The following is a 55,633-nucleotide window of genomic DNA, read 5'->3' as shown; positions in this document are numbered from 1 at the left end:
CCGGACCAAGTTATCGCGCCGCCCCCGGAACCGACGAATGACCTGGCAGCGCGTTGCGCACGAAGTCGGCGAGCGCGTGCCCGGCGACCGCGCCGATATCGTCCGCGTCGATGAACGCCACCCGGCCCGCGCCGGTGGCCGTGACGATCTCCCCGGCACGCACGCCCAGCGCGACACTGTGGTCACCGGTGAAGTTCTGCATGAACCAGGACGGACGCAGCACCGTCCACTCCGCCGCGGTGTCGCGTACCAGCCCGTAGAGCGCACCCAACCCGGCCGGACCGGCGGGCACGGCGGACGAGCCGAGCAGCACCACCCGCTGGACCCCCCGCGCACAGCGGTTTTCAAGAACGGCTCGACCAGCGGCAGCGGTTCGTTCACGCGGACCTGAACATCGAACTCGCGCTCGACGTCGTCGCCGCGCCGCTCTACTGGCGATTGTCGGTCCGCAGCGCCCCGATCGAATCGGATTACCTCGACACCCTGACCGACCTGCTGTTGCGTGCCCTGGGCGCCGCGACCTGAATTACACCTCGACGCGGGAGCCCATGATCACGGTGCGCTCGCCGGGCAGGCCGAAATACTCCGCGGCGTCGGCGGTGATGTAGGACGTGGCGATGAACAGATGCTTGCGCCAGGTCGCCATGGTCGGCGCCGGGCCGCGTTTCAGCTCGATCTTCGACAGGAAGTACGAGGCCCCGTCGACCGAGAGCTGCCCCTCGGTGGACGCGGGGTCGAGCAGCCGCAGGGTGTGCGGGATGTTCGGCGTCTCCATATAGCCGAAACGCGCTGTCACATGGATGATTCCGTCATCGCCGTAGCCCAGCGCGTCTACCTCGGTTCGCGCGGCGTCCGGGACGCGCGGCACCGGCTCGGTCTCGATCGAGAGGATCACCACGTGCTCGTGCAGCACGTGGTTGTGTTCGACATTGGCGCGCATCGCCAGCGGCGTGGTCTGCTTGCCGCGGTTCAAGAACACCGCGGTGCCCGGGACGCGGCGCAGCGGCGGGCGCCGATCGCGCAGCTCCTCGATGAAGGCGCGCAGCGAACCCTCCTTCTCCTCGCGCGCCCGGGTGACGACCACCCGTCCGCGCGCCCAGGTGGTCATCACCGTGAACGCGGTGAGCGCGATCAACAGCGGCAACCACGCACCGTGCACCAGCTTGGTCAGGTTCGCCGCGAAGAACATCAGGTCGACCAGCAGCAGCGGGACGGCGCCGAACAGCACGAGCCACAGCGGGGCCTGCCATTTCACCCGCACCATGTAGAAGAACAGCAGCGTCGCGATTGTGATCGTCCCGGTCACCGCCATCCCGAACGCGTAGGCCAGCGCGGCCGAACTGCGGAACGCCAGCACCAGGGTGATCACCGAAACCATCAGGACCCAATTGATCCACGGCACATAGATCTGCCCGATGGTCGACTCCGAGGTGTGCGTCACCCGCAGCCGCGGCAGATAGCCGAGCTGCGCCGCCTGCGACGCCACCGAATAGGCGCCGGTGATCACCGCCTGCGAGGCGATCACCGTCGCCGCCGTCGCGATCAGCACCATCGGCAGCCGCGCCCAGCCCGGTGCCAGCAGAAAGAACGGGCTGCCCACCGCGGTCTCGTCGCCGAGCAGCAGCGCGCCCTGCCCGAGGTAACTCAGCGTGCACGCGGGCAGCACCAGACCGAGCCAGCCGTGCGTGATCGCCTTGCGGCCGAAATGGCCCATATCCGCGTACAGCGCCTCCGCGCCGGTGACCGCCAGCACCACCGCCGCCAAGGCGAAGAACGCGATGCCGAAGTGCCCGGCCATGAAGCCCAGCGCGTAGGTCGGCGACAACGCCTTCAGGATTTCCGGATGCCCGGCGATGCCGCCGATACCGCAGGCGCCGATCGCGCCGAACCAGACGATCATCACCGGCCCGAACAGCCGGCCGACCGCGGCGGTGCCGCGGCGCTGCACCGCGAACAGCACCACGATGATCACCACCGTGGTCGGCACGACCAGCTCCGCCAGTTCCGGCTGGACCACCTTCACGCCTTCCACGGCGGACAGCACCGAGATCGCCGGGGTGATCATGCTGTCGCCGAAAAACAGTGCGGCACCGAAGATGCCGACCGCGGCCAGGACGGCGGTGCCGCGGCTGCGGGCACCGCCCATCCGGCGCAGCAGCGTGATCAGCGCCATGATCCCGCCCTCGCCGTCGTTGTCGACGCGCAGGATCAGCGTCACGTAGGTGAGCGTGACGATCAGCATCACCGACCAGAAGATCAGCGACACGATGCCGTAGACGTTGTCCGGGCTGAGCGGCACCGGATGCGGGTCGCCGGGATCGAACACGGTCTGCAGCGTGTAGATCGGGCTGGTGCCGATATCGCCGAACACGACGCCGAGCGCGCCGACCACCACCGCGAGCCGAGTGGTGGGCAGCCGCTGCGGCGGAAGGGTCTGCACTGCACCTGGTGACTCGGTGGTCATGGCCTGCTCCTCGTTGCGGTAACCCCTATCGTCGCGCGCGGGGCCGCGTCGGCGCGGTACCGACGCGATGATCACACCGCATCCGCGCGAAAACAGGCCAGGGTCGGACCTCTTCGCTCGAGTTGCCCGCTACCTCCGGTATCGGCGTCTGTTCCGGTGCGCCACTGCCCGAAACGGTCCGGCTGTGTGCGTGGGTCGCCGCGCCGAATGCGCTTGTCCGCCATGGCAGAACGCACTACCGTGCCGATGTGGACCTCTTCTCCCGCACATGGACGGCGTTGCGCTCGGCGGTGGCCGAGCTCCGAGACGAAGACTTCGCCCGGCCCTCCGGCTGCACCGGGTGGTTGGTGCGAGACCTGGTGTGCCACTTGATCATCGATGCACAGGATGTGCTGATCACCTTGGTGACGCCCGCCGACGGTGAGCCGACCCGCGACGCAGTGACCTACTGGGCCGTCGCCGAGACTCCGCCGACCGGAGACGACCCGCTCGACGCGCTGATCGTCCGGTTGGCCGCCGCCTACGAGAAGCCGCAGCTGCTCTGGCTGCACCTCGACGACGTCGGCTCCGCCGCAGGCCGCGCCGCCGACCTCGCCGACCCGAAACAGCTGATCAGCACCCAGGGCCAGGTCCTCACCACCGGCGACTATCTCGGCGCGTACGTCCTCGAATGGACCCTGCACCACCTCGACCTCATCGCCGACCTCCCGGACGCGACACCACCACCCGCGGAAGGACTCGCCCGCACCCGCGACATGCTCGAGCAGATCGCCGGCACGGCCTTCCCCGAGTCGTTCACCGATACCGACGCGCTCCTCGTCGGCACCGGACGTCGCGCCGCGACCGAGGCGGAGCAGGCCGAACTCGGCGAGCTGGCCGCGAAGCTCCCCCTCGTCCTCGGGTAGCCGATTGCGGTAGAACAGCTTTCAGTACTGGTAGCTCGGGTAGTCGATGTATCCGGCATCGGTGTTCGTGTACCAGGTGTCGCGGTCGTGGGCGCGTATCGGCACGCCGGTCCGGAAGCGTTCCACCAGATCGGGATTGGCGATGTAGGCGCGGCCGTAACCGATCAGATCCGCGCCCTGGGCAAGCCAGTGCTCGCCCGCGGCGCGATCCGAGGGACTCGGCGCGATCTGCCCGCCCGGATTGAGAATGAACGCTTTCGGCCAGGCCTTGCGCAGCTCGATCAGCAACTGCTCGTCCACGGTGGCCAGCACGTCGATGAAGGCCAGATCGAGGCGGGCGAGCTCGGTGAGCAACGCGCCGTACAGCTCCGGCACATCGTCTTCGACCATGTCCCAGACCGTGCCGCCCGGCGAAAGGCGGATGCCGACCCGGTCCGCACCGACGGCGTCCACCGTCGCGGCCACCGCCTCGACGGCGAATCGGATTCGGCCGCTGATGGATCCGCCGTAGGCATCGGTGCGCTGGTTAGCGTTCGAAGACAGGAACTGCTGGATCAGATAGCCGTTCGCGCCGTGCAACTCGACGCCGTCGAATCCGGCGTCGATCGCGCGCCGGGCGGCGTCCGCGTAAACCTGTACCTCGCCGGGTATTTCGGCGAGCGACAGCGCCCGCGGCGATGCGGCGGGCTGCATTCCGCTCGGGGTGAACACGTCGGCGCGCAGCCGGACCGCCGACGGCCCGACCGGCTGGTACCCCGAGGTGTCAGGGTGTCCGACCCGGCCGCCGTGCATGAGCTGGGCGAAGATGCGGCCGCCGTTGGCGTGCACGGCCTCGGTCACCGGCCGCCACGACGCGGCCTGCGCATCGGTGATCAGGGCCGGGACACCCGGATTCGACTGCCCCTGCCGGCTGGGCGGAATCCCCTCCGAGACGATCAGCCCCGCGGTGGCCCGCTGGGCGTAGTAGATCGCGTTCGAGGCGATCGCCGAGCCGTCCGTGCCGCCCCGCATGCGCGACATCGGCGCCATCACCACCCGATTGGGCAACCGCAGATTGCCGAGCTGAAAACTATCGAACAAGCTGGTCACAGTCATTTCCTTTGCGCTGGTGGCGGTTTCGAACTCCGCCCTCTACGCTAAAAGCTGACGTTGACGTCAGAGGCAAGTCGCCGTGAGGCAGATCACCAGGAGTGGGCATGCGGATCGGCGAACTCGCCGCCAGAACCGGGGTCAGCGTGCGCGCGCTGCGCTACTACGAGGAGCACCGGCTGCTCGCCGCCGAACGCACCCCCAGCGGACAGCGCGTCTACGCCGAGGCCGCGGTCCGTCGCGTCGACATGATCCAACGGCTCTACGGCGCGGGACTGTCGAGCAAGTCCATTCTGTACATCCTGCCGTGCATGGCAACGGGTGAGTCGACCCCGGAGCTGGTCGAGCACCTCGTGGCCGAACGCGATCGGATCGAGCGGCAGATCGCCGACCTGCAGCACACCCGCGACGAACTCGACCTGGTCATCGAAAACGCAGCGGACGCCGCGAGCGGCGGCGTCCGCTGCACCCCTCAGTAGTCACCCTCAGTGCTCGTGGCTGAACGCCGCGTCGAACGCGACGGTCGGCGGAGTGACCGCGTTGTAGCCGCGAATGAAGGCCAGGGCTTCGGGCGCGCCCGCCAACCGGTCCATGCCCGCGTCTTCCCACTCGATCGAGATCGGTCCGTCGTAACCGATCGCGTTGAGCGCGCGGAAGCAGTCCTCCCACGGCACGTCACCGCGGCCGGTGGACACGAAATCCCAGCCGCGCCGCAGATCGCCCCAGGGCAGGTGCGAGGACAGGCGACCGCGGCGGCCGTCACCGCAGCGCAGCTTGGTGTCCTTGCAGTCGACGTGATAGATCCGGTCGGCGAAATCGAGAATGAACGTGACCGGATCGAGGTCCTGCCAGAGGAAATGCGAAGGGTCCCAGTTCAATCCGAAAGCGGGGCGGTTGCTGACGGCGGCCAGTGCCCGCGAAGTGGTCCAGTAGTCGTAGGCGATCTCGCTCGGATGCACCTCGTGCGCGAAGCGGACACCTTCGGTGTCGAACACGTCGAGGATCGGATTCCAGCGATCCGCGAAATCCTGGTAGCCGCGCTCGACGGTCTCCTGCGACACCGGCGGGAACATCGCCACCGTGTGCCAGATGCTGGAGCCGGTAAAACCGACCACCGTGCGCACCCCGAGTTGCGCTGCCGCCCTTGCGGTATCGGCCAGCTCCGCGGCGGCCCGGCGGCGCACGCCTTCCGGTTCGCCGTCACCCCAGACCCGGGCGGGGACGATCGCGCGATGCCGCTCATCGATCGGATGATCACACACCGCCTGCCCGACCAGGTGATTGGACAACGCGAAGACCTGCAGTCCGTGGCGTTCCAGCGTCTTGCGCTTCTCCGCAACGTAGTTCGGCTCGGCCAGCGCCCGGTCCACTTCGAAATGATCGCCGGAACAGGCGATTTCGAGCCCGTCGTAACCCCAGCCCGCGGCCAGCACGCAGACTTCCTCGAACGGCAGATCAGCCCACTGGCCGGTGAACAGCGTGACAGGTCTCATGGTTGCGCTCCTCCGATAGCAGTCCAGCGGCCCGCGTCGGCCGCGCTCGCCTCGACCGCCGCCAGTACCCGCTGCACGGCCAGACCGTCGGCGAAGCTGGGTTCGGGGTCTTTGCCCGCCGCAATCGCGACGACCAGATCGGCGACCTCGTTGGTGAAGGTGTGGTCGTAGCCCAGCCCGTGCCCCGGCGGCCACCAGGCCCCGGCATAGGGATGGCGGGGTTCGGTCACCAGGATGCGCCGGAAGCCGGCCAGCTCCGGCTCTTCGGTGTGATCGTGGAACCACAGCTCGTTCATCGATTCCAGATCGAAGACCAGACTGCCGCGAGTTCCGTTGAGCTCCAGGCGTAATGCGTTCTTGCGACCGGCGGCCATCCGGGTGGCCTCGAACGAGGCGAGCCCGCCGCCGGAAAGCCGCCCCAGGAACAGTGCCGCGTCGTCGACGGTGACCGGTCCACTGCCCGGCCGATCCGGCAGCGGGCGTTCGGTGACGAAGGTGTCCAGCAGCGCGCAGACACCGGTCAGCGTCTCCCCCGTGACGAACCGGGTGGCGTCGATGATGTGCGCGCCGATATCCCCGAGCGCGCCCGACCCGGCACGGGTGCGCTCGAGCCGCCAGCTCAGCGGCGCCGCCGGATCGGCGAGCCAGTCCTGGAGATACTGCGCCCGCACGTGCCGGATAGTGCCGATCCGCCCCTGCGCCACCAGGTTTCGAGCCAGCGCCAGCGCGGGCACCCGGCGATAGCTGAAACCGACCATCGAACGGACGCCGTTGCGGGCGGCCGCTTCGGCCGCGGCGGCCATCGCCTCGGCTTCGGCGACCGTGTTCGCGAGCGGCTTTTCGCAGAGCACGTGTTTGCCCGCGTCCAGTGCGGCGATGGCGATCTCGGCATGGCTGTCACCCGGCGTGCAGATATCGATGAGGTCGACGTCGTCCCGCTCCAGCAGTTGCCGCCAATCCCCCACGGCGTGCGCCCAGCCGAGCTGCTCGGCGGCGGCCGCGGCGCGGGCGGCATCGCGTCCTGCCAGCACCGAAAGCGCCGGTCGCAGTGGCAGTTCGAAGAACGCGTCCGCACTGCGCCAGGCGTGCGAGTGCGCGCGGCCCATGAAGGCGTGGCCGACCAGGCCGATGCTTAGGTTGCGTCGCTGTGTCGAAGTCGGGCGCTGTGTCGAAGTCATCGGGCTCCGTTCGATTGCGGCGTCAGTAGCCGTTGGCCAGGTACTGGTCCACGTTGTCCTTGGTGACCACCGCGGAGTAGGTCGTGATCTTCGCGGGCACATCGTGTTCGGCGAGATCGCCGAGCGCCTTGCGCTGCCCGAGCAACCGCGCCAGCGTGACCGCCGAGGAGGCCATGGCCGGGCTGTAGAGCACCGTCGCCTGCAACGGGGAGCTCCCGGTCTGGATCTCCTTCATCGCCTGCGTCGAACCGCCGCCGCCGACCATCACGAATTCGCCCGCGCGGTCGGCCTGCTTGATCGCGGCCAGCACGCCGATGCCCTGGTCGTCGTCGTGGTTCCACATCGCGTCGATCTTCTTCACCGCCTGCAACATCTGGCTGGCCACCTGCTGCCCACCGGAGGCCGTGAAATCGGTGGATTGCCTTGCGGCGATGCGGAATCCGGCCGCGCTGAGCGCATCGCGGAAACCGTGGCTGCGCTCCTGGGTCAGTTGCAGGTTGTCGATACCCGCCACCTCGACGATCACTGGATCGGCGATCTTCGCCTCGCGCATCTTGCCGACGATGAAATTGCCCGCGTTGATGCCCATTCCGTAGTTGTCGCCACCGATCCAGGTGCGATAGGCCAGCGCGGAGGCGAAGACGCGGTCCAGGTTGATCACCGGGATACCGGCCGCCATCGCGCTTTTCGCGATCTCGGTGAGCGCGTTGCCGTCGAACGGCAAAATCACCAGGACATCGGCCTTTTGGTTGATCAGGGTCTGTACCTGCTCGATCTGCCTGGCCACGTCGTTGGTGCCCTCGGTGACGTTCAGCGTCACGTCGCTGAGACCCTCGGCTTGCGCGCGAGCGTTGCGGGTGATCGCCGCCGTCCAGCCGTGATCGGCGGCCGGCGCGGAAAAGCCGACCTTGACCTGTTTTCCGGCGTCCGCGTTCGCGCCGGTGTTGCCGGCTACCTGGGTATTGGACGAGGTGTCGTTGCCGGTGCAGGCCGCCACGAGGACACCGGCGCCGGCGGCCAAACCGGTCAGCAGGACACCGCGGCGGGGCAGAGAATGGGTGGTACTCATCGTATTCCTTTGTGCGTGAACGGAGATCAGGTGAGAGTGGGGACGGCCCGCGCACGGCCGAAGCGCTGGAACAGCAGAACGGCGACGATGATCGCGCCCTTGCCGATCGCTTGGATCGGTTGCTCCAGGTTGTTGAGGATGAACAGGTCCTCGATGACGGTGAACACGAGCACCCCCAGGATCGAACCCGTGACGGTGCCGAAGCCGCCGCTCAGCAGCGTGCCGCCGATGACCACCGCGGCGATCGCGTCCAGCTCGTAGAGTTGGCCGTTCGTACTGGCGCCCGTCGTGGTCTGGGCGGTGAGCATGATCGCGGCGATACCGCAGCAGACCCCGGAGATGGTGTAGAGCAGCAGGGTGTGCCTGCGGACATCGATGCCCGCCAGCCTGGCCGCCTCCGGATTACCGCCGACCGCGAAGCTGCGTCGCCCGAAGGTGGTGCGCTCCAACAGGATCCAGCCGACAACCACAACTACCAGGAATAGGTAGACCAGCAGCGGAATGCCGAGCACCCGGTTCTGCGCCAGGGCGAGCAGGTCGGTGGTGACCAGCTGGGATTGCCGCCCCGAGAGCTGTTCGGCCAGGCCGCGCGCGGCCACCATCATCGCCAGCGTGACGATGAACGGCACCAGCCTGCCGTAGGCGATCAACGCGCCGTTCAGCAGACCGCAGCAGGCCCCGACCACCAGTGCGCTGAACACCATTCCGGCGACGCCGTAGGACTGGGTCGCGGTGGTGGTGCACCACACCGAGGCCAGCGCGATGATCGCGCCGACCGACAGGTCTATGCCGCCACCGATGATCACGAAGGTCATCCCGACGGTCACGACGCCGATCACGGACGCCAGGGTCAGGATGGTGATCATGTTGCTGGCGCTGAGGAAATCCTCGCCCTTGGTCAGCGCGCCGACCCCGAGCAGCGCCAGCAGCGCGAGCACCAGGGTCGCGTGCTTGCGAATCTCGCTGCGCACCTTGGCGAGCACGCTGGTCTCGGCTCGGGAACCGTTGGAGGCCGGGGACTTTTCCGGTACCGCACGCACAGTCGGTTCCGTCGTACGCGGTGCCCGTGGTAACGCACTCACAAGGCACTCCCTTCCATGATCATGGCGATGGTGTCGTGTTCGGTCAGCTCGGCCGCGGGCGCCGCGTGGATCATCGCGCCGTCGCGCAGCACCAGCACCCGATCGGAAAGCCCGAGCAGTTCCGGCAGATCGCTGGAGACGAGCAGCACCGCGACGCCCTGGTCGGCCAGCCGGTGGATCTGCGCGTACACGTCGGCGCGTGCACCCACGTCGACGCCGCGGGTCGGTTCGTCCAGCAGAAGCACCCGGCAGTCGTCGAGCAGCCACCGGGCCAGGATCGCCTTCTGCTGATTGCCGCCGGACAGTTCCCGGACCGGATGCGCCGGATCGGACGGGCGGATGCCGACGCGCCCCAGTGCCGCACCGGCGTCGGCGCGTTCCCGGCGCCGGTCGAACCAGCCGAAGCGGGAGAAGCGCGGCAGTGAGGCGGCGGAAATGTTGCGGCCCACCGATTCCAGCAGGAACAGCGCCTGCGATTTGCGCTCCTCGGGCGCCAGTCCGAGACCGGCCGCCACCGCCGCGGTGGTGCTGCCCGGCCTGATGCGGTGACCGTCGACCAGGATCTGCCCGGACGACGGCCGGCGCGCACCGTAGATCGTCTCCAGGATTTCCGAGCGGCCCGCGCCGACCAGGCCTGCGAGACCGACGATTTCGCCCGCGTGCACCGTGAACGACACGTCGTGGAAACGACCGGACAGCCCGAGTCCGGTCACCCGCAGCACTTCCGGGGCCGCGGCGGCAGGTGCGACCCGTGGGGCCTGCAACTCCAGATTGCCTCGTCCGGTCATCAGCGAGACCACCTGCTCGGTGCCGGTGGTGCGCGCGGGCAGTCCGGCGGCGACGGTGCGGCCGTCCTTCAGCACCGTGATCCGGTCGCCGATCGTCCGGATCTCGTCCAGTCGATGCGAGATATACACCACCGCAACACCTTCGGCGCGAAGCTGCGCGATGATGCGGAACAGGTTGGCCACTTCGTCGTTGCCGAGGGCCGCCGACGGTTCGTCCATCACGATCAGGCGCGCGTCGTACGAGAGCGCCCGTGCGATGCTCACCACCTGCTTGGCCGCGGCGGGCAAGGTACCGACCGCGGTGTCCGGGTGCAGCTCGGCATGTCCTAGGCGACCGAGCAATTCGGTGGTGGCCCGGGCCGCGGGAGCGCGGCGGGTGAAGCCGCCGCGTGCGTGTTCATGGCCGAGGAAGATGTTCTCCGCGATGCTGAGCCCGTCGCAGAGATCCAACTCCTGGTAGATCGTCGCGATGCCCAGGCGAGTTGCGGCCGCAGGGCCGGACAGCCGCAAAGGCCTACCGAGCCAATGTAATTCGCCGCCGTCGGGTTGGTGCGCGCCGGACAGCACCTTGATCAGCGTCGACTTCCCGGCCCCGTTCTGGCCGAGCAGGCAGTGCACTTCGCCCGCGCGCACCTCCAGATCGACGTGATCGAGCGCCCGTACACCGGGAAATTCTTTGACGATGCCCCGCATGGTGAGCACGGTGTCCATGGCCGGCCTCCTTGCCGACGCCGCGGATCAGGCGACGCTGAAGACGTGATCGCTGATGAGCCGGGCCGCGCCGATCACGCCGCCGAGCCCGGCGAGTTCGGACAGCACGATCGGCAGATTGCCGGTCGCCAGTGGCAACGAGCGGCGGTAGACCACGCTGCGGATCTCCGCGAGCAGCGGATGCCCGAAACCCGCTATCCCCCCGGCGATCACCACCAGCCCGGGATTGAAGAAGCTGACCAGGCCCGCCAGCACGGTGCCCAGGTGCGCGCCGGCTTCTCGAATCATGGTCACCGCCAACGGGTCTCCCGCGGCGGCGGCATCGGCCAGGTCGATCGCGGTGAGCGTGCCCGCACCAGCCAGACGCTGCGCGAGGAACGGCGACCGACCGGCCCGCGCGGCAGCCAGCGCCTCCCTGGCCAATGCCGCCCCGCCCGCGTAAGCCTCGAGACAGCCGTTGTTGCCGCAGGCGCAGGTCGGTCCGTCGTCACTGATCCGGATATGCCCGATATCGCCCGCGCTGCCGGACACGCCGCGATAGATCCCGCCGTCGACCACGATCCCGCAGCCGATACCGGTGCCGACCTTCACCAGAAGGAAATCGTCCACCGAAGATGCTGAGCCCGCGTGCATTTCGCCGAGGGCGAGAATATTGACGTCGTTGTCCACGAGCACCGGGCAGCCAAGCTCCTGCGCGACCACCTCGCGCACCGGAAAACGGTGCCACCCCGGCATGATCGGCGGCGTCACCGGCATACCGTCCCGGAAACTCACCGGGCCCGGCACGCCGATTCCCGCGCCGTGCAGTCGACCGGCCGCCGCGTGCTCGTCTCGTAGTTTGCCGAGCAGATCCACCGCTCGTTCCAGCACTGCCGCCGGTCCCTGCCGGATATCGCAGGGCTCGGAAAGGTGGCCCAGCACCCGCAATTCGCCGTCGGTCACCACGACATCGATCGAGGTGGCCCCGATATCCACCGCCGCGAACCGCAGGCCGGACGCCAGCCGCGCGATCGCCGAACGGCGGCCACCGCTGGAGTCCGCGAGGCCCCCCGCCTCCACCAGCCCGAGTTCGGCCAGCCGAGCCAGCTCGACCGCGAGCTTCGACCTGGACAGCTCCATCGGCTGCCCGAGATCCGACCGCGACCGCGGCCCGTGATCCCGCAGCAGCCGCAATAGCCGCGCCTGGTGGGCATTTTCGGGTCTCGCCGCGATCCGCATCGTTCCCTCTTTCCGACGGATGCCCGCGATTCAACCCGACTTTGTCGGCCCGTGTAGTCACTTCCGTCAGATTGATACGAACTTTGTCCTGTATCAGGACAAAGTTGGCCGTGGGGTCACGCGTCCGCCGGTCTCGGTGCCTGTTCGGACCGGCGGACGGGGCGACATCACGCAGGGGCGCCGAGCGGCGGATGCTCGAGCACCCGCGGCTGGTACTCGACCAGCTGGATGCGGCCGTCGAAGGTGCGGTGCTCGGTCATCTCGAGGGCGACATCCGGGTAGCCGTCGTAGATGCGTTCCGCACCCGTGGCCCCGGTGATCACCGGGAACATCACGACCCGGAACCGGTCGACGAGTCCGGCGCGCAGCAGGGACCGGCACAGGCTCAAACTGCCGATCGTGCTGAGGATCCCCGACCCACTCGCCTTCATCGCGCGCACCGCCTCGACGGCGTCGTCACGGACCAGCGTGGAATTCGCCCACGTCAACGGGTCTTCGAGGGAAGAGGAGAACACCACCTTGGACGCTTTCGTGAGCTCGTCGACGGACGCCTCTTCCTCCGGCCTGAACTCGTCTTGGCCGTCCGGCACCGCACCGCCGGCAAAACCCGACATCAGCCGATAGGTGTTCGCCCCCATCAAGTAGGTGACCTGCGGCTGCTCACCGAGCCACGCGAGATACTCCGGCCCTTCGAGCCCCCAAAAACCGGGCCAACCCTCCCCCGACGCGTAGCCGTCGAGAGAAGTGATGAAGTCGACGAGAAGCTCCGACATGACGATGTCCTTTCCTAGGGTGTTACCAACTCTGACCGGCCGAGCGGCCCGAACTCATCGGCCGCGCCGCGGGGTTTCGCATCGACTCCGGGTCTACCGCGGAAGTAGGGCCGCTGGCGGCAGCTCGAGGTTCGGCATCGCATACCTTCCAGATGCGGCTCCAGCACGAAAGTACGCGTCGGCAGGTCCGGTTGCGGCGTGAACGGGGCGACGGCGCGAGGCTTGGCGGCGGCGGGAAGTGGGGTCCGGCGTGGGCACGAACATCGGCGACAGCGGAGTCGACCGGGGATCCGGGTGTGGCTCCAGCACGGGCACCGGTGTCGGTGGCGGTTCACATTCCAGGTGCGGCTCCGGGACGCGCGTGGACGTCCGTGCAGCCGTCGGCTCGCGGTCGTGTGGGCGTCAGCTCAGATCTCGGCACGAACCGGGGGCTGAATCGGGATTCGGCGCAGGTGTTGGCGGCGTCAGCTCAGGTTCCGGGCGCGGTTCCGGCATGGGTGAGGGCGTGGACCCGGGGGTTGAGGTGGGGTAGGCGTTGGGGGCGTTCCAGATCAAGTCGCCAGGGGGTGTTGCGCGGCGCACTCGGGCTTGGCGGGACGGCGAAATACCTTGGTGTGTATGGGATTTTCGAGGCGGCGTCGGCGGGCTCGGAACTAGCCTGTGCGTGTAGCCGGGTGGCGGGTTGGGGTGATGCGGGGTGGGGGCGCGCTGCGCGGTTGGGGGTGGGTTGTGGCGTGGTGGAGGGTGTACCGGCCTGGGCCGATCCCGATTCGCCTACCCGCCCCGGTGACCTCGCACTGCCCAGCAGCGGATTGCGCCTCTTCCGCACGCACAGTGCGCGTTTCGGGTGCACCGGACGGCGGCTCCGCTCCCGGCTCGGGACCGGCCATCACGCACAAAAGCCCCGCACCCGAACGGGTGCGAGGCTTTCTCTACCTGCGGAACTCAGATAGCGCGAACGTCCTGGGCCTGGGGGCCCTTCTGTCCCTGACCGACCTCGAACTCCACGCGCTGTCCTTCTTCGAGGGACTTGAAGCCCGAGCCGGAAACAGCGGAGTAGTGCACGAACACGTCAGCGCCGCCACCGTCTTGCGCGATGAAGCCGAAGCCTTTTTCAGCGTTGAACCATTTCACAGTGCCTTGCGTCATTACTTTACTTCACACTTTTCTGTAGATGAGCCGAGCAAATCACTGCGATAAGCCTGGTCTCACCCGACAACCATCGCACGTCTTCCTGAGAAAATCCCAAATTGTGAGCCAGCCAACCCTCGGCGCGGGTCGGCCTGGCGGAAAAACGCCAGGCTGGCCTCGCGAACCGGACCACGGCGGGGCAGGGTGGACCCACCATGACCGACAACGACGATCGCGCGCGGATCAGCAGATGGCGCCACGGTGTCCGGCTGGCGCTGTGTGCCGTTTTCCTGCTCGGATTGTTCTATCTCGTCGCGATCGCACGGGTCGTCGACGTCGCGGGCGTACGCGACGCGATCGGGGCGACGGGGCCGGCCGCGCCGCTGGTCTACGCCGTAGCGGCAGCGCTGCTCGGCGCCATCTTCGTGCCCGGCCCGATCCTGGCCGCCGGAAGTGGTTTTCTGTTCGGCCCCGTGCTCGGCACTTTCGTGACCCTGGGCGCGGTGGTGGGCACGGCCACGGTTTCGAGTTTTCTCGGGCGGCGGGCAGGGCGGGACAGTGCGCGCGGTCTGCTCGGCACGGAGCGGGCCGACCGCATCGACGCCGCGATCGAACGCGGCGGGCTGTGGGCCGTGGTCGGGCAGCGTTTCGTCCCCGGCATTTCCGATGCGCTCGCGTCCTACGTGTTCGGCGCGTTCGGAGTTCCGCTGTGGCAGATGGCAGTCGGCGCGTTCATCGGTTCGGCGCCGCGTGCCTTCGTCTACACCGCGCTCGGCGCGTCCATCGGCGATCTGTCGGCGCCCTTGGCCTACACCGCGATCGCGGTATGGTGCACTGTGGCCGTCCTCGGCGCCTTCGCCGCGCACCGCGGCTTCCACGCCTGGCGGTACCACGGTCGAGTCCGGAAACCCGCACCCGCACAGGACGATACGCACGACCCGCGGCAGAGCTGACGGCTAGCCGATCGGAAGCACGGTGAAGATGGGGTGATAGACCCAGTCCAGGATGCGCTCGGCGTCCTCTTTGGCCGCGACGGCACCGTACGGAGAGCTGTGCAGGACCACGCCGATCAACGGTATCCCCGCCCGGACCGTGTGGAACAGCAGACATGTTCCCGCCGCATCGGTGTAGCCGGTTTTGATGCCGGAGGCCCCGGGGTAGTCGCCCAATAGCAGGTTCGTCGTGTGCCAGGAATGCTCACGATTGCCGGGGCCCGCGGGCAGGTGATAATCGGGCGTGCCGGCGATCTCGCGCAGCACCGGTTGGCGGGTCGCGCGCAAACCCAGGGCGATCAGGTCCGCCGGGGTCGAGTAGGTGGAGTGGTCCGTCGGCGTCGGCAATCCACTCGGGTCGGCGAAATACGTTCCCGCCAATCCCATTTGACCCGCTAGGCCGTTCATACGGGCAAGGAAGCCGTTTTGGCCCGGCCCGAATGCTTCCGCGAGGGTGTAGGCGGCGTCGCAGCCCGAGGGCAGCATCAGCGCGTAGAGCAACTGGCGCGCGGTGAGCACCTCGCCCGGGCTCAAGCCCGCGGTACTCCCGTCGTGCCGGACGCAGTACGCGATGCTCTCCGACGGCACGGTGACCGCCCGGTCCAGATCACCGGTCTCGGCCACGACCAGCGCCGTCATCACCTTCGCGATACTGGCTATCGGCAGCCTGGTGTTCAGCTCGCGCGACCACAGCACCGTGCCGGTGAGTCCGTCGGCCAGCGCGGCGCCCGCTGCCTGCACGCCGTCCGGCGCCGGAGTCGTCCAGGGCAACTGGCTTTGCGCGGGAGTGGCCGCGACGCCCTGCCCGACTGCCACGAGCAGCACGCAGGTGACCACCGCTTGCAACAATCGGGCAATTATTCGCATGGCCGCATTCTGCCTTTACCCGGCGTCGACCAGCGGTATTTCGACACGGCGCTGCGCGAGTCACCCGGATAACGGCAACGACCGTTCGGTGCGCGTTTCGTCGAGGGCCTCGCGAATAAAACGACCGATCTTGCCGATGGCTTCGCGTGACTCGGGAACGAGGGGCGCGGCGAGCGGCAGGACATGGATCCCGCTCTCCCAGAGTTCCAGTTGCACAGCGACATTCGCCGCCGAATATTTCTTGACGAGTTCCTCCGCGTCGGGCAGCAGCACCTCCGTGGTGCCCACGTGGATGAGGGCCGGTGGCATACCGGAAAAATCGTGATTGACCGGCGACCAGGCGGGATCGAGGCGACCCTCGTGGCGCAGTCCCCAATCCACCAGGAGGGCGTACATCGCGTCGGGGGTATGCGGCTCGCGACGCTCGTTGGCATGGTCGCGGCGGCGGGCCGAATCGAAGTCGGCCCAAGGCGAGAGCGCGACGATGGCCTGTGGCATGGGGAGTTTTCGGTCACGAACAGCTAGTCCGACCGAAAAGGCCAGTCCCGCCCCGACCGAGTCGCCGGCCAACACGATCCGGTCACCCGGCAGCCCCAGACTCAGCAGATGACGGTAGGCGTCGACGCAGTCCTCGATCGTCTCGGTGATATGCGCTTGCGGCAGTTGCCGATACGCGACGTTGAACACGGGAATACCGGCGTCACAGGCGATCCGGGCGACCATCCCGCGATGGGTGTTCAAGCCACCGGTGACCAGCCCGCCGCCGTGGAAGTACAGGATGGCGGCACCCCGATCGAGCGGGTCCGAGCCGATGGATTCGTCCCAAATCCACTCGGCCGGACAGGTATCGAGCTCGACACCGCGCACCCCGACGCCCTTCGGAAGCGGCAGTCTTGCCGCCAGCCGGTCCAGACGGCTTGCCCTAGAGGCGATTTCGACCGGAGTCAGCCAACCCCGGCGGTTCGCCCACAGCGCGAGATCCTCGATCACCCGCAGAGTCGCCCGTAACAACAAATGCACGAATTTCAGACGCAGACTCGCCGTATGCGTCCGCTGCGAGACCGGAGCGGCGCAACAGGCGCCCACGTGCTCGTTCACGTATTCCATTCGGATGCCGTTTCCTCGATATGTCGAAGGTCACCGGATCTACCGTTTGGCGGCCAAAGAGCCTGCGGTTGCCTCCAGCGCCGAGGCGGTCAGCGCCACGAACCCGACCGAGAGCTTCGCCTGCCGGGATGCGCCGGAGGTGGTCAGTGCGCCGAAGCCGTCCCACGCGTCCGCGGCCGCGCTGGCCAGCAGGCTCTTCGACAGCACAGGCGAGCCGGACCTGACCGCCGACAACGTCACCGATCCCATGATGATTTCCCGGACGCCGAGCATTTTGTTGGTGATACGCAATTCCGGGGTATCGCCGTCCGGACCGAAGGTGGCGATATTGAGCATTTTCGGATTGAACATGTATCCGAGGCCGAGCAGGATCCGGGTTACGCCGAGCACCGTGGACAGCGGTCCAACCAGTTTCTTCATATCGCCAGAGTCCACCGGGGACGGCGGCGGCACCAGGACGCAAACATGACGATTCCGGCCATGCGGCCGCTCAGCTCGTCGAGCGCGTTCCCACACGTAGTTCACCACGGCGGTGAGGGCACCGGCCAAGAAGCCGACGACGCACGGCCCCGTCAGCGAGATCATCTGCAACAAGCCAGGATCGGCGATCTGCGTATCGGCGAGGAGTCCGTACGCCGCGCCGAACGGACCGAAAACCCCCAGCAGGAACTCGCACACCGCGCGCACCAGCGGGAACACCAGCAGCCCACCGACCATGCCGAGTCTCGGCGTGAGCAGGCGGTCCGCCAGGAGGGCAGCGTCAACACCGAACCGAAGGCCAGACCGCCCAACGCGGTCATTCCCGTCATCGGGATGGCCACGTGCCAGAGGAAGAACATCGAGACGCCGACACTGACCAGCCACACCAGACCCACGCCGACGAAGACCCGGCTGGTCCGCACGAAGCGCAGCAGAAGGGGTCCACGGTGACCTTCCGGGCCGACCGCCTCCAGGAGAAGGAATTGATCACCCGCGAGATCCACCCGGCCACCCGACGCGCCAAGATCGTGCGGCTGGCCGAACGCGGCCGTGAGGTCCGCCAGCTGATCGGCACCGCGATGCCCACCCGGTCCCCCATCGCACACCTCAGCGCGGCGGAACAACGACAGCTCGGCCGCCTCTCGACCACGGCCGCGCGGGCGAAATCCGCAGGCGCCGCGACCATTACAGGCACCGACTGACCGTCTCCAGCGCCGTGCATCGGCGGCCGGTGCGGTACTTGTCGGTGCCGTCACATACCTTGGGCGCATCGTGATCGACCGGGAGGGAGAACGATGGCCTCGAATCCGAGTGCCACGCCGGAGGAACCGGCTTGGGAAAACGCTTCTGTCGTGCGGGTTCTGCCCGCTGTCGCACCGCGCAAGCTGAACAAGGTGCCGTTCGTGGAGCTGGCCGACGGACGCCTGCAGGGCGTGGTGTCGAGCGGCTCCGATATTTCACGGGTGTACGTGGCCTCGGTGACCGCGGGGACGCACGGGCTGAGCTGCAGCACCAACAACAACCGGCCGTGCGGGGGTTGAACCAGGGGTGGACCTGCAAGCATCTGGATTCGCTCATCGATGAAGCGGTGCTCCAATACGGACAGGATCGGGTAGCTCGTTTCCTGCGCGTGGAAGTCCCGGAGGGCGAGCGACTCGTCAACTGTCTCAACGGAACTCGGGATCCGGCGCCGGCGGCCGCGGTGTTCAGCAGATTCCTGCGGCACCTGACCTATCTCGAGCTGCCGGGCAGCACGACGCCGATCCCGGAGTTGCACTGGTTCCCGGCGGGGGTGGGTCGCTGATGCAGCCGGTACAACTCGCGGCCCTGGCGGAGGCGCCCACCGGCGTCGCGGCCGCCATGGACGCGGTGCACGGTTTCGATACCGCGCTGGTCAACGGCTTCGCTCGGGTTTCCGAGCCGCAGAGCGCGGCCCTGGCAGCCCTCGCCACCGCAGTGGCGGGCTCGCCACTCGCCGAGGCGGTAGCCGCGGCGGTGGCGAAAGTGAGCACGGGAGCACTGGGCCCGGAGGAGCTGACGGCACTCGCCGCCGCCCGTGCCGCCCTGCTCGGCGCGGTGCACGATGCCCTCGTCGAGCAGGCCGATACGGCATTGGGCCGCAACCGTTTCGAGTGGACAGGTGCGGCCGATACCGTCGCAGCGAACCCGCTCGCGGAGGGTTCGCGCGCCTGGCTCGGTGAACTGGCGATCGCCGGATGGCGCGGCGTGGACCACGATTTGGTCGCAGCCGCGGACCACACGGTGGCGGCGCTGCTGGCCGAGCCCACGCTGCGGCGGCTGGCGGTTCTGCTGGACGGCTTCACCGCGGAGCTGGGGGCGTCCGCGCCGATCGCCACCATGGACCGGATACCCGCGCGACGTTGGGCCGATCTGTGGACGCGCGCACTGCTGTTGTCCCGGCGTAGTGCGGAATCCGTTGTAAACGAGTCGATTTCGGGACGCCTGCTACCGCTGGGCGTCGACGTGCACGAGCACGGCACCGTGGTGCAGATCCAGCTGTACGGTGTGCTGGAGCTCGCCGATGCACCCTCGCGCCGGGTGCGGGCCTCGGTGGCCGCGGCCAAGGTGGACACCATTGTGGGACCGGCGGTTTGGCAACTACTGGGTGCGCACACGCAGTTGTGCACCGCGCTGGCGGAACAGCGCGCGTTGGAACTTACCGACATGCCGCTGACTGCGACCGGCGACCTGCTGTGGGACGACGACCGCGCCAAGGCCGGTGCGTCCGCCGATCCGTTCGCCACCGCCGCCGTGCAGTTGCCGCAGGCACACGCCCCGGCCGTCGCGCCGCTGGATCGCGATCCGGTACACATCGCCGAACCGGTCTTCTTCGAGGGTTACCGATTCCGCGATGGTGCAATGGAATTGGGTGATCAGCGGATTCGGGTCGAACTGGACGCGCTGCCGTCCGCCGGGCCGCTCACGTCGGCAGGGGTCACCGCCTCCAGCACCATGATCGGATTGCTGCGCTGGGACGCCGACGGCTGGTCGGTCCGTCCACTGGCGATCCGACGCAAAGTCAAGAGCGCGCTCACCGCCTTCCACAATGGTGATTGGGCACTCGGCCCGACCGACCCGAAAGTTGCCAAGGCGCAAGCCAAATCGGGCGACGCCGTCGCGGTATTGCGCGAGCGCGCGGGACGGCTGCTGCGCCGATGACCAGTGAACCGAATCATGAGACCCGGCGCCAGATCCTGTACTGGCGCTTGCTGGCCGGCGTCTTCAGTGGCGAGCAGCAGCCGACGCTCGAACAGGCGAGCGCGGGCATCGTCGACGATCTGGGACTGCCGCTGGCGGTGCTCGACCCCGGTATCTCCATCGACAATGTGGTGCAACGCTATCCGGACATGAAGACGGAGTTCGAACGCCTCGACTTCGCCACCGCCGAGGACGACACGGCGGTGGATTCGGCCGCATCCGACGACCCACCGCCCATCGGCGCGGCCGATGTCCGCACTGCGGCACTGGTTTCCAAGCTGCTGCTGAACGTGTTCGCCACCGGGTCCGGTCAGGTCAGCGCCACCCAGCTGGCCGGCTGGCAGTCCGATGCCGGTTGGCTGCGCCGCTGCCTGGGCGAGGAGCAGGCCGGTGCCGTGCACGGGGTGCTCACCGGTCTGGAGGGCGAAATGGTGTCGCGCATGCGGTTGCGCGAGGTGCTGGCCGACCCGCACCTGGCCGCGCAGCTCACGCCGAGCATGTCGCTCATCGAACAGCTGTTGCGCGACAAGCACAATCTGTCCGGTGTCGCGCTGGCCAACGCCAAACGCCTGATCCGCCGCTACATCGACGAGGTCGCCGAAGTGCTGCGCACCCAGGTGCAGCAGACCAGCGTGGGTACCGTCGACCGCACGGTCGCGCCCAAGCGCATCCTGCGCAACCTCGACGTGGACCGGACCATCTGGAAGAACCTGCCCAACTGGAATCCGCAGGACGAGCGCCTCTACGTCGACCGGCTCTACTACCGCCAGACCGCCAAGCGCACCGTCCCCGCCCGCATGATCGTGGTGGTGGACCAGTCCGGTTCCATGGTCGACTCCATGGTGAACTGCACCATTCTGGCGTCGATCTTCGCGGGCCTGCCGAAGGTGGATGTGCATCTCATCGCCTACGACACGCGCGCATTGGATCTCACCCCCTGGGTGCACGATCCGTTCGAGGTGCTGTTGCGCACCAATCTCGGCGGCGGCAACGACGGGCCGGTCGCCATGGCGATGGCCGAGCCCAAGATCACGGACCCGAAAAATACCGTGCTGGTGTGGATTTCGGACTTCTACGAGTTCGACCGCTCGCAGCCGCTGTTCGAATCGATGGAGGCGGTTCACCGCTCCGGGGTGAAGCTCATCCCCGTCGGGTCGGTGAACAGCTCCGGCCATCAGAGCGTCAACCCGTGGTTCCGCGAACGGTTCAAAAACCTCGGCACCCCGGTGATTTCCGGACGCATCCAGAAGCTCGTGCACGAACTCAAGAACTTTCTCGACTAGGAGACCCAGCCATCATGAACGACGTTTTGCGCGCCCCCGCCGAGGTCAAGTACGCCGAGGAACTGGATTGGCTGGAGTCCATCGATGATGGCCCCAAGCCGTTCGCGTGGCGGTTGAGCCCGAAAATGGTGCGGCTGTTCATTCTCGGATCCGAACGCGCCGACGGGCTGGACCGCGAGGTGGCCCAGAAATGGTTCGGCGACCGCAGTTTCGTCGAGCGCAGCATCGTCACCCTGGCCTCGGACCGGGGCCTGCTGCTCATCGGCGATCCGGGTACCGGCAAGAGCTGGCTGGCCGAACTGCTGGCCGCCGCGATCAGCCGCAATTCCACCCTGGTAGTGCAGGGCACCGCCGGCACCACCGAGGACCACATCAAGTACTCGTGGAACATCTCCATGGTCATCGCCAAGGGCCAGTCCCGGGAATCGATGATCCCGTCCCCGATCATGACCGCCATGGAGCAGGGCGTGATCGGTCGCTTCGAGGAGCTCACCCGCTCCACCAGTGATGTGCAGGATGCGCTGATCTCCATCCTGTCGGAGAAGTACGTCTCGATTCCCGAACTCGACGACGACAATGTGGTGTTCGCGCAGCCGGGCTTCTCGATCATCGCCACGGCCAACAGCCGCGACCGCGGCGTGAACGACCTCTCGTCGGCGCTCAAGCGCCGCTTCAACTTCGTGCGAATTCCGGTGGTGTCCAACAAGAAGAGCGAGGCGGAGATCGTGCGCTTCCGCACCACCGAACTGCTGCGCCGGCACTCCATCGAACTGGATCTGCCGCCCACACTGCTGGACATCCTGCTGGAGAGCTTCGCCGATCTGCGCGCCGCCGCGGCCGCCGCCACCAGCGACGACGACAAGCTGGAGTCGGCGCTGTCGACCGCCGAGCAGATCGGCGTGCTCGAGGACGCCATCCTGCACAGTCAGTTCTTCGGAGCGAAGGAATTGCGCGCCGAAACCCTGGCCGGCTCGCTCGTCGGCTCGCTGGCTCGCCGCACGCCCGAGGACCTCGCCATTCTCAACAAGTACTTGCACGGCGTGGTCGAGCCGCGCAGCAAGGACAAGAAGGGGAACGCGGCCTGGGGCGAGTTCCTGGAAGGCGGCCGGGCGGCGATCGCGAGGCTCTCGTGACCGCCACCGGCACCCGGCCCGCGCCGAATACCTTTGCGGCACTGCGGGAGCAGCTGGCGGACGCGGCCGTCGCGTTCGCCGGTGCGCCCGGGGCGGCGGGCGACATCCTGGCGGGCATGATCGACGATGTCGACCGGGCGCTGTCCGAGCGCCTGGAGATCTTCCCGGTCTGCCACCACTCCCCTGCTTCGGGCCTGGCCATGGTGCGGCGGCTGCGCGAAAAGCAGCCTCGCGTCATCTATCTGGAGCTGTGCGAAGATCTGCGGCCGCTGCTGGACGAGCTGCGTAACTGTCGGCTGCCGGTGGCACTGCAGGCCTTCGCGACCGACACCGCGGGTTTCCCGGTGGAATGGGCGCCGCTGTCGGTGGTCGCGCCGATCACCGAATCGTCGGCCGAATATCAGGCCATCGCTTACGCACTCGAAACGCCGGACGTCGAACTGGTGCTCGTGGACCGGTCTACCGATCACGTCTTCCAGTGGGCGCCCGACGACGAGCCGGCACCGGCCGATGGCGAGCAGCCCGAAGAAGACGGCCTGCACGGCTCGGCGGTCGGCATCGAAATCGGCGACCTGCGGCCCCGTTTCGCCGAGTTGGAAGAACACCTGCTGCACCACGGCAAGGTCCGGCACTGGTCCGAGTGGTGGGACCAGTACGTCGAACAGCCGCTCGCGGACGCCGACTACGACACCTACCGGCAGGTCATGGTCATGATCGGCAGCCTGTTCCGGCGGCTGCGCCGCGGCAGCACCGCCGAGGACGAGAACCGCGAGCGGTACATGTGGACGCGGATGCGGGAACACCTGGCCGCCAACAACATCGATCCGAGTCAGGCGCTGCACGTGTGCGGCGCGGCCCATGCGGCCAGCCCGGTCGAGGAATTCGGCCTGGCCGCACCGGCGACCTCATTCGAGATCTCGCCGCGCTCGGCCACCACGTGGCACTACGGGCTGATCCCATCCAGCCATTCCGCCATCGAGGCGCAGTTCGGGCTGGCCGGTGGTGCCGTGTCGATCGCGGCGGCCACCTGGGCGAAAGGCTTGCGGCGCGGGGCGTTGCAGTCGTTCCAGCTGGAAGGCCAGCCCGGCACGAAGAAGCGTGTCAAGAAGGCGCTGCTGCCCGCTGCGGCCGAAACCGAAGTGGCGGATCAGCTTTCCGGCTTTCTGTCGCGACCACCGGTACTCGATCCCCTGGACGAGGCCGAGCTCCTGGAATGGTCGGTGGATATCGTGCGGCTCGCCCGCCGCAACGGGTATCTGGCCAGCACCGCCGACGCCATCGCCGTCTTCGAGACCTCGATCCTGTTGGCAGGCTTGCGTAATCGTGCCCGGCCGACGCCCTACGACTTCCAGGACGCGGCCGTCACCTGCATCGAGAAGGACCGGGTACCGGGACGACGCGATGTGCGGCGACTGTGCGAGATCCTGCTCGGCGGCGACCGCATCGGCCAGGTCGGCTACGCGGCGCTGCCGCCGCTGGCCCGCGACGTACTCGACCGGCTAGAACCGCTCGGCCTGGACCTGTCCAAACGAACGCTGCAACGCGCGCTGCTGGATCTGCAGACGGCACCGGACCTGCGGGCCTGCTCGGACCTGCTGTGGTTGCTGCGCAAGCTGCTGCCGCACGACGCGCTGCGGCCCATCATGGGTTCGCGCGGGCTCGGCGCGACCTCGATCCAAGAGAGCTGGGATATCGGGCTCGGTAAATACCAGCGCTCGCTGGTCGAACTCGGCTACGAGGGCGTGACCGTCGAACAGGTGCTCGAGCAGCGCCTGCGCCGGGCCGTCACCGCACCGGACGCGACCGCCGCGATCGCGCTCGCCGCGGTCGAGGACGCGCTGGTGTACCTGCGCTCGGTGCGCCTCGCCGACGAGTTGGGCAACCGAGCGGTCGAGTTGCTCGCCGCCGAACGCACCGTAGACGACGCACCACTCGTACTACGCCGTATCCGCTTGCTGCTCAACTACTTCCGCTCCACCGAAGGCGGCCTGCCCGCCTGGTGCGAACGCTTCGTGACCGCCGGCTACGCCCACTACTGCACCCTGCTGCCCACCGCCTTCGCCGCCGAGGAAACCGGCCCGGCGCAAGTCGCGGCGATGCTGGGCTTCCTGTTCGGGATGGAAAACCTGGCCCTGTCCTTGGGCTGCGACCACACCCAACTGGAATTGGCAGTCCTGCAATCACATCCGGAAGCGCCCGCCAAAGTCGCCCTGCTGTGGGCGGCGCGGTTCCAACTCGGCCTGCTCACGATGGCCGAGTTGCGCACCCGGTGCGACGAGATGCTGGCCAATCCGCTGATGCTGCCGTCGGTTCCGCAGTACGTCAGCGGATTCGTCCAGGCCATCGATCCCGCGCCCGCCCTGAGACCCTTTGTGGTGGAACTCCTGTCGAAAGCCTTCGGCACACTCCCCGATGCGGTACTGCTGCCTTGGCTACCGAACCTCATCACCACCCTGAAAGATCAAGCAGGCGAACTGATCCCCGGCCTGGTCCGCGAAGCGGGCCGCACCTTCCCCGGCGCCCTCCCCGCCGTAGACAACTTCACCGCACCGTGGTCCCTCGAATCCCCCTCCACCCCAACACCTCTGACATCATCCGCCGGGAGCCCCGCCAACGACCTACTCGCCACCCACCCCACCACCTGCGACGCCCTAGCCGCCCTCCTCGGCATCGAAAACACCTGGCAGTCCACCCAACCAGCAACCAACCACGAGGTAGCCGACCTCCTCCAACGATTCCCCACCACCGCCACCGCCCTGGCCAACCACCTCGGCCCGACCTGACCCCCGAACACGCACCCCTTCTGCCGTCTCGCACCCCCTTCTGCACACCACAGCGGGTGCGTCAGCGCAGAAGGGGTGCTGCCTAGGGACCCGCAGATCACCGGGCGGGGGTGAGGTGGTCGGCCCAGGGGGCGGGGAGGGCGGCGGAGGAGATTTCGGCTATTTCGAGGAGGCGGGGGCGGGGGGTGCCCAGGCGGCTGAAGAGGATCAGGCCTTGGGAGACCAGGATGATGTTGGCGCTGAGGGCGGAGAGTTCGGCTTCGTCGCCGGGGGGCATGGTGGGGCGGAGACGTTCGGCGACAGCCTCTTCCATGGCGGTGGTGGCGCGGTTGCCGATGGTGACGACCTCGGGGATCCGGCTGCTGAGTTCGGCGATGCTGTTGATCAGCAGGCAGCCGCGGCGGCCGGGTTGGGCGGCGCAGTCGTCGATGACGGAACGCAGCAGGGTGCGCACGGCGGCGCGGGCCGAGCCGGGTGCCTGGCGGACGGTATCGCTCACGAATTGCGCGCGGCGCTCGCAGTAGCGCGCGAAAGCAGCTAGAAACAAGCCCTTCTTGTTGCCGAAGGCGGCGTAGATGCTGCCGTTGCCCACCCCGGTCACGGCCGAGACGTCCTCAACCGAGGTGCTGTCGAAACCTTTCGACCAGAACAGCTCGATCGCGGCGTCGAGCAGGCCCGATTCGTCGAACCGGCGGGGGCGTCCCATTTGCACAAGTTACCAATCATTCGCGGGCGTGGTGAACACCACTTGTTATGGAGGCACGACTCCATAATACTGGTGGACATGTCCCCTACTTCAGCCACGGCCTCGCGCCGCCGGATCGGCATCCTGGTTTTCGACGGCGTGAAGATGCTCGACTTCGTCGGGCCCGCGGAGGCCTTCGTCGAGGCGAACCAATCGGTGGCGGGGTACGAGGTCGTGCTGATCTCGGCCGACGGCACGGACGTGCAGACCTCGATCGGCGCGCGCATCGAGGTCGCGAGCGCGGCCGACGAGGCGGGCAGCTTCGACACGGTGGTGATTCCCGGCAGCGAATTGCCGCACGCGCGCTGGATGACGCCCGACGTGCTGACGGCCACGCAACTGCTGGCCCGGCGCACCCGCCGGCTGGCTTCGATCTGCAGCGGGACGTTCGTCCTGGCGAACCTCGGTTTGCTCGACGGCAAGCAGGCGACCACACACTGGAAGTTCACCGCCGACCTGGCACGCCGCTTCCCTACGGTCACCGTCGATCCGGATTCGATCTTCGTGCGCGACGGAAACGTCTACAGCTCAGCGGGTGTCGCGGCGGGCATCGATTTGGCGCTCGCGCTGGTCGAGGAGGATCACGGCGCCGACGTCGCCAGGGCGGTTGCGCAATCGCTCGTGGTCTACATGCAGCGCGCGGGCGGGCAGTCGCAGTTCTCTGCCTCGCTGCGCGGACCCGCACCGCGCAGTCCGCTGACCCGCAAGGTGGTGGACCTGATCTGCGCGAACCCGGCACACCCGCACACCGTGCAGACCCTCGCCGCGCACGCCCAGGTCAGCGTGCGGCACCTGACCAGGCTGTTCCGCACCGAATTGGAGAGTTCGCCGGCCGAGTTCGTCGCGTTCATCCGGTTCGGGCTGGCCAGGGACAAGCTGCACGCCGGATACACGGTAACCGAGGCCGCGATGGCCGCCGGATACGGCAGCAGTGAGGCGCTGCGCCGGGCATTTGTTGCGCGCCTGGGTATTTCGCCTCGGAAGTATCAGGAGAGATTCCGCTCCACCGGCGTGACGGCGGCCACTTTCGCGGAGCACACGACAGCGGCCGTGTCCTGATCAGGGGCTTTTGTGGCCTGCGAAGGGGGGCGCGCGCAGGGCCCGGTCCCGAACACTGACAGGCATGTCCACCACCATCGTTCTGATCCACGGCGCCTTCGCCGACGCGGCGAGTTGGGCGCCGGTCACCGAAATGCTGCTCGGACAAGGCCATCGGGTGCTCGCACCGCCGGTCTTCAACCGCAGCCTGGCCGCCGACGCCGCCTACATCAAGTCCTTCGTCGAGCAGATCGAAGGGCCGGTACTGCTCGTCGGGCACTCCTACGGAGGCGCGGTGATCACGGTCGCCGGTGTCGCAGACAACGTCGCCGGGCTCGTCTACGTGTCCGGTTACGCGCTCGCGGAAGGCGAGAGCTTGGGCCGATTGCAGGGCGGTTTCCCCGATTCCGAGCTGGCGGCCAACCTCGTCTATGCGCCGTATCCGACCGATGGCGGCGAACCGGGCACCGACGTCTCGGTGGCTATCGACGCCTTTCCCGCCGTGTTCGCGGCCGGTCTCGACGCCGAAAAGGCTCGGGTGCTGGCGGTTTCGCAACGGCCGCTCTCGGCGGCCGCGTTCGGCGAAGCAGCGTCGGCGGCCGCTTGGCGAACCAAGCCGGGTTGGGGCATCGTCTCTGCCGCCGACCGCACCATCAATCCGGACGTCGAACGTTTCGGCTATCAGCGCGCCGGGCTCCGCAAGGTGGTCGAGCTCGACGCTCCGCACCTGGTCATGCAGACGCACCCCGCCGAGGTGACCGCGGTCATCACCGGCGCACTCGCCGAACTGTCCTGAATCGCAACAACTCTCGAGGAGAAAGGTACGAAAATGACTGGGAACCCGTTGGGTATCTCGCTCGAACAGGCCGCGCAGGAGTTCGTGGACGCGACCTCGCAGCCACCGTTCCTCTACCAGCTGACGCCTGAAGAAGGTCGCAAAGCGGTGGACGGCGTGCAAGACACCCCGATCTTCAAGCCCGAGATCGAGGAGGAGTGGATCACCGTCGAGGGTGGGCCCACCGGTTCGGTGCGGGTCCGGATCGTCAAGCCGCAGGGCGTGACCGATCCGCTGCCGGTGATCGTCTACACCCACGGCGCAGGTTGGGTTTTCGGTGACGCGCACACGCACGACCGGCTGGTTCGCGACCTCGCCGTCGGCGTGCACGCGGCGGTGGTCTTCCCCGAGTACGACCGCTCGCCCGAGGTGCGCTACCCGGTCGCGAATGAGCAGTCCTATCGAGTTGCCCAGTGGGTCAGCACCAATGGTGCGGAGAAGGTCCTCGACTCGTCGCGGATCGCGATCGCGGGCGACTCGGTCGGCGGCAACATGGCCATCGCGCTGACCCTGATGGCGAAGGAGCGCGGCGACGTGTCGTTCCTGCAGCAGGTGCTGTTCTACCCCGTAACCGACGCCAACTTCGATACCGGCTCGTACCAACAGTTCGCCGAAGGCTACTTCCTCACCCGTGACGGCATGAAGTGGTTCTGGGACCAGTACACGACCGACGAGGCGGACCGCGCGCAGATCACGGCGTCACCGTTGCGTGCGAGCGCCGCGCAATTGTCCGGTCTGCCACCGGCTTTGGTGATCACCGGTGAGGCCGACGTGCTGCGTGACGAGGGTGAGGCCTTCGCAGGCAAGCTGCGCGAGGCGGGCGTGCCGGTCACGCAGGTGCGTTACGGCGGGATCATCCACGACTTCGTCATGGTGAATTCGATGCACGACACGCATGCGGCGAAAGCCGCTGTCGCACAGGCCATTGCGGCGTTGAAGGCCGCACTCTACTAACCCTGAAAGGACTATCGTGACCGACAAACCCACCATCGTGCTCGTCCACGGTGCGTTCGCCGATTCCTCCAGCTGGAACGGCGTGCTCGAAAACCTGCGTGGACAGGGCTATTCCGTGCTCGCCGCGGCCAACCCGCTGCGTAGTCTCGCCACCGACGCTGCTTACGTGGCTTCGGTACTGCGGACGGTCGAGGGGCCGATCGTTCTGGTCGGCCACTCGTACGGCGGAAGCGTCATTACCGTTGCGGCCGAAGGGAACCCCAACGTCACCGCGCTCGTCTACATCGCCGCCTTCCTGCCCGACCAGGGCGAGAGCGCGCTGGAACTCACCGGAAAATTCCCCGGCTCCACCCTGCCGCCGACCACCCGCGAAGCGACCTACCCCCTCGCCGACGGCGGTACCGCCACCGAGCTCTACATCCGACAGGAAGAGTTCCCACAGCAGTTCGCCGCCGACGTGCCCGCGGCGACCGCTCAGCAGATGGCCGTCACGCAACGACCGGTGGCAGTCGCCGCATTACAGGAGCCTGCCGCTGTAGCGGCGTGGAAATCGATCCCGTCGTTCGCGCTGCTGACTACTCAGGACAAGAACATTCCGATCGAGGTGCAGCGGTTCATGGTGGAGCGTGCTGGTGCTACGGCTGTCGAAACAGCTGCTTCGCATGCGGTTTCGGTGTCACGCCCGGATGTGGTGAGTGAACTGATCATTGCTGCGGTGAAGAGGTAGTCGTGGTGGCTCGTCGGTGCCGGCGAGCCACACCGGCTTTTCTAGGCCGATGCCACTATCGCCTGGTCGGCGACACGATCTCGCCCACTATCGAACGATTCTTGCGCACTTGACGCCTGCGCGTTGACCCCTCCCTTTGCCGCCCGAAAAGATCTCCCTGGCACCGCTGCCTGCGCTCTGCCTACACACGGCATCCGCTCCGCCGCCCGGATCACGCGGCGACCGACACCAGGAGGAACCATGACCGCCGCCACCCACCCGGCCCGCACCGCCAGCAAGGCTCTACACGCAGCGGTCCAAGCGCGAGACAAGGACACCTGGCTGAACCTGTTCGCCGCAGACGCCCTGGTCGAAGATCCAGTCGGCCCTTCACATTTCGATGCCGAAGGTAAAGGTCACCACGGCCGCGACGCCATCTCGGCGTTCTGGGACAACGCCATCGCCCCCAATGACTCGATCGAGTTCCTGTTCGACGACTCCTTCGCCTGCGGAGCCGAAGTCGCCTACACCGGCAAAGTCCGCAGCCAGAACGACGGCCAGGTGCTCGAGGCCGAAGGTGTGTTCATCTACAAGGTCGACGAGACCGGCAAAATCGTCGCCGTCCGCGCCTTCTGGGAAGGCGAGCGCACCATGCAGACGATGCGACCTGCCTGAAGCAACCAACCCTGTCACCGCCACACCCGATCCGTAAGGCGGAAGGCAGAACAGGTTCGGTTCCGCAGCCCCGGGTTACGAAGAACTCGCAGCAGGCATCGAGTACGTGCGGGCGTCGAACCTTCGCCCGGTGAGGGCGGTTGTCAACGGGCCGCGTCGAGGGGCTCCGTCCAGGTCATAGAACATTGCGCTGGCCGAGCCGTGGAACTCGTTGTCGTGCAGCGTGAACTCGAACTGGACGACTCCCCGGCAGACCGAGTCGGGAGCGGTGCGGTCGACGGTGAATTCGAGGAATGCTCCGGATACCGTCGAGCCGTTCGCGTGCCAGGTGCCCATGCCGTTGCTGTCGCTGGTGACGCGATTGCCGTGATCCGGATTCGACTGCAGCATGGTGCCGTCCGCATGGAACACCATGACGTGGTATGCGAATGGGGCGCTGTCGGCCCGCACCTCCCAGACGCCAACGATATTCATCGCGTCGCGCACAGTTCGGCGAGTATCCGCACACCGCGGTCGATCTCGGCGCTGGGCACGTTCGCGAAGCTCAGGCGGATGCCGTTGCGGGGCGGGCTATCCGCGGCATAGAACATACTGCCGGGCAGGAGTGCGATGCCTGCGTCCAACGCCGGGCGAATCATCCTGTCGGCGTCGAAAGCTGTTGGCCCCTCGACCCAAACGAACATGCCGCCTTCCGGCTCGGTCCACGAGAATCCTGGCGGCATGTACCGGTGTAGCGCAGCGGTGAGCGTGGCCAGCTTCGCACCGTAATTGATGATGGCTCGGGCCACGTGTGCGGCACCTTTCGTGCTGCGCAGGAAGGCCGCGGCAATCGCCTGGTTGAAGGTGGAGGTCTGCATATCGATGCCCTGCTTCAACGCGAGTACAGGTTCCAAAAGGCGCTCCGGTAGCACTGCGATTCCGATGCGCAGTGCGGGCGCAACAGTTTTCGACAGCGAGGTGACGTAGGCGGTGTTGTCCGGCGCGAAGGACCAGAAGGCGGGCTCCCCGGATGGCGGACATGGTTCGTCCGGTCGGGTTCTGGAATGTCGGCAGCAGGTAAACCATCGCCACCGCCTGACGGGTCAGTGCGGCATCCAGTGCCGCGGGCACGATACCGTCCGCGTCCGACTCGACTCCGATGACGACTGCCCCGTGACTACGGAAAACCTTCACCGCAGGCCCATAAGTCGGTGTCTCCACCAGCACTACCGACCCCGGGCCGAGTAGCGCCATGCACGTGCTGTGCAGCGCTCCGGAGCCGCCCGTCGCGATATGAGTCAGCTCCCCGGTATCGGTGATCTGCCGTTCCCGCAGGAGTACCTGAGCCTCGTCCAGCAGCGGCGGAAATCCGCGGGTCGTCCCGTATTGCAGAACCGAGGTCCCATATTCCGCGACGACATCAGCGGCCAGCCCAGCCACCAAATCGCCCGGCAGCAAAGCGGGATCCGGCGCGCCCACCGCAAACGAGATCAGCTCCGGCCGCCGGGCCAGCGCCGTGAACATATCGTCGATCGGCCCGCTGCGCACCGCCGCGCGGGAACTGACGGCAGTCACAGACCCGCGCCCACCATCGAAAGCTCACGACGCAGCCGCGCGACGACCTCCGCGACAGCACCGTCGTGCTCCGGTGTGAGCACCACGTCGTCGTTGAACATCGGATCGGTACGCATCTCCACAGCAACCAGTTCATCGGTCTCACTGAGGTTCACCGCCACATGCACCACCCCCTCGGGGATGTACACGAAATCCCCTGGTCCATGCACGTAAGGCGTCAATTCCGCACCGATCAGCGTCACCGCACGACCCTGCAGACAGAGAACGACGATCTCGCTGCGCGCATGATAATGCGCCCGCGACACCTTCCCCGGCGCCATATTCACCATACCGGCCGAAATCCCCCGGCTCCCAGACGTTTCCCGCGTGATGCAGGGAACGAGATGCTGCGCCTGCCGCCCGATCTGCTTCGCGGCATCAGCAGCGGCGACGACACGTACGGCCTTGTGGGCGTTCATCATCAGCTATCCCATACTGTTCGGTCGGATGTAGCTGAACTCAAGGTGTTTTCAACGATGCGGCGCACCCACCGAAGCCGAGTTCACCAAGAGTTCGCCGGGGTATGTCCGGGCGTCGATCCGCCGTCACCAGGCAGGCGAGTCCGTGGCGAACCGGTGCAAGGTTCGCTTATTGAGGTCGCCGGACAAGGGACGCGAGGTTGCCATAGCTACGCGACGAACGAGAACAAGACGCTCTCCACTCAGGGCTGAACGACCTGGTATGAGGTGCTTCGCCCGCCGGAGTCCGACCGGCGGAGTACGCCGAGCTCGACCAGCTCATTGATGTCCCGAAGCGCAGAGTCTTGCGAGCACTTCGTGATGATCGACCATTTGCGGGTGGTCAGTTTGCCCTGGAAACCATCCATGAGGCGGTTTAGCATCGCGATCTGGCGGGCGTTCATGGGGACCTGCCGCCAGGTGCGCCAGAAACGGGTCTTCGTCAGAACCATGTCGACGGCCTCGTCAGCGTGCGCAATCGAGCGTTGCAATGCGGCAAGGAACCACAGGAGCCATTCGGTGACATCGAGTGTGCCCTTCTGTGTTCGTTCCAGAATTGTGTAGTAGGCGTTGCGATCACGCTGTATTTGCGCCGAAAGGCTGTAGAAGCGAAGAGAACTGCGATCGGCACGCGCCAACCACAGGTCGCCGAGCGCGCGCGCAATGCGTCCGTTGCCGTCATCGAAGGGGTGCACGGTCACAAACCACAGATGCGCCAGACCAGCTTTCACGATCGGTGACTCGGTCGCGTCACGATTGAACCAGTCCAGGAACCGCCGCATCTCGGTGTCCAGTCGCTTAGCCGGCGGCGCTTCGAAATGCACGCGCTGTCTGCCATAGCTTCCGGAAACGACCTCCATCGGACCGGTGGCGTCGGTACGCCACCCACCGACGCGAACGCGTGAGATACCGGAATGCCCAGTAGGAAAAAGTCCAGCATGCCAGCCGAAGAGCCGCTCAGGGGTCACTGCCTGGTCATGATGCACGGTCGCGTCGAGCACCATTTGAACCACGCCGTCGACGTTCCGGTCGGTTGGAGCGGCTGCGCCGATGTCCACACCCAGGTGGCGTGCGATGGACGAACGCACCGATGCGGCGTTCAGCAGTTCACCCTCGATCTCACTGGTCTTGACCACATCCTCAGTGAGCGCCGAAAGACCTGCCTGCTCCCGCACCGTCTGTTCGGTGTCCGCCAGCCGACCGAGCAGGTGGCCCTGCCGTTGCGCAACCTCGGCCAGAGGTCCAGTCAGCCGTTCAGCGTCGTACCGCAAGTCAGGCCAGTCCGGGTCCTCCCAGATGTAGGTGCGGTTCCCGTAGGCCATACGGCGATTGTACTCCTATTCACCGCATAATATGCGGTGAATAGTCGGGCAATCGCCGCACGCTGAGGCCCGGCGGACCTCGACCAGTAAAGTCGCGATGCCACGCAAGGACCCGCTGCGAATTCCGAATGCCATTACGCAGTCTCAACGATCCGAATCGCGGAGCCTGGGGACGTGGACATGGAAGCTTCTATCAAGTGGACTCTTGATTGGATCAAGGAACACGGCTACAACCCGTTCGTCGATGACGCCATGGAGTTGATCCATATGGTTCGCCTTGACACAGCGAGCGAGGCCGAGTTACATACGCGAGCCCGTGAGCTCACGATCGAATGCGAACTTCGGTGCGTCGTATACGAGCTTGCGGACGAGGCAGACGCATTGATAGAGAATGCATTCGACGACTCAGAACAGCCTCCTTGATCTGGGCAGCCCGCTCGGGATCCGCGGACATGCTCGCTTTGGCCTTCATTACATAATGGCCCGTCCCTATGAATGAGACCATTCGGTATGAGAGTCCTTGTTGGCCCTGGTCGAGGGCTGGAAGAGACCTGAGTGACATAGCAGGGCGCAAACGGCATTCCGCGGAGGAGAGCGGGCGGAAGCTGCGCCGTGCCGATGAGCTGATCGCGGCGGGCAAGACCGGAGAGGAAGCCGCGGCAGAACTGGGGTGTCGGCGGCGACGACGTACCACTGGCGTCGTCAGTACGGCGGTGTGGACACCGACGCTGCGAAAGAGCTCGAACCTGAAAGCCTACGGCGCGGCCCTTGTTGAAGCGCGTGGAGAGAGTGGTCGCGGACGGGCTTTTAGATGGTCGCCTCCCAGGAGGCGTACCGTGGCGTGGCACCAGGTCTGGCGCACGGGCGGGCTGCAAGTTTGGCGACTTGGATCGCAGACGAGTCAAGCCGGCGCGCGAGATCCGTTGCCCGCGAACTGCGCAGAAACCAAAAAGCCCGGCCGAGGCCGGGCTTTTTGGTGGAGCTAAGGGGAATCGAACCCCTGACCTTCTCGATGCGAACGAGACGCGCTACCAACTGCGCTATAGCCCCGTGCGGCTCCGGGGAACCGCGCTGTGCAACTGTAGCAAAGGATGCTGCGAGACTCCGAATCGGGGGGTTTAGCTGGGGTTATTCACTCCCCTGCTGCCCGGCGCATGTCTCCGCTCGTCCGGTCCCGGAGTGCTCGTGCTGTCGCCGGGTCGAAGGGGTCGAGGTGGTCGAACATGGGGTCCTCGTCGTCTACCTCTAGTAGGGACGAGCGCCGGCGGAGAGCTCGGGCGGTGTCGCGGTCCATGCTGCCGCGGGGGGTGGGGGCGTGGTGGGGGTGGTCGGGTTCGCCTAGTTGCTGGGCGCGGCTGAGGCGGGCGGCGCGGCGGCGGCGGATGTCCTCTTCGATGCGGACTTGGCGGCGTAGGTAGGTGAGGTAGCCGACAAGGACCATGCAGGACAGGCCGCAGCCCCACCAGAAGAGGGGGTTGAGGGCTACTGCCAGGCCGCCGCAGAGCAGGGCGGTGAGGACGAGGCCGAGGACGGCGCGCTGCCGGAAGGTGTAGCGGGCGGCGCGGGCGATGGCGTCGGCTTCGGGGTCGTAGCCGCCGCGGCCGCGGCGGGTGGGGACGTAGTCGAAGTCGTCGTCGTAGTCGTCGCGGGCAGCGTCGTAGTCGTCGAGTTCGACGCGGGCGGGCACGGTGGAACGCGCGGGCGGGATCCGGGCGGCCGCCGGTTCGGGGCGGGTCTGCTCCGCCTGGTCGTCGTGCACGTCGTCATCATCGGCCGCATCGTCCTGGGGTGCGTCGACTTCGGCTGCGACAGTGTCGGATTCGAGATCGTCGGCGGGGAGATCGGCGGAGTCGGAGTCCGCGTCCGCGCGCTCGGCATCGTCGGCGAGTTCGGTGTCGACGAGTTCGGCCTCGGCGAGTTCGGCGTCGGTGCGCTCTGGTTCGGGGTGGGATGCCGCTGATTCGGCGATCGCGGGCGGGTCACCTTCGGTGACGGGGTCGTCGGCCGGTGTTGTCATCCGGTCCTCCGCATCATCGCTGTGGGCATACTTTCTCTGTGTGCGGCGGGGCCGCCAGTTGGGATCGGTTTCGTGCCCGGCGGCCGGGCCACTCTTGGTGCGCCGCTTGGAATCTCCGCGGTGCAGCACTCGGGTGGCGAGCGCGGCGTCGGTGGTCCGGCGGATCCGCGGGTGCCGGTCGGCGAGGATCGGGAACAGGACGAAGACCCAGAGCACGACCAGCCCGATCCACAGAATCGAGTTCGGCATCGCGGTCAGCACCTCCGTCCCCGCCTGGATTCGGTCCATTCGGCCGGCGAGCGGTGCGCAGCACGCCCCGCGTACGTCCGGCGTCCGTCCGTCGCTACCGCACGGGCGCCGGTCGCCTCGCAGGCTCCCTGCCGGGGGCGCAAGACGCACCTCCGACGTCCGTAGGTTAATTCCGTGACACGTCGACATCCGGCAGGCGCGCCGTGCACATCCGCCACACCTGTCACAAAGTAACCATTTCTGCCGCGCGTCGAATGCTCCGGGAGTGTCCGGATAGTCAGAGCGGAGTAGCCCGGCCCTCCCGGATCAAACGGTCCACGACGGTGCCGGTCAGCTCCTCGACGGTGATCCCGACGAGCAGGTGATCGCGCCAGGCGCCGTCCACATCGAGGTAGCGGCGCAACAGGCCCTCCTCGCGGAAGCCGACATTGCGCAGCACGGCCTGGCTGGCCAGGTTCTCCGGGCGCACGGTGGCCTCGACCCGATGCAGGCCGACCTCGCCGAAGCAGTGGTCGAGGCCGAGCGCGAGCGCGGCGGTGGCGACGCCCTTGCCGCCGAGATCCTTCGCGACCCAGTACCCGATCCAGCCCGAACGCAGCGCGCCGCGCACGATATTGCCGACGGTGAGCTGCCCGCTGAAGTGCCCGTCGACCTCGATCACCAGCGGGATCATCGCGCCGCGCCGGGCCTCGGCCTTGAGGCTCGACCACAGCGACGGCCAATTGGACGCGTGGTTGCGCGCCTCCCAGGCACCGCGCCCGGTGGGCTCCCACGGCTCCAGATGTTCCCTGTCCCGCAATCGGATTCGACTCCAAGCGGCGGCGTCACGCAGGCGCACCGGGCGCAAACTCACCTGTCCGGCCGGGACCCGGATCGGACCGAGCCGCGCGGGCCAGCCCGGATGCTGGGTGACCCGGAATACGTTCATCGTCTCCACGTCTCAGCCGCGCTGTGCGAGGAAAGCGACCCTGACCTCGTCGCCGGTGCGGATCTCGGTGTCATCGGGATCGATCACGATCAAGCTGTTGGCCTCGGCAAGGGTGGCGAGCAGGTGCGAGGAGGCGCCGGCGCCACCGCCGAGTGGTTGCACGAGGTAATCGCCGGTGGCCTCGTCGCGCATGAGCTGCGCGCGCAGATAGCCCTTGCGCCCGGCCATGGAGCTGATCGGGGTGATGGTCCTGGCCATGATGATCCGGCGCATGGGATGCCTGCGCCCCAGCGCGATCCGGATCAGCGGACGCACCATCACCTCGAACACGACCAGCGCGCCGACCGGGTTGGACGGCAGCAGGAAGGTCGGCACCTCGTCGCGGCCGAGCCGGCCGAAACCCTGGACCGAGCCGGGATGCATGGCGACGCGGGCGATTTCGAGCTCGCCGAGCCCCTCCAGTGCCTCCCGGACCTGTTCGGAGGCCCAGCCGCCGACCGCGCCCGCGATGACGACCACCTCGGAGCGCACCAGTTGTCCCTCGACCACGTCGCGTAGCCGCCGCGGGTCCGCGCTGACGATGCCGACCCGGTTCACGTCCGCGCCCGCGTCCCGGGCCGCCGCGGCCAGCGCGTAGGAGTTGACGTCATAGACCTGGCCCGGACCGGGTGTGCGATCGATATCGATGAGCTCGCCGCCGACCGAGATCACCGACAGCCGCGGCCGCGGATGCACGAGCACCTTGTCCTGCCCGACCGCCGCGAGCAGCCCCACCTGCGCCGCGCCGATGATGGTGCCCGCGCGCACCGCAACGTCGCCGGGCTGCACGTCGTCGCCGATGCGCCGCACATAGTCGCCGGAGCGGACCGGTTCGTAGATCTTGATCTTCGCGCGGCCACCGTCGGTGAAGTCCAACGGCAGCACGGCATCGGCGAGGGTGGGCAGCGGTGCGCCGGTGTCGACCCGGACGGTCTGGCGCGGCTGTAATCGGATGGGCTGCCGGGATCCGGCGATGACCTCGCCGACCACGGGCAGCGTCAGGTCTACGAGATCGCCGTCCTCGTTGCGGATATCCGAGCCCGCGGCGGACACGTCGACGCTGCGCACGGCGTAGCCGTCGATCGCGGCCTGGTCGAAGCCGGGCAGCGGCCGCTCGGTGACGACGTCCTCGGCGCACAGCAGGCCCTGAGCCTCGGAAATCGCGACCCGGACCGGCCGAGGCGCGACCGCCGCGGCGGTCACCTTGATCTGCTGATCCTCAACCGAGCGCATCCAGCCCTTCCTGATCTCTTCGCACGCCACCGATTCCATCGCGCGATATCGCCTCGGCACAACCGATTCGACGCGAGATGGTGAACCATCATTGGTACCCGACGGTCCACTATCGGCGAAACCCGACGCTGACCTCCGTCGGCTGCCGACCGCTACTCGTAGGCCGTCAGCTGCGGATCCCAGTCGGGACCGAGCCGATGTTGCAGCCACTCCCGCAGGGCAGGGCCGTATTCGTCGCGTTCCAAAGCGAAATCGACCGCAGCACGAAGATAGCCGCCCGGGTTCCCCAAATCGTGGCGCGACCCACGGTGCACCACGACATGAACCGGATGTCCCTCGGCGATCAGCAGCGCGATGGCGTCGGTGAGCTGCAATTCACCGCCGGCGCCCGGCTCGATCCGGCGCAGCGCGTCGAAGATCGCGCGGTCCAACAGGTATCGGCCCGCCGCGGCGAAAGTGGACGGCGCGTCGGCGAGGGCGGGCTTCTCCACCATGCCCTTGACCCGCAGCACATTCGGATTCACCGCGTCCGGCACAGTAGCGACATCGAAGACGCCGTACGCGCTGACCTCGTCCTTGGGCACATCGATGGCGCACAGCACGGTGCCGCCGCGCTTGCGCCGGACCCGGCACATCACGTCGAGCACGCCGGAGGGCAGCACCAGATCGTCCGGGAGCAGCACGGCGATAGCGTCTTCGTCGTCGTCCAGCGCGGTCTCGGCCTGGGCGACCGCGTGACCGAGGCCCAGCGGTTCCTCCTGCACCACCGAGGTGACGTCGAGCAGACCGGGCGCCTTGCGCACCTTCTCCAGCAGCTGGAACTTGCCGCGCTCGGCGAGGGTGCTCTCCAGCACCAGGTCCTCGACGAAGTGCGCGACCACACCGTCTTTGCCCGGTGAGGTGACGATCACCAACCGCTGCGCGCCGGAGTCGGCAGCCTCGGCGGCGACCAGCTCGATGCCGGGGGTGTCGACTACCGGCAGCAGCTCTTTGGGCACCGTCTTCGTCGCGGGCAAGAACCGTGTGCCGAGCCCGGCCGCGGGGACCACGGCCGTGCGGAAGCACGATGCCGGCGCGGCATCGCCGGGTTGTCCGGCCTTTGCTGTCATGCGATTACCCTATCCATCCGTCACAGCCTCTGACTCGCTGTCGAGCCGACCGGTATTCCGGCCAGCCTATGGTGATCGCCATGGAGATGCCCGGCGAGCGCGAGAAACATGCATGGCGCACCGAAATTCTTGCGAGACGTACAGCACTGCCGCCCGGCGAGCACGCCGCCGAAGCCCGCGCCCTCGCCGCCGCGGTCACCGGGCTCGACCTCGACGGCTGGGTGTGCGCATACGTGCCCGTGCGTGGTGAACCGGGGTCGCTCGAACTGCTCGACGCGATGCGGACGGCCGGCGCGCGCGTACTGCTCCCGGTGACCGGTCCGCCCGGACCACTGGACTGGGCCGAATACCTGGGCCGGGAAAGTTTGCGGCGGGCCAGGTTCGGCCTGCTCGAACCCACCGGCTCGGCGCTGACCAGCGCGGCGGTCGGCTGGGCCGAGCTGATCCTGGTGCCCGCGCTCGCGGTGGACCGGCGCGGCGTGCGGCTCGGGCGCGGGGCTGGTTATTACGACCGAACGCTGGCCGCCGCGCGGGACGACGCCCGGCTGGTCGCGGTGGTCCGCGACGACGAGGTGGTGCCCCGGCTGCCCGAGGAGCCGCACGATCTGCGGATGGGCTGGGCGCTCACGCCGCGCGGCGGGCTGCAACGGCTTGGCGAAGATCACGCGGCGGAATGAACAGCGGATTGGCAACGTTGGCACTGTCGGCTGTAGAGTGCCAGATGACGAAACTCGCGGAGGATGCTGTGCCAACTTATTCGTATGCGTGCACCCAGTGTGACAACCGCTTCGACATCGTTCAGTCCTTTTCCGACGAGTCGCTGACGGTCTGCCCCGAGTGCTCCGGCAAGCTGCGCAAGCTGTTCAACTCGGTCGGCATCGTGTTCAAGGGCAGCGGCTTCTACCGCACCGACAGCCGCGGCGGCGCGTCCACCGCGAGCGAGCCCGCGAAGTCCGACAACGGCAAGTCCGACAACGGTTCGAGCTCCTCGACGTCCTCGGATTCCAGCTCCTCCAACGGCAGCAACAGCACGGCGAGCACCGCCGTGGCCAGCTGATCTGAGAGTTATCCACAGGCCCTTCGTTTATCCACAACCGCCCCTTTCCGGGACCGATCGAGGGTGGCCGCGATCATAAGATCCGACCATGACTCGCCCCTTCGCCGATCTCGGCCGCGAACACTTCGCGACGTGGCAGCGACCACCCTGGGCCGACAGCTTGCTGGTACGGCGGCTGCTGGCCGCGGGACTGGTCGTGGCGGCGGTGGTCCTGTTTCTGCGCGGTGATCCGGGTTCCGAACGCGCGACGGTGGTCGTCGCCGGCCGCGACCTCGCGCCGGGCCGGGTCCTCGAAGCCGATGATCTGCGCACCGCCCCACGAGAGGCCGCCGTGCTACCCGCGGGCGTCGTCCGTGATCCCGCGACCGTCGTCGGCGCCACGCTGACCGGCGCCGTGCGCGCCGGCGAAGTGTTCACCGATCTCCGGGTGGTCGGGTCGCGGCTGGCCGCCGTCGCGACCGGCGCGCGCGACGCCAGGATCGTGCCCATCCGGCTCGCCGACACCGCGGTCACCGAAATCCTGCGCGCCGGCGATCGGGTCGACGTGATCGGCGGCGAGGAACAGGGCAGCAGGCCCGCCCGCACCCTGGCCACCGATGCCGCGGTGGTCCTGGTGTCCGGCCCCGGGGACGGACGCGGCGTCAAAGAACGGGTGGTGCTGGTCGCGATGGACGCCGAACATGCCGCGGTGGTCGCGGCAGCGTCCCTGCACACCGCGCTTGCCGTCGTCTTCCACTGAGCAGACGGACAACACCCAGGTCGGCCGAGAAGAGCTCACCGAGTGGATCCTTGTTCCGATCGCAGCAGGCGATCCCGGCCGGGCACGCACTGCGGACGAGGCGGCCGCCCGGATGTTGTCCACACATTTGCCAGCAAGGTCAACTAGCATCGCCCGTACCGGTAGATGTCGCCCGGCCAGCTCGACTTGTCAGCTCCACAAGTAGAGGAGACATCGGCAATGCTCAAGGGTTTCAAGGATTTTCTGTTCCGCGGAAACGTCGTGGACCTGGCGGTTGCCGTGGTCATCGGCACCGCGTTCGTCGCGATCGTCACCGCTTTCACCAACGGCATCGTCAATCCGATCCTGGCCGTCTTCGGCGGCAGCAACGAATTGGGGCTCGGCTTCCAGCTGGTTGCCGACAAACCCGCGACCTTCGTCCAGGTCGGCCCGATCATCACCGCGGCGATCAACTTCGCGATCATCGCCGCCGTGCTGTACTTCGTGCTGGTCCTGCCCGCCACCCACGTGAAGAAGAAGTTCAGCAAAGAGGCGGTCGAGCTCAGCGACACCGAACTGCTCATCCAGATCCGCGACCTGCTGGCCGAGGGCCAGCGCAGCGCGGGCGGTAAGCACGAGTCCTGAAACCTGTTGTTCAGCAACAGCACAAGCCCGTCGCGAACGCGACGGGCTTGTTTCTACTTGTGCTGGTTGATCTTTGGTGTCAGCCGAGGCTGAAAGGCTGGCCCCACAACGTGATCCAGGTGACGAGCTGATCGGTTTCCACGCTGAGGCTGACGAACGCGCGCGCCTGCGCGGGCCCGCTGCAGCCGTAGAGGGCGATGTTCTCGTTGGTCCAGCTGACCGAGCCGGTGCTGCCCTCGAACTGGTTACGCGCCGTGTACACCTCGGTGCCGAGATCGCCCGCCTGCTCCAGGTCGCGTACGTAGAAAGACTGCACCTGCCCCGGGCCGAGCACCAGCGTGCCGTCGGTGACGGCGCCCGTACGCGGTGCGGCCGCGTCCAGATCCCCGGCACCGCCACCGCTCACATCGGCCTCACAACCGACGGTATAGCCCGGGAAGATCGACCCGGCCTTGCCTTCGGGCGGCCCGGACAACTCGACCCGCACCCGGCCGGAGACCGCGGCGTTGCGCGGCAGCGGCAGCAGGCCCATGAACGGTTCGATGTCGACCGATTCGCCGGCCAATTCGATCGTCACCACGGTGCCGTCGGCCAGCGTCTTGGACAGCTCACCGCCCGGCAGCGCGACGAAGGTACCGGCATCGGCCGTGCCGGTGGCGCACAGGCCCATCGCGACGGTGACGGCGGCGCCGAGCCCGGCCCGGCGCATCAGATTCTTGCGGTTGATCATCGTGTTTTGTCGACCCCTAGCGGAACGAATTCGCAACTGCGAGTGGAGAACCGAGGACAGCCCCTGCCTCGGCGCTGGTGGCGGCGGCAGACAGGAAACACCAAAGCGGGCCCGTCGCGGTGGCGACGGGCCCGCTTATGTCGTGCGAGGTGAGATCAGACGTCAGCCGAGGCTGAACGGCTGGCCCCACAGCGTCACGTAGGACATGACGTTGTCGGTCTCGACCTTGACCTTGACGAACGCGCGAGCCTGCGCGTAGCCGGCACAGCCGCCGAGGCCGATGGTGGAGTCGGCCCAGGTGACCGAGCCCTTGCCGTTCTTGAAGGTGATCTGGGTCGAGTGATCCTCGTTGCCGAAGTCGTCGGCCACTTCGCGGTCGAGCAGGTAGAACGAGGTCGCCTGGCCCGGGCCGAGGGTCAGGTTGCCGCCGCCGCTGGCGCCGACATCGCCGCTGCTACCGTCCCACTTGCCGCTGGCGTCGACGCCACCGGTGGCGTTGCCGCCGTCGATGTTGACCTGGCAGCCGACCACGTAGCCCGGACGGATCTTGCCCGTCGCGGTGCCGTTGATCTCGACCTGCGCCGAACCGGACACCCACGCGTTGCGGTGCACCGGAGTCGAGCCCATGGACGGGTTGATGTTCGCCGACTCGTTGACGAGGCGGACCGTCACCACAGTGCCGTCGGACAGCGTCTTGGTGATCTCGCCGCCGGGCAGCGGCACGAAGGTGTCCGCATTCGCGGCACCGATGGAGAACAGGCCCATGGCGATGGTTGCGGCGGCACCGACACCGGCTGCCCGCACCAAGTTCTTACGGTTGATCATTTGTTAAATCCCTCAGGGGTTGAGTTCGTTTCAGCGAGAAAGGTGTTCAACAATTCGAGAATTCGACAGTCGTCAGCCGATGCTGAACGGCGCCCCGTAGAGGGTGGTCTTCGAGTAGTTGTCACCGATGATCTCGACCACGGTGTAGGAGCGCGCCTGGGCGTAGCCCGCGCAGCCCTGGATTTCCATCTCGACGTCCTGGTACTCGACCGAGTAGGCGCCGGGCTTGGTGATGTCTTTCAGCTCGATCTGGACGAACTTGACGTCACCGGGGCCCAGGTTCAGGCCGATGGAGCCACCGACGCCACCGCTGGAGAGGTCGACCTTGGCCGAGACACCGACGGAGATCGCGTCGTCGGCGATGCTGACCTGGCAGCCGATGATGTAGCCGGTGTTGAGCTGGGACGTGCCGTGGGTCGAGGAGTTGTTGGTGCCGGGCTTGTTCGTCGCGCCGTTCCAGGGGCCGACCTTGCCCTCGGGGGTCTCGGTGACATCCGCCGAGGCGTTACCGGAAACCCACACGACGCGGCCCGCGCCGTTGGCCGCAAGCGACGGCGAGACGATGGCGTGCTCTCCGGTGCGGGTAATGGTCACGCCCGGTCCGAGCTTCTGGCCGTCCGGCAACGGCACAAAAACATCAGCGCTGGCAGCGCCGGTCGAAAGGAGGCCCATGGCCACGGCAGCGGCAGCGCCGACGCCCGCGACGCGGGCACCGCGGCGCAGACCGTTGGTGCGGTTCTCGCTCATACTTCCCCTCATCAGGTTAAAACAGTCAGCCTCGACCATCGAGGCTGGACAGTGGTCCTCGCAGGCCCAGCTCAGTTTGTCGCCCTTTTGTTGCCGGTGTGTAACCAGCAATTAAAGGTCGCCGCGACGCTCCGGCTGGCAACGGAACCGAGCCAGGTTCCGCCGGGTCGACGCGTACGTGCCGCACCCGGGCCGATGAAGTCCAGTGTGGGTGGCTCGTGGCGAACATTAAACGCTAGGTAACGGCACTGCAACGCGAGCTTTCGTAAAGATCAATGTGATGTAGATCACAGTCGTTAACGAAAGAATGCTATTTGACGTGCGCAAATTACGTGGCGGAGACAGTCGGACCGACCGGACGGTGCCGACCGAGTCACCAAAACGCCAAGCGCTGAATACGGGACAGGGCCGTACAAGAACGAGAGAAGGGACTCGGATCTGAAACATCAGCGAGTAATTCGCCGGGAAGCCGACTGGACGTTACGTAGCAACTACGTAGATATCGGCAGTCATCCGTGATGCGGGGGAATCTGGGAACGCAGCCAATCATCGGTCGAAGATGCGTTATCCGAATCGTGATCGCGTTCGTCGCGCGTAGTGTCTGGGAGGGTGTCGCCGAAGATAGCGGCCAGACGCGCCGCATCCCCCGCCCGGCGCGCCGCCGGACGAGGGATGTCGTCGGAAGAACTGGAAACCGTAATTATTCGACCAATCCGGAGAGTTCGCCGATCACTTTGCTCGCCAGCGGGCCGAGCGTCGCCATACCGTCACGCACGGCGGCCCGGGTGCCCGGCAGGTTCACCACCAGGGTGCTGCCGGAAACGCCCGCCACACCGCGGGACAGCCCCGCATCGAGCGAACCCGCTACCCGGCCGGAGGAGCGCAGCGCCTCGCTGATGCCGGGCAGTTCGCGATCGAGGACCTGCGAGGTGGCCTCGGGGGTGACATCACGCGGCGACATACCGGTACCGCCGACTGAGATGACCAGGTCGACACCGCCGATCACCGCGGTGTTCAGCGCATTGCGGATCTCGACCTCGTCGGCCTGCACCGAGACCGAGGCGTCCACCAGGAAGCCCGCTTCGGTGAGCAGCTCGGTGACCAGCGGACCGAGCGAGTCAACACCTCCATGCGCCGTTCGATCATCGACGACCACCACCAGAGCACGCCCCGCCACAGGAGCATCGATTTCCATGGTGCTCACCGTAGCGCCTGCGCCGAGAACATCGGCGGCCGTGTCGAGCAGCGGAGTCCACCCGCCCTGCAGCACGCGCATCACCGCCCGCCGTCCGCAGGCGCACCGGTGAGGGTCACCTCGACGGTCTTCGGATTGTTGCCTTGTTCATCGGTATAGGTGACTTTCACCTTGTCTCCTGGTTGGTGCGAGCGGACCGCGGCGACGAGCGCGTCGCCCGAATCGATGGTCCGGTCATTCAGTTTCGTGACGACCACGCCCGCGGGGATGCCCGCCTTGGCGGCCGGCCCGTCCGGGGTGGATTCCAGCACCCGTGCGCCGTTGGCGGTGTCCTGCTTCTGAATCTTGACGCCGATCTGTGCGTACGTCGCGTGACCGGTCTTGATGAGTTCGTCGGCGACGCGGCGGGCCTGGTCGACCGGGATGGCGAAGCCGAGGCCGATCGAGCCGCTCTGCTGACCGACACCCACCTCGCCGCCGCCCAGGCTGGCGATGGCGGTGTTGATGCCGATGAGCTTGCCACTGCCGTCGACGAGCGCGCCACCGGAATTACCCGGGTTGATCGCGGCGTCGGTCTGGATCGCGTCGATCACCGGGTTCGCGGCGGCCGGATTCTGCGCGCCCTCACCGCTGGTCGAAACCGGGCGGTTCAGCGCGGAGACGATGCCGGTGGTGACCGTGCCCGCCAGGCCGAGCGGCGAACCGATCGCCACAACCGGCTGGCCGACCTGCAGGTTCGACGAGGTGCCCAGTTCGATCGGGGTCAGGCCGGACTTGCCGCTGACCTTGATGACGGCCAGGTCCGAGACGGGGTCCGCGCCGACGATCGTGGCGGGCGCGGTGCTGCCGTCGGAGAACATGACCTCCATCTTGGCGTTCGGGCCACCGCCCGCGGCCACGTGATTATTGGTCAGGATGAGGCCGTCGGAGGACAGCACCACACCGGAGCCCTCGCCCTCGGCCCGGCTGCTGGCCACCTTGATCATCACCACGCTGGGCAGCACCTTCTGCGCCACCGCCTGCGTCGATCCGGCCGGTGCGTTGGAAACGTTGTTGACGTTCGGCTTCGGCTGGTCCAGCGCGTTGGTGACGACCGAACTCCCGGTGTCGGAATGACTGACCAGGGCGCCCACCGCGCCGCCGACGCCACCGCTGACCAGGGCCAGCGCCACCGCGCCCGCGACCAGTCCGGTCCGGATCGGGCGGCGGGGCGGCTTGGGCTCCTCGAACGGGCCGCCCTGCGGCGCTTGCGGATCGAAGCCGGCGTGCGGGTCGTAGGGCGGCGGCGCGCCGTACTCGGGGCCGGGGAACGGCTGCGTGTGCTGGGGCGGCGGATAGTGACCCATCGGATGCTGACCTTCGAACGACCCGTAGCTGTGCGGCGCATAGGCGGAATCCGCTGCGTACGGCGGGTTCGCCGGTGCTGCCGGGATCTGTTCGGTCGGCTGCGGCCGGTCGGGCGTGGCGTTCGCCGCCTCGTCCCGCCGGTCCTGCGAATCCTCGGTCATGGACTCCTCGTTTCTCCTCAACGTCTGCCGACCAGCTTGACGACGACGACTGAGAGCGGACTGAGACCGTGCTTTCAATTGTCCGAGATGTCTACCCACTTCTCGCGGCCGCACGCGGCCACCCGCTACCGGGCCGAACTCCCCCGCGCCCAGGCAACAGCGTACGCACCGACCTGCGGATGCGCAGTGCGTCGCGCCCCCCTCAGGGCAGTGCGCATCCGCAACTGATAGCCACCCGCTCTGACGGCACCCATCAGGAGATTACCGTCCGACTGCGACTTCACGAGCAAACCCTTCGCGACATCGTCCGAAAACCCGTGAGCCACAAAACCATTGCCGTGTTCACATCGCTGCGATAAGCTACCGAGTGCTTCCTTTGACGAGTGACAACACAATTCTGGGGTGGGATTAATGTTGATCGAAAAGTTGCACGCTCGGCTGGCCTTCACACAATCCGCAGCTTCCCGCTGCACAGGATCGGCGACTCCGATCCACACCGCGGTTCTCACAGCGACAAAATAGCCGCGTCGACCACACTCGATATTCCAGTACCGGCTCCTATACGCGACCCTCGCGAATTGCCGCACTACACCGCTGGTTCAGTCGCCGATTTTACCAAGCGAGCTGATGAGTCAGGCGCAACCGAAGATCGACCAGCGGCCCCAGCCGCGGAGCGAACGTGGTTGAACTGCGGTTTAGCGGAGTAACGCAACTGTGTCCCGCCGAGGTCCAGAGCCGACGAGTGCGTTCATTCATCGCTCTCCGATACCCCCGCGCAAAACCTGCCACCGTTGTCGATTTATAGAAAGCAGATGCTACCCATGAAGAAGTCTATTATTTTCGTCGCCGCTCTGCTCGGTTTCGCGATACCGGCATTGGCCGTCGGCGCGGGCATTGCTTCGGCACAAGTCAGAATCGAAGTGTCCTGCCTCGCCTACGGCCCGGACGGACGATACGCCGGGACGATCGGCGGAGCCGGAACCGGCGCGAATGATGCCGAAGCCATGCGAAACGCCGTACGTGACGCCGAAAATTTCGCGACTTCCCTCGGCGCACTGGCCCGGAATTGCGAAATCAAGCGGTAGTAACGCTGTGGCTACGGTCGGGTATGTGGCGACTCACTCGACCGTGGCCACGCCCGCTTCGCCGGGCAGCACGATGCGGACCAGGGTGCCGCCGCGTGGCGAGGCATCGATGGCGATGGTTCCGCCGTGTTTGGTCACCACCTGTTTGACGATCGATAGACCTAGCCCGGAACCGGGCATAGAGCGCGACGCAGTGGTTCGATAGAACCGCTCGAACACCAATTCCCGTTCAGCGGGCGGGATCCCGGGACCTGCGTCGTCGACCACCAGCTCGAGCAGACCGGCTCCGGTGTCGTGCATCGTGACGTATATCTGCGCACCGCCCGGGCTCCATTTCGCGGCGTTGTCCAGCACGTTGAGGATCGCGCGCTCCAAACCGGCCTCGTGGCCGTACACGAACCAGGGACGCAGACCCGCGACGAACTCGATCCCGGAACGTCGACGTCTGACTCGCTCCAGAGCGCGCTCGGTGACTTCGCCGAGATCGACCCGGTCGTACACGGCTTCGGGTGCGTCCTCCCTGGCCAGGTCGACCAAATCGCCCACCAGAGTGGACAGTTCCTCGATCTGGGCCATGACGTCGGCCCGCAGTTCTGCCATGTCCTCATCGGGCAGGCGCGGGGCGCCCGGCCTGCTGGACGCGATCAGCAACTCCATATTGGTCCGCAACGACGTGAGCGGCGTCCGCAACTCGTGTCCGGCGTCGGCCACCAATCTGCGCTGGCGGTCCCGTGATTCGTTCAGCGCGCGCAGCATGGTGTTGAAACTCTCGGTGAGGCGCGCCAATTCGTCATCACCCGTGACCGGAATGGGCGTCAGATCGTCGGTACGGGCGATACGCTCGGTCGCCGCGGTGAGCCGTGCGATCGGCCGCAGCCCGGTACGGCCGACCGCGGTGCCCGCCGCCGCGGCCAGGACGACGCCACAGCCGCCGACCACGAACAACAGCCAGGCGAGCCGGTCGAGCACTGCCCTCGTCGGCTCCAACCGCTGTGAAATCACCAGCGTGACACCGGTGTCGGTGCGCCTCGCCAGCACCCGCTGGTTCTTGTACGTACGCAACGACGAAGGCATCTCGTTGCGGGCAACCGCCAGCTCCTCGGGGCCGATCGGCGGCTTGGCCGGCTGTGGCGGCACGTATCCGGACACGGTGCCCGCCGGGGCGCCGGAGGGAATCGGGTAGATGATCCCGACACCGATGTCGTTGGAGAACAGTGTCGCCATGGTCAACGACTGGAACGGGATGTTGTCGATGTCGCTGTTGATCATCGTCGCGGCCCGCGTCCGCAACTGTGCGTCGACGTCGCCGTACAACGAACGAGCCACCATCGCGTAGGCCGCGATCGAGGTGACCGCGACCGCGATCGCGACGACCGACGCCGCCAGTAGCGTGACCCGCCAGCGCAGGGAGACCGAGCGGGTGAGTGGGATCGGGGGGCGCATTTCGGGGGGTTCCGGTTGACCGAGCCCGGCGACCACCGGCCGCTTCGGAACATTTCGTGCCATGGCGTCCCCCTAGGGGGGTGTCTCCCTCAGGACATAGCCGACACCGCGCACGGTGTGAATGAGCCGGGGCTCGCCGTCGGCTTCGGTCTTGCGCCGCAAATATCCGATGTACACCTCGAGCGCGTTGCCCGAGGTCGGGAAGTCGTAACCCCAGACCTCCTCGAGGATGCGGCTACGGGTCAGCACCCGGCGCGGATTGGCCATCAGCATTTCCAGCAACGAGAACTCGGTGCGGGTGAGACTGATCGCCCGTTCGCCGCGAGAAACCTCCCGGGTCACCGGATCCAGCGACAAATCGGCGAACGTCATTGCCTCCGATGTCTCGCCGGGATCGGCGGTGGTGCGTCGCAACAGTGCGCGCAAACGGGCGAGCAATTCTTCCAATGCGAAGGGTTTCGGCAAATAGTCGTCCGCGCCGGCGTCGAGTCCGGCAACGCGCTCGGACACCGAATCCCGTGCTGTCAAAACCAGAATGGGGAGATCGTCACCGGTACTGCGCAACCGCCGGCAGACCTCGAGGCCGTCCATCCGCGGCATCATCACGTCCAACACCAACGCGTCCGGTCGCTGATCGGTTGCCTTTTCCAGGGCATCCACCCCGTCGACCGCGAGATCGACGGAGTAGCCGTTGAAGGTCAGCGACCGGCGCAGCGACTCGCGGACGGCGCGATCGTCGTCTACTACCAGAATGCGCATGCGACCAGTTTGACCGTATCGACTGAGAGCCGACTGAGAGGGGACCTCCGACACGCCGTGCCGGGCGCGACGGCCCTCCGGCGACAGCAGCCAATCAGCAAACGGCGTACTCGAGCCAACTAGATCATCTGTCCAGTTAGTCTGTAGACTCTCGAAGTAGTGCAACGCGAAACCTGTTACGTGTAGCCATATTCGGGCACCATCAGACCTTGTCCCCCAGATTGCCGACGGTCCGTCTGCGCGGTATGTTCCGTGCGGTAAAAAGAAGACCTTTAGTTGGTTCTCGGCGGGTAGATCCCATATACGTTGAACAGCACGTGCCGTCCCGAGGGCCCTGCGCGGAGTGGAGGCGACGGAAGCGGAATGGAAGCAAAACCGCGTTCCTGGTATTTCAGCCTGTCCAACTTGCCGGTGACCCGGAAGGTCGGCATCGTTCTCCTTCTGCCGGTACTGCTGGCATCCACCTTCGCCGTGCTGCGCATCAACGATGAGCTCGGCACCATCTCACAGCTGAACGCCACTTCGGAGCAGGCCAGGATCATCCGCCCGATGCTCGCGTTCGGCGCGGCGACCGAACGGCTCGCGATCACCGCCGCCACCATGCGGGCCAACCAGACCCAGGATCCGGAACTCGACAAGATCAGCGCGCGGTTCGATCAGACCGCCGTCGATCTGGAAACGACGCTGCGGACCGCGACCGGCGAAAGCCGGGTCACCACCGAGCTGGGCGCCGCGATCGCGGCGGGCCGGACCATGCGTAACGGTCTGCGCACCAGCTCGCCCCAGGCGATCGCGGAGCAGTCCGACGAAGTCGCGGCGCGCATCGGTAATGCCATCGCGGTGTCGCCCTCGCTCGAAGAAGTCACCATTCAGCGGTACTTCCTGCAGCTCGGCGTGAGCACCAATGCGCGCCGGGTGTTCACCCAGGAATACCTGATGATCACCACGGCCGACCCGGCCCGCAACCCCGCCGTGCAGGCCAAACTGCTGGTCGCCCTGGGTTCGGAGATGGTGCTCAACGCGCAGTACGCACAGCTCAATCCGGCGTCCGCGATCAACGCCGAAGCGCTGCTCGGCGCGGTGCAGACCCGGCTCGGCGCGCTCGGCCAAGGTGGCGACCCCGCCACCATCATGAACTCGCTGAACACCTCGAGCACGTCTTACGACCAGGTCACCAACAACCTGGTCAACATCATCGACGACAAGCTCGCGAACCAGACCGCCGATGTGCGCAGCAGCGTGCTGCGCGATGTCGCGATCGTGGTCACCACCCTGCTCGCCTGCCTGGTGCTCGGCTTGGCCGTCGCGCGCTCGCTGGTCGTGCCGATTCGCCGCCTGCGCGGCGACGCGCTGAAGGTCGCGCACGAGGATCTGCCGCGCGAACTCGAGCAGGCGCGTTCCGGTGGCGCCACCCCCGAGATCGCCCGGGTCGATGTGCACACCACCGAGGAGATCGGCCAGCTGGCCCGTGCCGTCGACGACATCCACCAGGCCGCGCTGCACCTCGCGGCCGATCAGGCCCGGTTGCGGTTGCAGATCGGCAACATGTTCGAGACCCTTTCGCGCCGTAGCCAATCGCTGGTCGAGCAGCAGCTCGCGCTGATCGAGGATCTGGAACACGACGAGGACAACACCGAACGGCTGCAGAGCCTGTTCCGCCTCGACCACCTCGCCACCCGCATGCGGCGTAACGGCGACAACCTGCTGGTGCTCGCGGGTACCGCGCTGCGCCGCGGCCAGCTGCACCCGGTGCAGCTCTCGGACATGCTGTGGAGCGCGGTCTCCCAGGTCGAGGACTATCAGCGGGTGGAGATCACCGCGGTGCCCGAGGGCATCGTCGCGGGTGAGCCGGCGATCGACATCGAGCATCTGCTCGCCGAGCTGATCGACAACGCGCTGCGTTACTCACCGCCGACCACCCCGGTCACCGTGTCGGTGGCGCGGGCGGTCGACGGCGGCTATCTGATCGAGGTCACCGACCGCGGCCTCGGCATGGCCACCGACGATCTGCAGGTCATCAACGACCGGCTCGCCTCGGGTGGTGAGGTCACCGTCGAGACCGCCCGTCGGATGGGTCTTTTCGTCGTCGGCAGGCTCGCCAAGCGGCACACGATCACCGCCAGCCTGCGTCGCACCTCGACCATGGCCCAGCAGCCCGGCATCACCGCGAGCGTGCATCTGCCGGGTGCGCTGGTCTCGCCGCCGCTGGACGCGACCGATCCGACCGGGCAGCAACTGCACTTCACCGGCGATTACGCGCCGCCCGCACCGCTGACCTCGTCGAACACCCAGCCGCGCAACCTGGTTCCGGTGCCGAGCCTGCCGCAGCAGAACACAGCACGATTCGATGTGACCAATTCCGGTCTGCCGCAACGCAGGCCGGCCATCCGGGTCGCCGAGGCGCCGGGCCAGCCCTCGGTGTCGATGGCCGCGCGCACCAATACCCCGGACAGCGACCCGGATTCGCAGCCGCCGACCCAGCCGTGGTCGATCAACACCCCGACCGACGATCGATCGCCGTTCGGCCCGCCGACGGTGAGCGAAACAGGCAACGGCACGAATCGCACGGCCGACGCCGAACCGGAACGTCCCGCGAACCTGTGGACCGAGCCGGAGCGCTCGAGCTCGCTCGACCTCGACGAGCACAGCGGCGCCACCGAACCCACCGTCCGGGCGACCACGTCGCGGTCCGGCCTGCCGATCCGGCGGCCCGCCAACGCGCCGCAGCCCGAACCGCAGGCGGCCGCGCCGGAGCGGGAACCGGAACCCACGGCGACCTCGTCCCGGTTGCAGCCGGTGGCCGGCGCCTCGCCGACCCCGATCTATCAGCGCATGGTCTCGGAATGGCTGGTCGAGCCCGCGAGTTCGCAAAGCGCCGAGACGACCTGGACTTCGCCCGCCGACGCGGGCTGGATGGCCGCCGAGGAAGCGACCCGCCCCACCCCGACCGGTCGCACGACCGGTGGACTTCCTATCCGCACGCCGGGCGCGCAACTCGTCCCCGGCGGCCTGGCCCAAGCAGACGAATCGGGAGCCCGTGACCCGGAGGAGATCCGGAACAACCTCACCAGGCATCTCAGTGGGGTCCGCAGTGGGCGGGCCAATGCGCAGTACAACGACGGAGGGCTTGCATGACCAACGCGAACAGCACCACGGATGAGAACCTGAACTGGCTGGTCGCCCGGTTCACCCGGGACGTGCCCGGCGTGTCCCATGCCGTGCTGGTGTCGGCCGACGGCCTGCTGCAGGCGACCAGCCCGCACCTACCCGCCGATCGTGCCGAGCAACTCGCTGCCGTCACGGCCGGCCTGGCCAGTCTGTCGATGGGGGCGGCCTCGCTCTTCGACGGCGGCAAGGTGATGCAGTCGATCGTGGAGATGCAGCGCGGCTACCTGCTGGTGATGAGTGTGGGCAACGGCTCGCACATCGCTGTGCTGGCCAACAAGTCGCACGACATCGGCCGGATCGGCTACGAGATGGCGTTGCTGGTCGACCGGGTCGGCTCGGTGGTCACGGCCACCGCCCGCACCGCGGTTTGAGCGTGAGATGTCCAATCCATTCGGACCTGGACCTAAACCGACCACTCGCGTCCGACCGTATGCCCTGACCTCGGGGCGTACCGAGCCCGCGGTCGACCTGCCGATGGAGGCGGTCATCGAGACCTTGTCCTACACTGCGCATCTCGACTGGCCAACCGGTGATGTCCGCACGGATATCCTTCGGCTCGGCACCCACCGGTTGTCGGTCGCCGAGATCGCCGCGCATCTGGATCGGCCGTTGGGCATGGTCCGGGTGATGATCGGTGACCTCGTCGTCGACGGCATCCTGCGGGTGCATTCGACACTGACCGACGAAGCGAGTTTCGACGAGCGTCGTAGTTTGATGGAGAGGACTTTGCGTGGACTCCGTGCCCTATAGGAAGATCGGGCCCGACACCAACCCCGGCCAGGGCGAGACGGAAAACCGGATGGCCTCGACGAAGATCGTCGTGGCCGGTGGTTTCGGCGCGGGTAAGACGACGTTCGTCGGTGCGGTGTCGGAGATTGTTCCCCTGCGGACCGAGGCAATGGTCACCAGGTTCTCCGACGGCATCGATGACCTCGCGGACACGCCGGAGAAGGAAACCACCACGGTCGCCATGGATTTCGGCCGGATCATCCTGCCGGGCAACCTGGTGCTGTACCTGTTCGGCACGCCGGGTCAGCGCCGCTTCTGGTTCATGTGGGACGACCTGATCCGCGGTGCGATCGGCGCCGTCGTGCTGATCGATACCCGCAGGCTGGAGGACAGCTTCGCGGCGGTCGACTTCTTCGAGGCCCGCAATCTGCCGTTCCTGGTGGCGGTCAACCGCTTTCCGAACGCGCCGCGTTTCCCGATCGCCGAGCTGCGCGAGGCGCTCGCCGTGCGCGAGGGCGTCCCGATCGTGGACATCGACGCGCGCAATGCCAACGAGGTTCGCCAGTCACTGGCCGCGGTGACCGAGTACGCCATCCAGCGCCTGGCTGTGCAGGAACGCGAACAGGCGGTGCTTTGAGCTACTTCACCATGGGCTACTGGATCATCGGCCTGTCCGTCGCGGTGTCCTTCGTCGGCGCGCTGATCGGCTTCGCCTGTATTCGGCAGTCGACCATGTCGGCTACTGCTCAGTTCCGGGCGGTTTGGCAGGTGTCCGCGGCGATTTCCATCGGCGGTATCGGCGCCTGGCTGCCGGTGTTCGTCTCGATGCTCGGTGTCGCGGTACCTGGCAGCCTGATTCGGTACGACGTGACCCGGGTCGCCGGCGGCGCGCTGGCCGCGGTGCTCGCGGTGTGGGCCGCGCTCGTGCTCCTGGGCCGCACCGCCGCGGTGCCACGCCTGATCCTCGCGGGCGTGGTGATGGGCGGCGGATTGGGGTTGATGCACTATCTCGCCCTGGACGCGGTGCGCATCCAGGGCTCGACCAGCCTGGATCCCCTGTTGACCGGGGGTGCGGTCGCGATCGCGATCGTGGTCTGCCTCGCCACCCTGTGGTTCGTCGGTTCGCCGCGGTCGATGCCGGCCCTGGCCGGCGCGGCGCTGCTGTTCGCGGCCGGCGTCGCGGCCATGCATTACACCGATCTGGCCGGGTTGCAGGCGAATCCGAGTTCCGGCCGTTCGGCGCCGTCCGGCGAGGATCTGTTCGGCTTCTTCGTGCCGGTGTTCGTGATCGGGATGCTCTCGCTGGCCATTCCGATCAGCGCGATTCTGGTCGCGCCGGATCGCCGGCCGATGGTCCAGCCGCGGCCGGTAGGAACGAACTCCGCCTTCTGAGCACCAGCGCTGCGCCGGTTCGGCCATGCCCCGGAATTCCCTCCCGGCCCGATTTACAGTGAGAGACATGCGTTTCGGTCTGGACTACGCCGCCGGTCGTCCGGGTGGCGCGGCGATCCGCGCGGCGGGGTTCGACTTCGTGGTCCGGTATCTGTCCGACGGCGGCCCGACCCTGCCGGGCAAGTTGCTGACCCCGGCCGAGGCCGATGATCTGCGCGCACACGGTATTTCGATCGTGTCGAACTGGGAGACCACCGCCGCGCGCATGCTGGACGGTTACGGCGCGGGGATCGTCGATGCCCGCGCGGGGCTGGCACAGGTGTTGCGCTGCGGCGGCCGGGAGGATCGGCCGATCTACTTCTCCGCCGATTTCGATGCGACGCCACAGGACCAGCAGCGCCTCAACGCCTATCTCGACGGCGCGGCAACGGTGCTCGGGCGCGCGAATGTCGGTGTCTACGGCGGTT

General features: G+C 67.2%; 58 protein-coding genes, 1 tRNA gene and 1 pseudogene (2 of these 60 only partly in view). 27 read left to right on the top strand and 33 right to left on the bottom strand.

The window, feature by feature from the left end; genetic code table 11:
• From TY25_RS18110 to TY25_RS18100, 3 genes are all read right to left on the bottom strand, one after another.
• Position 1, bottom strand: partial view of a hypothetical protein gene (locus TY25_RS18110; RefSeq protein ID WP_226887161.1) — a 1-nt sliver only. It extends 590 nt beyond the left edge of the window; just 1 of its 591 coding nucleotides falls inside the window; the start codon is cut by the window's left edge — 1 of its three bases falls inside, at position 1; its stop codon lies off the left edge, out of view.
• Positions 2–10: 9 nt separating this feature from the next.
• Positions 11–316: a Rossmann-fold NAD(P)-binding domain-containing protein gene (locus tag TY25_RS18105; protein WP_052383042.1), complete on the bottom strand. Its 306-nt coding sequence runs from the start codon at positions 314–316 to the stop codon at positions 11–13.
• Between the two features lie 210 nt (positions 317–526).
• Positions 527–2,464, bottom strand: a complete 1,938-nt coding sequence (locus TY25_RS18100) for a potassium transporter Kup (protein ID WP_042258016.1) — start codon at positions 2,462–2,464, stop codon at positions 527–529.
• Positions 2,465–2,712: 248 nt separating this feature from the next.
• Between TY25_RS18100 and TY25_RS18095 the strand changes: the two genes are divergently transcribed.
• Positions 2,713–3,369: a maleylpyruvate isomerase N-terminal domain-containing protein gene (locus tag TY25_RS18095; RefSeq protein ID WP_042257739.1), complete on the top strand. Its 657-nt coding sequence runs from the start codon at positions 2,713–2,715 to the stop codon at positions 3,367–3,369.
• A 21-nt stretch (positions 3,370–3,390) separates the two neighbouring features.
• Here the strand turns inward: TY25_RS18095 and TY25_RS18090 are convergent, their stop codons facing one another.
• On the bottom strand, positions 3,391–4,464 hold the full coding sequence (locus TY25_RS18090; protein ID WP_342448130.1) for an alkene reductase: 1,074 nt from the start codon (positions 4,462–4,464) through the stop codon (positions 3,391–3,393).
• A gap of 101 nt (positions 4,465–4,565) precedes the next feature.
• Here TY25_RS18090 and TY25_RS18085 point away from each other — a divergent pair, with 101 nt between their 5' ends.
• Complete coding sequence (locus tag TY25_RS18085) at positions 4,566–4,937, top strand: MerR family transcriptional regulator (protein ID WP_042258013.1); 372 nt, start codon at positions 4,566–4,568, stop codon at positions 4,935–4,937.
• A 6-nt stretch (positions 4,938–4,943) separates the two neighbouring features.
• On the opposite strand, the gene TY25_RS18080 is transcribed toward TY25_RS18085, so the two are convergent.
• From TY25_RS18080 to TY25_RS18045, 8 genes are all read right to left on the bottom strand, one after another.
• Positions 4,944–5,951 carry a sugar phosphate isomerase/epimerase family protein gene (locus TY25_RS18080; protein WP_042257737.1) on the bottom strand — a complete coding sequence of 336 codons (1,008 nt, stop codon included), beginning with the start codon at positions 5,949–5,951 and terminating at the stop codon, positions 4,944–4,946.
• Positions 5,948–7,129, bottom strand: a complete 1,182-nt coding sequence (locus TY25_RS18075) for a Gfo/Idh/MocA family protein (protein WP_042257734.1) — start codon at positions 7,127–7,129, stop codon at positions 5,948–5,950. The genes TY25_RS18080 and TY25_RS18075 overlap by 4 nt, the downstream gene beginning before the upstream one ends.
• A gap of 22 nt (positions 7,130–7,151) precedes the next feature.
• Positions 7,152–8,198, bottom strand: coding sequence for a substrate-binding domain-containing protein (locus tag TY25_RS18070; RefSeq protein WP_042257733.1), 1,047 nt, complete (start codon positions 8,196–8,198; stop codon positions 7,152–7,154).
• Positions 8,199–8,224: 26 nt separating this feature from the next.
• Positions 8,225–9,238, bottom strand: coding sequence for an ABC transporter permease (locus TY25_RS18065; protein ID WP_081868943.1), 1,014 nt, complete (start codon positions 9,236–9,238; stop codon positions 8,225–8,227).
• A gap of 38 nt (positions 9,239–9,276) precedes the next feature.
• The gene (locus TY25_RS18060; protein ID WP_042257729.1) at positions 9,277–10,779 is read right to left on the bottom strand and encodes a sugar ABC transporter ATP-binding protein; all 1,503 of its coding nucleotides are present in this window, start codon (positions 10,777–10,779) and stop codon (positions 9,277–9,279) included.
• A 27-nt stretch (positions 10,780–10,806) separates the two neighbouring features.
• Positions 10,807–11,997, bottom strand: a complete 1,191-nt coding sequence (locus TY25_RS18055) for an ROK family transcriptional regulator (protein WP_201773679.1) — start codon at positions 11,995–11,997, stop codon at positions 10,807–10,809.
• 167 nt (positions 11,998–12,164) lie between these two features.
• A complete protein-coding gene (locus TY25_RS18050) occupies positions 12,165–12,770 on the bottom strand; it encodes a dihydrofolate reductase family protein (protein WP_042257726.1) in 606 nt (201 codons plus the stop codon).
• A 945-nt stretch (positions 12,771–13,715) separates the two neighbouring features.
• On the bottom strand, positions 13,716–13,919 hold the full coding sequence (locus TY25_RS18045) for a cold-shock protein (protein WP_014988265.1): 204 nt from the start codon (positions 13,917–13,919) through the stop codon (positions 13,716–13,718).
• Between the two features lie 197 nt (positions 13,920–14,116).
• Here TY25_RS18045 and TY25_RS18040 point away from each other — a divergent pair, with 197 nt between their 5' ends.
• Positions 14,117–14,854, top strand: coding sequence for a TVP38/TMEM64 family protein (locus tag TY25_RS18040; protein WP_042257724.1), 738 nt, complete (start codon positions 14,117–14,119; stop codon positions 14,852–14,854).
• 3 nt (positions 14,855–14,857) lie between these two features.
• Here the strand turns inward: TY25_RS18040 and TY25_RS18035 are convergent, their stop codons facing one another.
• From TY25_RS18035 to TY25_RS18025, 3 genes are all read right to left on the bottom strand, one after another.
• Complete coding sequence (locus TY25_RS18035; protein WP_042257722.1) at positions 14,858–15,760, bottom strand: D-alanyl-D-alanine carboxypeptidase family protein; 903 nt, start codon at positions 15,758–15,760, stop codon at positions 14,858–14,860.
• Between the two features lie 60 nt (positions 15,761–15,820).
• Positions 15,821–16,750, bottom strand: coding sequence for an alpha/beta hydrolase (locus TY25_RS18030; RefSeq protein WP_162184210.1), 930 nt, complete (start codon positions 16,748–16,750; stop codon positions 15,821–15,823).
• A 156-nt stretch (positions 16,751–16,906) separates the two neighbouring features.
• A complete protein-coding gene (locus tag TY25_RS18025; RefSeq protein ID WP_146154131.1) occupies positions 16,907–17,731 on the bottom strand; it encodes a hypothetical protein in 825 nt (274 codons plus the stop codon).
• Between the two features lie 62 nt (positions 17,732–17,793).
• Here TY25_RS18025 and TY25_RS18020 point away from each other — a divergent pair, with 62 nt between their 5' ends.
• The 7 genes from TY25_RS18020 to TY25_RS17995 all read left to right on the top strand — a co-directional run bounded on the left by TY25_RS18020 (position 17,794) and on the right by TY25_RS17995 (position 25,264).
• A complete protein-coding gene (locus tag TY25_RS18020; RefSeq protein WP_146154130.1) occupies positions 17,794–18,048 on the top strand; it encodes a winged helix DNA-binding protein in 255 nt (84 codons plus the stop codon).
• A 93-nt stretch (positions 18,049–18,141) separates the two neighbouring features.
• The gene (locus TY25_RS44095; protein ID WP_236639126.1) at positions 18,142–18,387 is read left to right on the top strand and encodes a hypothetical protein; all 246 of its coding nucleotides are present in this window, start codon (positions 18,142–18,144) and stop codon (positions 18,385–18,387) included.
• The gene (locus TY25_RS44090) at positions 18,375–18,650 is read left to right on the top strand and encodes a hypothetical protein (protein ID WP_236639125.1); all 276 of its coding nucleotides are present in this window, start codon (positions 18,375–18,377) and stop codon (positions 18,648–18,650) included. The genes TY25_RS44095 and TY25_RS44090 overlap by 13 nt, the downstream gene beginning before the upstream one ends.
• Complete coding sequence (locus tag TY25_RS18010) at positions 18,650–20,026, top strand: hypothetical protein (protein ID WP_052383039.1); 1,377 nt, start codon at positions 18,650–18,652, stop codon at positions 20,024–20,026. The genes TY25_RS44090 and TY25_RS18010 overlap by 1 nt, the downstream gene beginning before the upstream one ends.
• On the top strand, positions 20,023–21,348 hold the full coding sequence (locus tag TY25_RS18005) for a vWA domain-containing protein (protein ID WP_042257718.1): 1,326 nt from the start codon (positions 20,023–20,025) through the stop codon (positions 21,346–21,348). The genes TY25_RS18010 and TY25_RS18005 overlap by 4 nt, the downstream gene beginning before the upstream one ends.
• A gap of 14 nt (positions 21,349–21,362) precedes the next feature.
• On the top strand, positions 21,363–22,481 hold the full coding sequence (locus TY25_RS18000; RefSeq protein WP_042257716.1) for an ATP-binding protein: 1,119 nt from the start codon (positions 21,363–21,365) through the stop codon (positions 22,479–22,481).
• Positions 22,478–25,264, top strand: coding sequence for a DUF5682 family protein (locus TY25_RS17995; RefSeq protein WP_042257715.1), 2,787 nt, complete (start codon positions 22,478–22,480; stop codon positions 25,262–25,264). The genes TY25_RS18000 and TY25_RS17995 overlap by 4 nt, the downstream gene beginning before the upstream one ends.
• Before the next feature lie 97 nt (positions 25,265–25,361).
• Here TY25_RS17995 and TY25_RS17990 read toward each other — a convergent pair whose 3' ends face one another.
• On the bottom strand, positions 25,362–25,970 hold the full coding sequence (locus TY25_RS17990; protein ID WP_052383038.1) for a TetR/AcrR family transcriptional regulator: 609 nt from the start codon (positions 25,968–25,970) through the stop codon (positions 25,362–25,364).
• Positions 25,971–26,048: 78 nt separating this feature from the next.
• Here TY25_RS17990 and TY25_RS17985 point away from each other — a divergent pair, with 78 nt between their 5' ends.
• The 5 genes from TY25_RS17985 (at position 26,049) to TY25_RS17965 (ending at position 30,217) form a co-directional block, all read left to right on the top strand.
• Entirely contained in the window at positions 26,049–27,068 is a 1,020-nt protein-coding gene (locus TY25_RS17985) for a GlxA family transcriptional regulator (RefSeq protein ID WP_042257713.1), read from the top strand.
• Positions 27,069–27,132: 64 nt separating this feature from the next.
• Positions 27,133–27,843: an alpha/beta fold hydrolase gene (locus TY25_RS17980; protein WP_042257711.1), complete on the top strand. Its 711-nt coding sequence runs from the start codon at positions 27,133–27,135 to the stop codon at positions 27,841–27,843.
• A 33-nt stretch (positions 27,844–27,876) separates the two neighbouring features.
• Positions 27,877–28,836: an alpha/beta hydrolase gene (locus TY25_RS17975; RefSeq protein WP_042257709.1), complete on the top strand. Its 960-nt coding sequence runs from the start codon at positions 27,877–27,879 to the stop codon at positions 28,834–28,836.
• 16 nt (positions 28,837–28,852) lie between these two features.
• Positions 28,853–29,563, top strand: coding sequence for an alpha/beta fold hydrolase (locus TY25_RS17970; RefSeq protein WP_042257707.1), 711 nt, complete (start codon positions 28,853–28,855; stop codon positions 29,561–29,563).
• A gap of 240 nt (positions 29,564–29,803) precedes the next feature.
• A complete protein-coding gene (locus tag TY25_RS17965; RefSeq protein WP_042257706.1) occupies positions 29,804–30,217 on the top strand; it encodes a nuclear transport factor 2 family protein in 414 nt (137 codons plus the stop codon).
• 75 nt (positions 30,218–30,292) lie between these two features.
• On the opposite strand, the gene TY25_RS17960 is transcribed toward TY25_RS17965, so the two are convergent.
• The 5 genes and pseudogenes from TY25_RS17960 to TY25_RS17945 form a co-directional block, all read right to left on the bottom strand.
• Positions 30,293–30,703, bottom strand: coding sequence for a hypothetical protein (locus TY25_RS17960; RefSeq protein ID WP_042257703.1), 411 nt, complete (start codon positions 30,701–30,703; stop codon positions 30,293–30,295).
• Positions 30,688–31,134 carry an aminotransferase class I/II-fold pyridoxal phosphate-dependent enzyme gene (locus TY25_RS44470; protein ID WP_256656711.1) on the bottom strand — a complete coding sequence of 149 codons (447 nt, stop codon included), beginning with the start codon at positions 31,132–31,134 and terminating at the stop codon, positions 30,688–30,690. The genes TY25_RS17960 and TY25_RS44470 overlap by 16 nt, the downstream gene beginning before the upstream one ends.
• 157 nt (positions 31,135–31,291) lie before the next feature.
• A pseudogene (locus TY25_RS44465) lies at positions 31,292–31,720 on the bottom strand (aminotransferase class I/II-fold pyridoxal phosphate-dependent enzyme); the annotation flags it as partial.
• A 47-nt stretch (positions 31,721–31,767) separates the two neighbouring features.
• Positions 31,768–32,232, bottom strand: coding sequence for a cupin domain-containing protein (locus TY25_RS17950; RefSeq protein ID WP_052383037.1), 465 nt, complete (start codon positions 32,230–32,232; stop codon positions 31,768–31,770).
• 239 nt (positions 32,233–32,471) lie between these two features.
• Positions 32,472–33,590, bottom strand: coding sequence for a Fic family protein (locus TY25_RS17945; RefSeq protein ID WP_042257701.1), 1,119 nt, complete (start codon positions 33,588–33,590; stop codon positions 32,472–32,474).
• A 174-nt stretch (positions 33,591–33,764) separates the two neighbouring features.
• Here TY25_RS17945 and TY25_RS17940 point away from each other — a divergent pair, with 174 nt between their 5' ends.
• A complete protein-coding gene (locus TY25_RS17940) occupies positions 33,765–34,013 on the top strand; it encodes a hypothetical protein (protein WP_042257699.1) in 249 nt (82 codons plus the stop codon).
• A gap of 551 nt (positions 34,014–34,564) precedes the next feature.
• Here TY25_RS17940 and TY25_RS17935 read toward each other — a convergent pair.
• The 5 genes from TY25_RS17935 to TY25_RS17915 form a co-directional block, all read right to left on the bottom strand.
• Positions 34,565–34,640, bottom strand: a tRNA-Ala gene (locus tag TY25_RS17935).
• Positions 34,641–34,722: 82 nt separating this feature from the next.
• Positions 34,723–35,856 carry a divisome protein SepX/GlpR gene (gene sepX / locus TY25_RS17930; RefSeq protein WP_174484638.1) on the bottom strand — a complete coding sequence of 378 codons (1,134 nt, stop codon included), beginning with the start codon at positions 35,854–35,856 and terminating at the stop codon, positions 34,723–34,725.
• 277 nt (positions 35,857–36,133) lie between these two features.
• Positions 36,134–36,784: a GNAT family N-acetyltransferase gene (locus TY25_RS17925; protein ID WP_014988286.1), complete on the bottom strand. Its 651-nt coding sequence runs from the start codon at positions 36,782–36,784 to the stop codon at positions 36,134–36,136.
• Positions 36,785–36,796: 12 nt separating this feature from the next.
• Positions 36,797–38,056: a molybdotransferase-like divisome protein Glp gene (gene glp, locus TY25_RS17920; RefSeq protein WP_014988287.1), complete on the bottom strand. Its 1,260-nt coding sequence runs from the start codon at positions 38,054–38,056 to the stop codon at positions 36,797–36,799.
• Between the two features lie 152 nt (positions 38,057–38,208).
• Entirely contained in the window at positions 38,209–39,165 is a 957-nt protein-coding gene (locus tag TY25_RS17915; protein WP_042257696.1) for a UTP--glucose-1-phosphate uridylyltransferase, read from the bottom strand.
• Between the two features lie 80 nt (positions 39,166–39,245).
• Here TY25_RS17915 and TY25_RS17910 point away from each other — a divergent pair, with 80 nt between their 5' ends.
• The 4 genes from TY25_RS17910 to mscL all read left to right on the top strand — a co-directional run bounded on the left by TY25_RS17910 (position 39,246) and on the right by mscL (position 41,585).
• Positions 39,246–39,842, top strand: coding sequence for a 5-formyltetrahydrofolate cyclo-ligase (locus TY25_RS17910; RefSeq protein WP_042257998.1), 597 nt, complete (start codon positions 39,246–39,248; stop codon positions 39,840–39,842).
• Positions 39,843–39,910: 68 nt separating this feature from the next.
• Positions 39,911–40,222: an FmdB family zinc ribbon protein gene (locus tag TY25_RS17905; RefSeq protein WP_042257996.1), complete on the top strand. Its 312-nt coding sequence runs from the start codon at positions 39,911–39,913 to the stop codon at positions 40,220–40,222.
• A gap of 88 nt (positions 40,223–40,310) precedes the next feature.
• Positions 40,311–40,961, top strand: coding sequence for an SAF domain-containing protein (locus TY25_RS17900; RefSeq protein ID WP_042257694.1), 651 nt, complete (start codon positions 40,311–40,313; stop codon positions 40,959–40,961).
• 219 nt (positions 40,962–41,180) lie between these two features.
• Positions 41,181–41,585, top strand: coding sequence for a large conductance mechanosensitive channel protein MscL (gene mscL / locus TY25_RS17895; RefSeq protein WP_042257692.1), 405 nt, complete (start codon positions 41,181–41,183; stop codon positions 41,583–41,585).
• 79 nt (positions 41,586–41,664) lie between these two features.
• On the opposite strand, the gene TY25_RS17890 is transcribed toward mscL, so the two are convergent.
• The 5 genes from TY25_RS17890 to TY25_RS17870 form a co-directional block, all read right to left on the bottom strand.
• Positions 41,665–42,315: an MspA family porin gene (locus TY25_RS17890; RefSeq protein WP_042257691.1), complete on the bottom strand. Its 651-nt coding sequence runs from the start codon at positions 42,313–42,315 to the stop codon at positions 41,665–41,667.
• Between the two features lie 162 nt (positions 42,316–42,477).
• Positions 42,478–43,140 carry an MspA family porin gene (locus TY25_RS17885; protein ID WP_042257689.1) on the bottom strand — a complete coding sequence of 221 codons (663 nt, stop codon included), beginning with the start codon at positions 43,138–43,140 and terminating at the stop codon, positions 42,478–42,480.
• A 72-nt stretch (positions 43,141–43,212) separates the two neighbouring features.
• Positions 43,213–43,887: an MspA family porin gene (locus TY25_RS17880; protein ID WP_042257687.1), complete on the bottom strand. Its 675-nt coding sequence runs from the start codon at positions 43,885–43,887 to the stop codon at positions 43,213–43,215.
• 700 nt (positions 43,888–44,587) lie between these two features.
• Positions 44,588–45,082: a MogA/MoaB family molybdenum cofactor biosynthesis protein gene (locus tag TY25_RS17875; RefSeq protein WP_218471713.1), complete on the bottom strand. Its 495-nt coding sequence runs from the start codon at positions 45,080–45,082 to the stop codon at positions 44,588–44,590.
• A gap of 80 nt (positions 45,083–45,162) precedes the next feature.
• Complete coding sequence (locus TY25_RS17870) at positions 45,163–46,590, bottom strand: S1C family serine protease (RefSeq protein ID WP_081868941.1); 1,428 nt, start codon at positions 46,588–46,590, stop codon at positions 45,163–45,165.
• Between the two features lie 791 nt (positions 46,591–47,381).
• Here TY25_RS17870 and TY25_RS17865 point away from each other — a divergent pair.
• On the top strand, positions 47,382–47,675 hold the full coding sequence (locus TY25_RS17865; protein WP_146154129.1) for a hypothetical protein: 294 nt from the start codon (positions 47,382–47,384) through the stop codon (positions 47,673–47,675).
• 33 nt (positions 47,676–47,708) lie between these two features.
• Here the strand turns inward: TY25_RS17865 and TY25_RS17860 are convergent, their stop codons facing one another.
• Positions 47,709–49,181, bottom strand: coding sequence for a sensor histidine kinase (locus TY25_RS17860; RefSeq protein ID WP_042257683.1), 1,473 nt, complete (start codon positions 49,179–49,181; stop codon positions 47,709–47,711).
• A 9-nt stretch (positions 49,182–49,190) separates the two neighbouring features.
• The gene (locus TY25_RS17855) at positions 49,191–49,877 is read right to left on the bottom strand and encodes a response regulator transcription factor (RefSeq protein ID WP_014988300.1); all 687 of its coding nucleotides are present in this window, start codon (positions 49,875–49,877) and stop codon (positions 49,191–49,193) included.
• 363 nt (positions 49,878–50,240) lie between these two features.
• Here TY25_RS17855 and TY25_RS17850 point away from each other — a divergent pair, with 363 nt between their 5' ends.
• The 6 genes from TY25_RS17850 to TY25_RS17825 all read left to right on the top strand — a co-directional run.
• A complete protein-coding gene (locus tag TY25_RS17850; protein WP_042257680.1) occupies positions 50,241–53,012 on the top strand; it encodes an ATP-binding protein in 2,772 nt (923 codons plus the stop codon).
• Positions 53,009–53,416 carry a roadblock/LC7 domain-containing protein gene (locus tag TY25_RS17845; protein ID WP_014988302.1) on the top strand — a complete coding sequence of 136 codons (408 nt, stop codon included), beginning with the start codon at positions 53,009–53,011 and terminating at the stop codon, positions 53,414–53,416. Before TY25_RS17850 ends, TY25_RS17845 begins: the two co-directional genes overlap by 4 nt.
• A 7-nt stretch (positions 53,417–53,423) precedes the next feature.
• Positions 53,424–53,795 (top strand): DUF742 domain-containing protein, encoded by a 372-nt coding sequence (locus tag TY25_RS17840; RefSeq protein WP_029900002.1) that lies wholly within the window; start codon positions 53,424–53,426, stop codon positions 53,793–53,795.
• 49 nt (positions 53,796–53,844) lie between these two features.
• Complete coding sequence (locus tag TY25_RS17835; RefSeq protein ID WP_029900001.1) at positions 53,845–54,411, top strand: GTP-binding protein; 567 nt, start codon at positions 53,845–53,847, stop codon at positions 54,409–54,411.
• Positions 54,408–55,166: an MHYT domain-containing protein gene (locus tag TY25_RS17830; RefSeq protein WP_052383036.1), complete on the top strand. Its 759-nt coding sequence runs from the start codon at positions 54,408–54,410 to the stop codon at positions 55,164–55,166. The genes TY25_RS17835 and TY25_RS17830 overlap by 4 nt, the downstream gene beginning before the upstream one ends.
• Before the next feature lie 67 nt (positions 55,167–55,233).
• On the top strand, positions 55,234–55,633 hold the beginning of the coding sequence (locus TY25_RS17825) for a glycoside hydrolase domain-containing protein (RefSeq protein ID WP_052383035.1). 611 nt of this gene lie beyond the right edge of the window; only the first 400 of its 1,011 coding nucleotides appear in the window; it begins with the start codon at positions 55,234–55,236; its stop codon lies beyond the right edge, outside the window.

This window comes from Nocardia brasiliensis NBRC 14402 (assembly GCF_000308475.2).
GTDB classification, from domain to species: domain Bacteria; phylum Actinomycetota; class Actinomycetes; order Mycobacteriales; family Mycobacteriaceae; genus Nocardia; species Nocardia brasiliensis.
This window is presented reverse-complemented; position numbering and strand designations above follow the sequence as displayed.

What these genes read in the sequence shown, in the direction of transcription:
- TY25_RS18100 (WP_042258016.1), bottom strand. Translation starts at nt 2,464, where the DNA reads ATGACCACCGAGTCACCAGGTGCAGTGCAGACCCTTCCGCCGCAGCGG.
- TY25_RS18090 (WP_342448130.1), bottom strand. Translation starts at nt 4,464, where the DNA reads ATGACTGTGACCAGCTTGTTCGATAGTTTTCAGCTCGGCAATCTGCGG.
- TY25_RS18085 (WP_042258013.1), top strand. Translation starts at nt 4,566, where the DNA reads ATGCGGATCGGCGAACTCGCCGCCAGAACCGGGGTCAGCGTGCGCGCG.
- TY25_RS18080 (WP_042257737.1), bottom strand. Translation starts at nt 5,951, where the DNA reads ATGAGACCTGTCACGCTGTTCACCGGCCAGTGGGCTGATCTGCCGTTC.
- TY25_RS18075 (WP_042257734.1), bottom strand. Translation starts at nt 7,129, where the DNA reads ATGACTTCGACACAGCGCCCGACTTCGACACAGCGACGCAACCTAAGC.
- TY25_RS18070 (WP_042257733.1), bottom strand. Translation starts at nt 8,198, where the DNA reads ATGAGTACCACCCATTCTCTGCCCCGCCGCGGTGTCCTGCTGACCGGT.
- TY25_RS18060 (WP_042257729.1), bottom strand. Translation starts at nt 10,779, where the DNA reads ATGGACACCGTGCTCACCATGCGGGGCATCGTCAAAGAATTTCCCGGT.
- TY25_RS18055 (WP_201773679.1), bottom strand. Translation starts at nt 11,997, where the DNA reads ATGCGGATCGCGGCGAGACCCGAAAATGCCCACCAGGCGCGGCTATTG.
- TY25_RS18050 (WP_042257726.1), bottom strand. Translation starts at nt 12,770, where the DNA reads ATGTCGGAGCTTCTCGTCGACTTCATCACTTCTCTCGACGGCTACGCG.
- TY25_RS18045 (WP_014988265.1), bottom strand. Translation starts at nt 13,919, where the DNA reads ATGACGCAAGGCACTGTGAAATGGTTCAACGCTGAAAAAGGCTTCGGC.
- TY25_RS18040 (WP_042257724.1), top strand. Translation starts at nt 14,117, where the DNA reads ATGACCGACAACGACGATCGCGCGCGGATCAGCAGATGGCGCCACGGT.
- TY25_RS18035 (WP_042257722.1), bottom strand. Translation starts at nt 15,760, where the DNA reads ATGCGAATAATTGCCCGATTGTTGCAAGCGGTGGTCACCTGCGTGCTG.
- TY25_RS44095 (WP_236639126.1), top strand. Translation starts at nt 18,142, where the DNA reads ATGGCCTCGAATCCGAGTGCCACGCCGGAGGAACCGGCTTGGGAAAAC.
- TY25_RS18010 (WP_052383039.1), top strand. Translation starts at nt 18,650, where the DNA reads ATGCAGCCGGTACAACTCGCGGCCCTGGCGGAGGCGCCCACCGGCGTC.
- TY25_RS18005 (WP_042257718.1), top strand. Translation starts at nt 20,023, where the DNA reads ATGACCAGTGAACCGAATCATGAGACCCGGCGCCAGATCCTGTACTGG.
- TY25_RS18000 (WP_042257716.1), top strand. Translation starts at nt 21,363, where the DNA reads ATGAACGACGTTTTGCGCGCCCCCGCCGAGGTCAAGTACGCCGAGGAA.
- TY25_RS17990 (WP_052383038.1), bottom strand. Translation starts at nt 25,970, where the DNA reads ATGGGACGCCCCCGCCGGTTCGACGAATCGGGCCTGCTCGACGCCGCG.
- TY25_RS17985 (WP_042257713.1), top strand. Translation starts at nt 26,049, where the DNA reads ATGTCCCCTACTTCAGCCACGGCCTCGCGCCGCCGGATCGGCATCCTG.
- TY25_RS17980 (WP_042257711.1), top strand. Translation starts at nt 27,133, where the DNA reads ATGTCCACCACCATCGTTCTGATCCACGGCGCCTTCGCCGACGCGGCG.
- TY25_RS17975 (WP_042257709.1), top strand. Translation starts at nt 27,877, where the DNA reads ATGACTGGGAACCCGTTGGGTATCTCGCTCGAACAGGCCGCGCAGGAG.
- TY25_RS17965 (WP_042257706.1), top strand. Translation starts at nt 29,804, where the DNA reads ATGACCGCCGCCACCCACCCGGCCCGCACCGCCAGCAAGGCTCTACAC.
- TY25_RS17950 (WP_052383037.1), bottom strand. Translation starts at nt 32,232, where the DNA reads ATGATGAACGCCCACAAGGCCGTACGTGTCGTCGCCGCTGCTGATGCC.
- TY25_RS17945 (WP_042257701.1), bottom strand. Translation starts at nt 33,590, where the DNA reads ATGGCCTACGGGAACCGCACCTACATCTGGGAGGACCCGGACTGGCCT.
- sepX (WP_174484638.1), bottom strand. Translation starts at nt 35,856, where the DNA reads ATGCCGAACTCGATTCTGTGGATCGGGCTGGTCGTGCTCTGGGTCTTC.
- TY25_RS17925 (WP_014988286.1), bottom strand. Translation starts at nt 36,784, where the DNA reads ATGAACGTATTCCGGGTCACCCAGCATCCGGGCTGGCCCGCGCGGCTC.
- glp (WP_014988287.1), bottom strand. Translation starts at nt 38,056, where the DNA reads ATGCGCTCGGTTGAGGATCAGCAGATCAAGGTGACCGCCGCGGCGGTC.
- TY25_RS17915 (WP_042257696.1), bottom strand. Translation starts at nt 39,165, where the DNA reads ATGACAGCAAAGGCCGGACAACCCGGCGATGCCGCGCCGGCATCGTGC.
- TY25_RS17910 (WP_042257998.1), top strand. Translation starts at nt 39,246, where the DNA reads ATGGAGATGCCCGGCGAGCGCGAGAAACATGCATGGCGCACCGAAATT.
- TY25_RS17900 (WP_042257694.1), top strand. Translation starts at nt 40,311, where the DNA reads ATGACTCGCCCCTTCGCCGATCTCGGCCGCGAACACTTCGCGACGTGG.
- mscL (WP_042257692.1), top strand. Translation starts at nt 41,181, where the DNA reads ATGCTCAAGGGTTTCAAGGATTTTCTGTTCCGCGGAAACGTCGTGGAC.
- TY25_RS17890 (WP_042257691.1), bottom strand. Translation starts at nt 42,315, where the DNA reads ATGATCAACCGCAAGAATCTGATGCGCCGGGCCGGGCTCGGCGCCGCC.
- TY25_RS17885 (WP_042257689.1), bottom strand. Translation starts at nt 43,140, where the DNA reads ATGATCAACCGTAAGAACTTGGTGCGGGCAGCCGGTGTCGGTGCCGCC.
- TY25_RS17880 (WP_042257687.1), bottom strand. Translation starts at nt 43,887, where the DNA reads ATGAGCGAGAACCGCACCAACGGTCTGCGCCGCGGTGCCCGCGTCGCG.
- TY25_RS17875 (WP_218471713.1), bottom strand. Translation starts at nt 45,082, where the DNA reads ATGGAAATCGATGCTCCTGTGGCGGGGCGTGCTCTGGTGGTGGTCGTC.
- TY25_RS17870 (WP_081868941.1), bottom strand. Translation starts at nt 46,590, where the DNA reads ATGACCGAGGATTCGCAGGACCGGCGGGACGAGGCGGCGAACGCCACG.
- TY25_RS17860 (WP_042257683.1), bottom strand. Translation starts at nt 49,181, where the DNA reads ATGGCACGAAATGTTCCGAAGCGGCCGGTGGTCGCCGGGCTCGGTCAA.
- TY25_RS17855 (WP_014988300.1), bottom strand. Translation starts at nt 49,877, where the DNA reads ATGCGCATTCTGGTAGTAGACGACGATCGCGCCGTCCGCGAGTCGCTG.
- TY25_RS17850 (WP_042257680.1), top strand. Translation starts at nt 50,241, where the DNA reads ATGGAAGCAAAACCGCGTTCCTGGTATTTCAGCCTGTCCAACTTGCCG.
- TY25_RS17845 (WP_014988302.1), top strand. Translation starts at nt 53,009, where the DNA reads ATGACCAACGCGAACAGCACCACGGATGAGAACCTGAACTGGCTGGTC.
- TY25_RS17840 (WP_029900002.1), top strand. Translation starts at nt 53,424, where the DNA reads ATGTCCAATCCATTCGGACCTGGACCTAAACCGACCACTCGCGTCCGA.
- TY25_RS17835 (WP_029900001.1), top strand. Translation starts at nt 53,845, where the DNA reads ATGGCCTCGACGAAGATCGTCGTGGCCGGTGGTTTCGGCGCGGGTAAG.